The following is a 57,671-nucleotide window of genomic DNA, read 5'->3' as shown; positions in this document are numbered from 1 at the left end:
CGGAGTTCACCTCCGTGCGGCACGTCTCGCGCATGCTCTCCCTCGACAACACCTTCAACGACGACGACCTCGCCGCCTGGGCCGAGCGCATCCACAGGGAGCTGGGCGAACAGAGGTTCCACTTCCTGTGCGAGCTGAAGGTCGACGGCCTCGCCGTCAACCTCACCTACGAGCGCGGGCGGCTGGTCCGCGCGGCGACCCGCGGCGACGGCCGCACCGGCGAGGACATCACGCCCAACGTCCGCACCATCGCCGAGATCCCGGACCGGCTGAAGGGCGACGAGGTACCCGACCTGGTGGAGATCCGCGGCGAGGTCTACTTCCCGATGGAGAAGTTCCAGGAGCTGAACGCCCGGCTGGTCGCGGCCGGCGACAAGCCCTTCGCCAACCCGCGCAACGCGGCGGCCGGTTCGCTGCGCCAGAAGGACCCGCGGGTCACCGCCACCCGCCCGCTGCACATGGTGGTCCACGGCATCGGGATCCTGGAGGGCTACAAGGGCATGACCCGCCTGTCCCAGGGCTACGACCTGCTCAAGACCTGGGGCCTGCCCACCTCCGAGCACAACAGGGTGGTCGACGACCTCGGCGGCGTACGGGAGTTCATCGCGTACTACGGCGAGAACCGGCACTCCGTGGCGCACGAGATCGACGGGGTCGTCGTCAAGCTCGACGAGATCCCGCTCCAGGGCCGCCTCGGTACCACCTCGCGCGCCCCGCGCTGGGCCATCGCGTACAAGTACGCGCCCGAGGAGGTCAACACCAAGCTGGTGAACATCCGGGTGGGCGTGGGCCGTACGGGCAGGGTCACGCCGTACGCGCAGGTCGAGCCGGTGACGGTGGCCGGGTCCGAGGTCGAGTTCGCCACGCTGCACAACCAGGACGTGGTGAAGGCCAAGGGCGTGCTCATCGGCGACACGGTGGTGCTGCGCAAGGCCGGTGACGTGATCCCCGAGATCCTCGGCCCGGTCGCCGACCTGCGGGACGGCAGCGAGCGCGAGTTCGTGATGCCGGCCGAGTGCCCCGAGTGCGGTACGCCGCTCAGGCCGATGAAGGAGGGCGACGTCGACCTGCGCTGCCCCAACGCCCGCACCTGCCCGGCCCAGTTGCGGGAGCGGCTGTTCTACCTCGCGGGGCGCAAGGCGCTGGACATCGAGCACTTCGGCTATGTCGCGGCGGCGGCGCTGACCGGGCCGCTGGAGCCGGAGGACCCGCCGCTGAAGGACGAGGGCGACCTCTTCGACCTCACCGTCGAGCAGTTGCTGCCCATCAGGGCGTACGTCCTCGACCAGGACAGCGGGCTGCCGAAACGGGATCCGAAGACCGGCGAGGAGAAGATCGCCACCGTCTTCGCCAACCAGGAGGGCGAGCCGAGGAAGAACGCGGTCGCGATGCTCGCGAACATCGCGGCGGCCAAGGAGCGTCCGCTGGCCCGCGTGCTCACGAGTCTGTCGATCCGTCATGTCGGTCCCGTCGCGGCGGCGGCGCTGGCCCGTGAGTTCCGTTCCATCGACCGCATCGAGCGGGCCACCGAGGAGGAGCTGGCGGGCACCGAGGGGGTCGGCCCGACCATCGCCGCCTCGCTCAAGCAGTGGTTCGCCGAGGACTGGCACCGCGAGATCATCCGCAAGTGGAAAGCGGCCGGCGTCCGCATGGAGGACGAGGGGGCCGGCGAGGACGAGGGCCCTCGTCCGCTGGAAGGGCTCACCGTCGTCGTGACCGGAACTCTGGAGAACTTCACCCGGGATGGCGCGAAAGAGGCGCTCCAGAACCAGGGGGCGAAGGTGACCGGATCGGTCTCGAAGAAGACGTCGTTCGTCGTGGTGGGCGACAATCCCGGGTCAAAATATGACAAGGCGATGCAGCTGAAGGTTCCGGTTCTGAACGAAGAGGGCTTCGACGTCCTTCTCGGGCAAGGGCCGGAGGCCGCGGCCGATGTCGCTCTTTCGGCCGAGGAGTAGCGGTTGAAGCCCACCTGATCGGCGCATACCAGATGCATACGGGTGGCTGGGGCGCATTCGGGCAACCGTCGGCGACCGGTGCCCGTGGAAGCCCTCTGCGGCCTACTGTTGAGATGTGCGCCTGCCGTGCCCAGTTGCGGTCGGGGCAACCCCGTACTCGTGCAGGGGCCGGGGCAAGGCTTTCCACCGCGGAGCCGCTGGGAGTTGTCGGGCATCGGGCCGCGTGGCGTGGGCACCGCCGGTTGTGAGAGGGACGGGAATGGAACCGACCGAGAGCGCCGCCCCGGGCTCACGGCTGCGCCTGCGCCGCGTGGCGGTCGCCTGGCGGCGCGGCCGTGCGGACGGGCGGCCCGCGGGGCAGCCGGGCGCGCGGGGGCGCACCGGAGCGGGCACCGCGGGCGCGCGCGGCGCCGGACAGCCGGCCGCCGGGCACGGCCCCCGGATGTCCGACCCGCTGTCCGAGGCGGACACGGAACGGCACCCGTCCTGGCCCCCGTTGCCCACGGCGGTCGTCGCGGCGGCCGGGTTCGTGCTGGGTGCCGGCGTCCTGCGGGCGTTCACCGGAGGGCACGCGCTCTTCCCGTCCGGGACCGTCGGCTGGTCGCTGGCGGTGCTGACCGGAATCATCGTCGGGCACCTGGTGATGCTGGGGCGTTCCCGGTGGTGGGGCGGCACGGGCTCCGGTGCCGCTCTCACGCTGGCCGTGCTGCTGCTGTACGGCTGGATCGCGGCCGGCATGGTCAGCCTCACCGTCGTCGTCCTGGTCGGCGTCGCCCGGCGGGGCCGCTGGCGGCAGGGCGTGCTGCACGGCGCGGTGGACCTGCTCGGCATCGGCGCCGGGGCGTTGGTGCTGGCCGTGTTCGGCCGCGTGCCGTCCGTCGAGTCGCCGTCGACCCCGGACACCTGGACGCTGTACACCGCACCGGAGGTGGTGCTGGTCGCCGCCGCCTATCTCGCGGTCACCCGCGGTCTGCTGTGGTACCTGCACACCCCGCGCGCGGGGCTGCCCACCGTGGCCCGTACCGCCCTGGTCCGGCAGGGGCTCGTGGCCGTCGCCCTGCTCGGCATAGCGCCTCTGGTGTGTGTGGTCGCCGTCGCCAAGCCCGTGCTGCTGCCGCTCTTCTCCATTCCGCTGATCGCCCTCGACTCCACCTTGTGGATAGCCCGCGCGCGGGCCGAGGAGCAGTTGCGCGACCCGCTCACCGGGCTGCCCAACCGGCAGTGGCTGCTGGAGCGGATCTGGACCGCGCTGGACGACGCGGAACGGATCGGTGCCCGCGCCGCCCTCATGCTGATCGACCTGGACCGGTTCCGGTCCGTCAACGACACGCTCGGTCATCTCGCCGGTGACCGGCTGCTGCTGCAGATCGCCGACCGGCTGAGAGCCGCACTGCCGCGCGGGGCGGAGGCCGCGCGGCTGGGCGGCGACGAGTTCGCCGTCTTACTGCCCGTCGCCGACTCCACGACATCCGCGACCCGGGTCGCCCGCGGCCTCGTCGCCGCCCTCAGCTCCCCGCTCGACCTCGACGGGCTCACCCTCGTCCTGGAGGCGAGTGCGGGAGTCGCCGTTTTCCCGGACCACGCGGTGGACGCGGAGGGGCTGCTGCGGCGGGCGGACGTGGCGATGTACCAGGCCAAGCGGGACCGTACGGGAGTCGAGGCGTACGAGTCCAAGCGCGACTCCAACACCCCTGACCGGCTCGGGCTGCTGGGTGATCTGCGCCGGGCGCTGGACGCTCGTGAGGTGGAGCTGCACTACCAGCCCAAGGTCCGCTTCGACGGGCAGGTCGCGGGGCTCGAGGCGCTGGTGCGGTGGGTGCATCCGGAGCGGGGCAGGGTGCCGCCGGACGAGTTCATCGCGATCGCGGAATCGTCGGGGCTGATGCCGCACCTCACCGAGTACGTGCTGGAGACCGCGCTCGGGCAGGTCGCCGAGTGGCGCTCCCAGGGGCTGTTCGTACCGGTCGCCGTCAATGTCTCGCCGCGCGATGTGCACACGCCCGGGTTCGCCGGGTCGGTCGCGGCGCGGCTGGCCCGGCACGGGGTGCCTGCGGGAGCGCTCCAACTGGAGATCACCGAGCACGTGCTGCTGGAGGATCCGCAGCGTGCGGCCGACACGCTGAACGCGCTGACCGGGCACGGGGTGAAGATGTCCCTGGACGACTTCGGGACGGGGTACTCCTCGCTCGTGCATCTGCGGCGGCTGCCGGTGAGCGAGTTGAAGATCGACCGGTCGTTCGTGGCGCGGCTGGCCGTCGACACCGAGGACGCGGAGATCGTGCGGTGCACGGTGGATCTGGCTCACTCGCTCGGGCTGCTCGTCGTCGCGGAGGGTGTCGAGGACGACGAGACCTGGGAGCGGTTGCGGGACCTGCGGTGTGACGCGGTGCAGGGGTGGCTGGTCGCCGCGGCGATGCCGCCGGACGAGACCACGGCCTGGCTCCTCGCGCGCGGCTCCCGGGGCTGGCAGCGCCCGGCCGCGGCTCTGCCGGCGGCGACGACAACGGCCGACGACTAGCCAGGACCTCCGGCCTGCGGCGCAGCGGTCTGGGGGGTGGGGTGCGCGTAGCGCCTACGGGTGGGGGGGGGTGGGTCGGGGGCGGGTCGGGGGTGTACGTCCTCGGACTGGCGCGATTCCGTTGCCCGGTGGAGGTGCGGGGCGTCGAGTCGCACCAGCCGCTGCGGGCGCACACCCCCGCCCCGCCCCCTCCGCGCCGTACGCGGCCAACGCCGCGCCGTACGCGGCCAACGCCGCGCCGTACGCGGCCAACGCCGCGTCTGCACGCCGCGTCTGCGGCCGACGCCGCGTCTGCGGCCGACGCCGCGTCTGCGGCCGACGCCGCGTCTGCGGCCGACGCCGCGTCTGCGGCCGACGCCGCGTCTGCGGGCCAACGCCGCTTGCGCGGGCCCTCGCTCCCGCGGGCCCTCGCTCCTGCGGGCCCCGCCATTCCCGCGGGCCCCCGCTTCCGCGGGCAGTCGTGCCGCTGGGGCGGCACGGGTGGGCGCGACGGCACCCCGTTGGCGCCGGGCTGCGCGAACACCCTCCGGCCCGCACCAGCACGGGGCACCCCGCGAGCCCGGCACGGTGGGCCCGCCGGCACCCCATGAGCGCCGGGCTGCGCGAACACCACCCGGTCCGCACCGACGCCGGGCACCCCCGCGAGCGCCGGGTGCGGAACAGGCCCCGGTGGGCCCCGATCGCCGCGGATCCGCCAGCGCCGGCGCCGCCCCCGGCACCGGCCCCCGGAAAGGGTTTCACCGGCACGGCTCCTCGCCCCATAGGATTGGGCCCAAACCACACACACTCACCCCAGAGGATCGCTGCATGCCTGGCATCACGCGCGAGGAGGTCGCCCACCTCGCCCGGCTGGCGCGTCTGGAGCTGAAGCCCGAAGAGCTCGACCACTTCGCAGGCCAGCTCGACGACATCATCGGCGCGGTCGCCCGCGTCAGCGAGGTCGCCGACCAAGACGTACCGCCGACCTCGCACCCGCTCCCGCTGACCAACGTCATGCGGCCGGACGAGGTCCGTCCCTCGCTCACCCCCGAGCAGGCGCTCTCCAGCGCCCCGGCCCAGGAGCAGCAGCGTTTCAAGGTGCCGCAGATCCTGGGGGAGGAGTAACCCGCCATGAGCGATCACATCATCAAGCTCACCGCCGCCGAGACCGCCGCGAGGATCGCCTCCGGCGAGCTCACCGCCGTCGAGGTCACCGAGGCGCACCTGGCCCGCATCGAGGCCGTCGACGAGAAGGTGCACGCCTTCCTGCACGTCGACCGCGAGGGCGCACTGGCGCAGGCGCGTGCCGTCGACGAGAAGCGCGCCCGTGGCGAGGAGCTCGGTCCGCTGGCCGGCGTCCCGCTCGCGCTGAAGGACATCTTCACCACCGAGGGCATTCCGACCACCGTCGGTTCCAAGATCCTCGAGGGCTGGATCCCGCCGTACGACGCGACGCTCACCAAGCGGCTCAAGGCCGCCGACGTCGTCATCCTCGGCAAGACCAACATGGACGAGTTCGCCATGGGGTCCAGCACCGAGAACAGCGCCTACGGGCCGACCGGCAACCCCTGGGACCTGACCCGGATCCCCGGGGGGTCGGGTGGTGGGTCGTCCGCCGCCCTCGCGTCCTTCCAGGCCCCCCTCGCCATCGGCACCGACACCGGCGGGTCCATCCGCCAGCCGGCCGCCGTCACCGGCACCGTCGGCGTCAAGCCGACGTACGGCGCGGTCTCCCGGTACGGCATGGTCGCCTTCTCCAGCTCCCTGGACCAGGGCGGCCCCTGTGCCCGTACGGTCCTGGACGCCGCCCTGCTGCACGAGGTGATCGCCGGGCACGACCCGCTCGACTCCACCTCCATCGACGAGCCGGTCCCGCCGGTCGTCGCGGCCGCCCGCAACGGGTCCGTCGCCGGTATGCGCGTCGGCGTCGTCAAGCAGTTCCGCGGGGAGGGGTACCAGGCCGGCGTCATCCAGCGGTTCGACGAGTCCGTCGAGCTGCTGAAGGGGCTGGGCGCCGAGATCGTGGAGCTGGACTGCCCCTCGTTCGACCTCGCGCTGTCGGCCTACTACCTGATCGCGCCCTCCGAGTGCTCGTCCAACCTCGCCCGCTTCGACGGCCTGCGCTACGGCCTGCGGACCGGCGACGACGGCTCGCACTCCGCCGAGGAGGTCACCTCGCTGACCCGCGAGGCCGGCTTCGGTGACGAGGTCAAGCGCCGCATCATGCTCGGCACCTACGCGCTCAGCTCCGGCTACTACGACGCGTACTACGGCAGCGCCCAGAAGGTCCGCACGCTGATCAAGCAGGACTTCGACAAGGCGTTCGAGCAGGTCGACGTGATCGTCTCCCCGACGACACCCACCACCGCCTTCCCGATCGGCGAGCGCGCCGACGACCCGATGGCGATGTACCTCGCCGACCTGTGCACCATCCCGACCAACCTGGCCGGCAACGCCGCCATGTCGCTGCCCTGCGGCCTCGCGCCCGAGGACGGCCTGCCGGTCGGACTGCAGATCATCGCCCCGGTCATGAAGGACGACCGCCTGTACAAGGTGGGTGCCGCCGTCGAGGCCGCCTTCGTGGAAAAGTGGGGCCACCCGTTGCTCGAGGAGGCTCCGTCGCTGTGAGTGCACTGACCAAGGCCAAAGGCTTCAAGAAGTCCAAGTCCGGTACGTACCTGTCCATGGCCGCCACCGCCATCGGCGCGATCGGCGTCGCCAAGCGCGTCAAGAAGGCCCGGCTGGAGAAGGACACGCTGGTCCTGATCGACGCCACCGTGTCCGCCGCCGCCATCGTCACCGGCCTCGCCATCCTCTACCGCGAGCTGAAGCGGCTGGGCGACGACGACGTCCTGCTGGGCTGAGAGGGAAGTTTCACCGTGACCACCACGACCGACCTGGTGTCGTACGAGGACGCTCTCGCGTCGTACGACCCCGTCATGGGCCTCGAGGTCCATGTCGAACTCGGCACCAAGACCAAGATGTTCTGCGGGTGCTCGACCGAGCTGGGCGCCGACGCCAACTCGCAGACCTGTCCCGTCTGCCTCGGCCTGCCCGGCGCTCTCCCGGTCGTCAACGCGATCGGCGTCGAGTCCGCAGTCAAGATCGGTCTCGCGCTGAACTGCGAGATCGCCGAATGGTGCCGCTTCGCCCGGAAGAACTACTTCTATCCGGACATGCCGAAGAACTTCCAGACCTCCCAGTACGACGAGCCGATCGCCTTCAACGGCTACCTCGACGTGCAGCTGGAGGACGGCGAGACCTTCCGTGTGGAGATCGAGCGCGCCCACATGGAGGAGGACACCGGGAAGTCCACGCACGTGGGCGGTGCCACCGGGCGCATCCACGGCGCGTCCCACTCGCTGCTCGACTACAACCGCGCGGGCATCCCGCTCATCGAGATCGTCACCAAGCCGATCGTCGGCGCGGGCGAGCGCGCTCCCGAGGTCGCGCGGGCCTACGTCCGTGAGCTGCGCGAACTCATCCGGGCGCTCGGTGTGTCCGAGGCCCGTATGGAGATGGGCCAGATGCGGTGTGACGTCAACCTCTCGCTCATGCCGAAGGGGGCCGACAAGTTCGGCACCCGGAGCGAGACGAAGAACGTCAACTCGCTGCGGTCCGTCGAGCGTGCCGCCCGGTTCGAGATCCAGCGGCACGCGGCCGTGCTCGGCGCCGGCGGAACGATCGTCCAGGAGACCCGGCACTTCCACGAGGACACGGGCTCCACGACCTCCGGCCGGGTGAAGGAGGAGGCCGAGGACTACCGGTACTTCCCGGAGCCCGACCTGGTGCCCGTGGCGCCCTCGCGCGAGTGGGTCGAGGAACTGCGCGCGGGACTGCCCGAACTGCCCCTGGTGCGCCGTAGCCGGCTCCGCGAGGAGTGGGGGATCTCCGGCACCGACATGCAGGCGATCCTCAACGCCGGGGCGCTGGATCCGATCGTCGCCACCATCGACGCCGGAGCCGACGCCGCCTCCGCCCGCAAGTGGTGGATGGGCGAGCTCGCCCGTGCCGCCAACGAGTCCGGCAAGGCGCTCGACGAGCTGGCGATCACCCCGGCGCAGGTGGCCCGGGTCACCGAGCTGGTGTCCGAGGGTTCGCTCAACGACAAGCTGGCCCGCCAGGTCATCGAGGGCGTGCTCGCGGGCGAGGGCACTCCGGACGAGGTCGTCGACAAGCGCGGTCTGAAGGTCGTCTCCGACGAGGGCGCGCTCACCACGGCCGTGGACGAGGCCATCGCCGGCAACCCGGCCATCGCGGACAAGATCCGCGGCGGCAAGGTGGCCGCGGCCGGCGCGCTGGTCGGCGCCGTCATGAAGGCCACGCGCGGCCAGGCGGACGCGGCCCGCGTCAAGGAGCTGATCCTGCAGAAGCTGGGCGTCAGCGAGGGCTGAGACACCGGGACATGACAGGGGGGACGCACCCGGCCGGGTGCGTCCCCCCTGTCATGCGATCAGCGCCGGTTGGTCACGAGGTCAGGGCCTGCGTCCCACCACGCGCGCGAAGCCCAGGGTGCGGCCCCGGTCCGCGCGCAGCATGTCCCCGTTCTCCCGGCTCGTCCGCACGTGGAACTCCTCCGTGCTCTGCTCCGCGACGACGTCGCACCAGAGCAGCCACTCCCGCCAGCCGTCCCGCAGCCAGTCGGCCGTCTCGACCTCCACGGCCCCGCTGCGGGTCCAGTGGCGGCGCCACCAGGCGGGACTGTGGAAGCACCAGAACGCGGGGTCCCAGAACGGCTTCAGGTGCTCCGGCGGCTCGGTTCCCGCGATCTCCACGGAAATCGCCGGGACGACGACACCGATCCGCCCGCCCGGCCTGAGCAGCCGGGCCAGCGTCGGGAGGTAGAGATCGTCGGTGCCGAAGTACTGGTACGCGTCGATCGACACGATCGCGTCGAAGCTCTCCTCACCGAAGGGCAGGTCGTGCGCCTCGGCGAGCACCGGCAGCACCCGGTCGGCGACGCCGGCCTCGGCGATCCGGCGGGCGTTGTCGTCCGGCCTGATCCACAGGTCGGCCGCGGTGACCTGGACGTCGTACTCCTTGGCCAGGAAGACCGAGGTCATGGCGCGGCCGCAGCCCAGATCGAGCACCCGTGCGCCGGGGCGCAGGGTGTCGAGGCCGAGGGCCGGGGCGAGCCACTCCAGCAGCCACAGCGCGTGCGGGCCCATCGCGTTGTCGATGGTCCAGCGGGCGTCGTAGGCGCCGCTGCGGGGGTAGCGGGGGAGGGCGAGGCGGCTAGCGAGATCGTCGTGCGGGGTGTTCGATGTGATGTCCGACATCGGTGAACGGGCTCCTCGGGGCCGTGAAGATGCAAGGGGTCGCGTCGGAGATCGGGCGGACAAGCATCAAAGCACCTGCTTCGGCCGGCGGCGGACTGCCGCGGAACGTCGGACCGGCGGACGCTAACAGGTGCGCACCGGGACCCGCATCCGGGATTTCGGGTCCGACGCGCTACGCTCCCGCGCCATGAGTGGACGCGCTGATTCCGACCCGTTGCCGGACACTCAGGCCGATGACGCCGCCGGCCTCGACGACGAGCGGGCCGAGCAGGCCGGCGACGGGGAGGGCGAGGCACGGCGGGCGCGGTGGGCCGCAGCGGGCACCGGGGGTGTGCTGGCCCTGGCGGGGGTGGCCGCGGCGCTGCTCCGGGTCGCCGGCTCCGCGCCGGTCCTCGTCCCGGCCGCGTACGCAGGCGGGGCCGCCGTGTGTGGCCTGGCGGCCGTCCTGGGAGTGCGGGGGCGTACGCGCAGGGCGTTGTGGCTGTTGGTCGCGGGACTGCTGGTGATGGCCCTGGGGGACCAGTTCGACTGACCGGATCCGGAAATGTGAGTTAGTGCACGAAAGCGACAAACGATCACTTTCGCCTGTAACAGTGGCAGTGCATTGCTCATGCGTTCTTTGCGGGCTGTTCGGTATTCGTTCGACGGTTCCCGGCCAAAGATCCACATCGAGTCACCCTGGGAGCACGTCCGTGGCAGCCCTTGCACGCTGGTGTGTCCAACGCCGTCTCGTCGTCGTCCTGCTCTGGCTCCTCGCCCTCGGCGGGGTCGCCGCGGGCGCCTTCGCCGCCGGTTCCGCCTACTCCAACGACTACAAGGTGCCCGGCACCGAGTCCGGCCGGGCGACCCAGCTGCTGAAGGAGGGCTTCCCCGATCTCGGCGGCGACAGCGACAACGTGGTCTGGCACACGTCGTCCGGCAGTGTCCGGGACACGGGCGTCGAGCAGACCATGACCCGCACCCTGGACCGGATCGAGGACCTGCCCGGCGTGGCCGCCGTGAGCGGTCCGTACGACGAGGGGGGCGCCGGACGGGTCAGCCAGGACGGCCGCACCGCCTACGCCACGGTCGTCTTCGAGAACCAGGCCAACGAGATCGGGGCCGGTCAGGCCGCGGACGTGGTGGAGACGGCCAAGGCCGCGGAAACGGACGGGCTGCGCGTCGAGCTGAGCGGCAGCGCCGTCGAGCTCAGCGAGTCCTCCGGCGGGCACATCGCCGAGGTCGTCGGCGTGCTGGTCGCCGCCGTCGTCCTCTTCCTCGCCTTCGGCTCGCTCGCCGCCTCACTGCTGCCCATCGCCACCGCCCTGGTCGGCGTCGGCACCGCCTACGCGGGGATCGTGCTGCTCGGGCACGTGATGACCGTCGCCGACTTCGCGCCCATGCTCGGCATGCTGATCGGGCTCGGCGTGGGCATCGACTACGCGCTGTTCATCGTCACCCGGCACCGACGCGGACTGAAGCGCGGCCTCGGTGTGGCCGAGGCCGCCACCAACGCCGTCGCCACCACCGGACGGGCCGTCGTCTTCGCGGGTGCGACCGTGTGCATAGCCCTGCTGGGCATGCTGATCCTCCGGCTGAACTTCCTCAACGGCGTCGCCATAGCCGCCTCGCTCACCGTGGTGCTGACCGTCGCCGCGTCCGTCACCCTGCTGCCCGCCCTGCTGTCGTTCATCGGCATGCGCGCGCTCAACCGCCGCGAGCGGCGCCGGCTCGCCGAGCACGGGCCCGAGCCGGAGGTGCCGACCGGGTTCGCCGCCCGCTGGTCGGCGTTCGTGGAACGCCACCCGAAGCTGCTCGGCGCCGTCGCGGTCGTCGTCATGGCCGTCCTCGCCCTGCCCACCCTCTCGCTGCACCTGGGCACCTCCGACCAGGGCAACGACCCCAAGACCTCCACCACCCGCCAGGCCTACGACCTCCTCGCCGACGGCTTCGGCCCCGGGGTGAACGGCCCCCTCACCCTCGTCACCGAGGTCGAGGGCGCCGAGGACCGGCTCGCCCTGGACAACCTCGGCAGCACCCTGCGCACCACCGACGGTGTCGCCTCGGCGTCGCCGGTGACCTACGGCCAGGGCGGCGACACCGCCTACCTCACCGTCGTACCGGAGTCGTCGCCGCAGTCGAAGGCGACCAGCGACCTGGTCGACCGGCTGCGCTCCGACGTGCTGCCCCGTGCCGAGTCGGGCACCTCGCTCGACGTGCACGTGGGCGGCGTGACGGCCGGCTACGACGACTTCGCCGACGTCATCGTCGACAAGCTGCCCCTCTTCGTCGGCGTCGTGATCGGCCTCGGCTGTCTGCTGCTCCTGCTGGCCTTCCGCTCGATCGGCATACCGCTCAAGGCCGCCGCGATGAACGTGGCCGCCGTCGCCGCCGCGTTCGGCGTCGTCGTCGCGATCTTCCAGTGGGGCTGGGGCAGCGAACTGCTCGGCCTGGGCCGGGCCGGGCCCATAGAACCCTTCCTGCCCGTGATCATGGTGTCCGTCCTCTTCGGGCTCTCCATGGACTACCAGGTGTTCCTGGTGAGCCGGATGTACGAGGAGTGGCTGGAGACCGGCGACAACCGGCGCGCCGTCCGCGTCGGCCTCGCGGAGACCAGCCGGGTGATCAACTCGGCCGCCGTGATCATGATTTCGGTCTTCCTCGCCTTCGTGCTCAGCGGCGACCGCGTGATCGCCATGTTCGGCATCGCGCTCGCCGCGGCCGTCGCCCTCGACGCCTTCGTGCTGCGCACCCTGCTCGTTCCCGCGCTCATGCATCTGCTCGGCGGCGCCAACTGGTGGCTGCCGCGCTCGCTGGACCGGATCCTGCCCCGGATCAGCATCGAGCCGCCCGAGGCCCGTGCCACTCATGAGAGGCTGGCCGCCGCCACGGACGCCGAGGTGGCGGACGTGCTGGCCGAGGAGGAGCGACAGCGGGATGTACGCGATACGACTGGGTGACGACGGAGCGGAACTGCGCCCGCTGGAGCCCTGGCACGCCGAGGAGTTCCTCGCCCACCTGGACCGCGGCCGGGAGTTCATCAACCAGTACGTCCCCTTCGGCTCCAGGGCCACGGACGTGACCGGCGCGCGGGAGGTGCTCCAGCGGTACGCCGACTGGCGCGCCGCCGACACGGCCTCGCTGCACGGGCTGTGGCTGGACGGCAAGCTCGTGGGCGGAGTGCTCACCCTGAACTTCGACGCCGGGAACGGCACCTGCGAGGTCGGCTGCTGGCTGGAGCCCGCCGCCACGGGACGCGGGCTCGTCACCCGCGCGATGCGGGTACTCATCGACTGGGCCGTCGAGCAGCGCGGCATCCACCGCGTCGAATGGGTCGCCGCGGCGGGCAACGTGCCGAGCCTCAACACCGCCCGCCGGCTCGGCATGACGCGCGACGGCGTGCGCCGTGAGGCCCATCTCCACCACGGCGTACGCCACGACCTGGAGGTGTGGTCCGTCCTCGCCCCGGAGTGGCGCGCACACGGAAGCCACCGGCACAGCGACCGTTGAGCGGACTCTCAGAGAGCGTCCGTACGGTGCGGTGCATGGGAACCAGGACAGTGGACGAGACCGAAGCCGGGGCCGGCACCGAGCGCGACGCGACGGCGGTGGAGGCCGCCGAGTCCGACGACGTCACGGAAGCGGAACCGAACGCGGAGCAGGACGGATCCGAGGCCGGCGAGGAGGCCGAGGGGGAGGGCCCGTCCGGCGTCGGACAGGGTGCCGCGGCGGTCGTCTCGGTGGCGCTTGGCCTCGTCTCGCTCACCGGCAGCTGGCCGGGCACGGTCGCCGCCGCGCGTGAGACCCTCCTGGGCCAGCTGGAGACGGCCGCGGACGCCGGCGTCGCCACCCAGGTCAAGGAGGTGTACGGCGACGCCTGGAACACCACCGCGCTGTGGGGCGGCCTCTTCGCCCTGACCGCGCTGATCGTGGGCGCCGTGGTCCTCGCGAGGCCCGCCTTCGGAACGCCCGGCCGTACGCTCCGGGCGCCCTGGATCGCGTCGGTCGCCTGGGCGGGTGTCTCGCTCGGCGTCATCGGACTGCTGCTGGCGGTCCTCAAGTACACCGGCGTACTCCTGGGCCTGCCCGCCACTGGTTGAGAAGTCGCAGCTCACCGGGGATCCTCGGGCGACCGGGAGGCCACGGCGCGGATCCGGGACACCGAACGCGCCGAGGGGCCTAAGGAGGCCCTGATCAGCCCGGAGACCTCACTAAGTGCCTTCTAAGGCCCCGCGCCCGTGGAAGATACGGAACTCTCCCGATGTGGCCGGCCCCCCTTGGAGACGAAGGTGGAGGCGTCGCGTAAAGCGATGCCGACACCGACTCCGCCAGGGGGACCACACCATGTTCGAGTACGCACTCCACCAGCTCCGCCACGACGAGCTCGTCCGCGCCGCCGAGCACGAGCGCCAGGTCCGTGAGGCTCTCCGCCTCCGCCGTGCCGCACGCCGCGGAGCCGCCGTACGCGGAGCCGAGACCGAAAGCCATACCCGCCGCCACCGGCGCTCCCGGTTCGCCCGGGCCGCATGAGCCGACCGCGGGTGACGGCGGCCGCACGGGGGTCGGCCGCCGTCACCGCGAGGGCACCGGAACGGGCGGCCCGTCCGGGGAGGAAAACCGGTCCCCCGTTGTCGGCGGTGCGTGCGATGCTCGGGGGCGTGGAGACCAAGTCCGTCAGTCCGGTGTTCGTCGGCCGCACCTCCGAACTCGGCACGCTGAAAGACGCGCTCGCCCGTGCCGGGCTCGGCGCCGGTGAGCCGCAGGCACTGCTGGTCGGTGGCGAGGCCGGCGTCGGGAAGACCCGCCTCGTCGAGGAGTTCGCCGCGGCGGCCCGCCGCAGGGGCGCGATCGTCGCGCTCGGCGGATGCGTGGAGATCGGCGCCGACGGACTGCCCTTCGCCCCGTTCTCCACCGCCCTGCGCCAACTGCGCCGCGAGCTGCCGGAGCAGCTCGCCGCCGCGGCCGCCGGGCAGGAGGAGGAACTGGCCCGCCTGCTGCCCGAACTGGGCGCCGCCGCCGCCCGCGAGGCCCGCCGTGACGAACAGGGCATGGCCCGCCTCTTCGAACTCACCGCCCGCCTGCTGGAACGCGTCGCCGCCGACCACACCGTCGTCCTCGCCCTGGAGGACCTGCACTGGGCCGACGCCTCCACCCGCCATCTGCTCGCCTATCTGTTCCGCACGCTGCGCACCGGCCGCCTCGTCGTCCTCGCCACCTACCGCTCCGACGACATCCACCGCCGCCACCCGCTGCGCCCCCTCCTCGCCGAACTCGACCGGGTCCGCACGGTCCAGCGCGTCGAACTCGGCCGGTTCAACCGCGAGGAGGTCCACCGGCAGATCGCCGGCATCCTCGCCCGCGAACCCGAACCCGACCGCGTCGACGACATCTTCGAACGCTCCGACGGAAACGCCTTCTTCGTCGAGGAACTCGCCGTCGCCGCCGACGAGGGATGCTGCACCGGCCTCACCGACTCCCTGCGCGACCTGCTCCTGGTCCGTGTCGAGGGCCTGCCGGAGAGCGCCCAGCGGGTCGCCCGGATCGTCGCCGAGGGCGGCTCCACCGTCGAGGACCGGCTGCTGGCCGCCGTCGCCCGGCTCACCGAGGACGACCTCATCGAGGCCCTGCGCGCCGCCGTCAACGCCAGCATCCTCGCGCCCGCACCCGATCGCGACGGCTACCGCTTCCGCCACTCCCTGGTCCGCGAGGCCGTCAGCGACGACCTGCTGCCCGGCGAACGCTCCCGCCTCAACCGCCGCTACGCCGAGGCGCTGGAAGCCGACCCCACCCTTGTCCCCGCCGACGAGCGGGTGACCCGCCTGGCCAGCTACTGGTACCACGCCCATGACGCCGCCAAGGCCCTGCCCGCCGTCCTCGACGCCTCCGTCGAGGCCCGCCGGCGCCACGCCTACTCCGAGCAACTGCGCCTGCTGGAACGGGCCATGGAGCTGTGGGACGCCGTCCCCGACGCCGTACGGGCCACCCTGCGCCCCCTCGACTACGCCGAGGCCTACCCTCCCTGTGGCTGCGACCCCGCGACCACACCGCTGCGCTACCTCGACCTGATGGCCGAAGCCGCCGTCGCCGGCCGCCTGTGCGGGGAGCGCGAACGCTCGATGAAGATCACCAAGAGGGCGCTGCGCCTCCTCGACGAGGAGCCCGACCCCCTGCGCGCCGCCTGGTTCTGGGTGCAGCGCTCGCGGCTCACCCAGGCCCTCGCCCGCGGCGACGGCTGGACCGAACTCGGCACCGCGCAGGACCTGGTGCGCGGACTCCCGCCCTCCGAGGTGCACGCCGAGGTCCTCGCCTCCGCGGCCAGCTGGTCGATGCTGCACGAACCCGGACCGGAGGCCATGGCCGCCGCCGAGAGCGCCGTCGAGTACGCGCGCATGGTCGGCGCCCACGACATCGAGCTCAACGCCCGGCTCACCCTCGGCGGCCTCATGGTCGACGCCGGTGACATCGAGACCGGGCTCGCCGAGATGTACGAGGTCAAGGACCGGGCGACCGAACTGGGCGTGGACATGGTGGTGGCCCGCGCCCATGTGAACCTCCCGTCCGTCCTCGAGGGCGTCGGCCGCTCCGAGGAGGCGGCGCGCCTCCTCCAGGAGGGCGTCCACGTCACCCGCAGACTCGGGCTGCTGGACTCCGAGGGCTGGGTGTGGGGCAACCTCGCCGAGTCCCTCCACTCCCTGGGCCGCTGGGACGAGGCGGCGCGGGCCGCGGCCAGCGCGCAGCGTCTCGAGCAGAGCGCCAAGCCGCGCGCCGGAGGCTCGATGCGCCTGGCGTACCTCGCGTACGACCGGGGCGACCTGGCCGAGGCGGCCCGCCGTCTCGCCGACGCCCGCTCCTTCTTCGGCACCCACGACCCGATGCCGCAGTACGCCCTCCCCATGAAGTGGGTCGCCGTCGGCATCGCCGCCGCCGAGGGCCGCCTCCCCGACGCCCGTGCCGAACTGCTCGACGCCCTGGACACCGGACTCCCGCCCGGCACCCAGCGCTACGGCTGGCCCCTGCTGCTCGCCGCCGCGACCGTGGAGGCGGACGCCCACGGCGATCCGGCGGCCGCTCCCGGCCGCCCGGAGATCCTGGAGCGGGTCCGCAAGGCGGCCAGGACCCTGGCGGCCGGGGTGCCCATGTGGCGGGCCTACGACCTGTGGCTGCGCGCCGAGCTGCTGCGCGCCGAGGGCAGGCTCGAACCGGACGTGTGGTCCGCGGCCGTCGAGGCGGTGGAGCCACTGGGGCGGCCCTACGACCTCGCGCGCGTCCGGTTCCGGCTCGCCGAGGCGCTGCTCGCCTCCGGAGCCGGCGACGACGAGCGTGCCCGCGCCACGGAACTGCTGCGGCTGGTCGACGCCGTCGCCGTCCACCTCGGCGCCCGACCGCTGGCCCGCTCCGCGGCCCAGCTGGCGCAGCGCGCACGCCTCGCACTGGCACCCGCCGTCCGGGAGGCGGCTCCCGGCCCCGCGGATCCGGCCGAGGCGCTCGGCCTCACCAGCCGGGAGCGCGACGTCCTGCGCCTGGTGGCGGCCGGTCACACCAACCGCCGTATCGCCGAGGAGCTGTTCATCTCCCCGAAGACGGCCAGCGTCCATGTCTCCAACATCCTCGCCAAGCTGGGTGTTTCCGGCCGTGGTGAGGCGGCGGCGGTGGCCCATCGGCTCGGCCTCTTCCCGGCGGAGGCCGGGGAACGGCTGGCGGCGGGATAATGGATGTACGACGCATGCGGCCCTGGGAAGGGGAGCGATGTTCAACGCCTTCGAGGAACTGTTCGCCCCCGGCCGCAAACACACCCATGACGAGCAGAAACGCCTGGAACTGACCCGGGAGGACGTCGGCGACGCCGACCCCGGACGCGGGCCCATAGACCTCGCGTCCGGAAAGGTCACGGTGCGCCCGCCGACGCCTCCTGCGGATGAGGCCGACGAGGACTGAGGGCGGGTCGGTACAGCTAGCCCACCCGGAGTTCCAGGATGCGGTCGTCGCCGTCCTGCGGGTTGCCCCGGCCGTCCGTGTTGCTGGTGACCAGCCACAGCTTGTCGCCACCCGCCGGGACGACCGTGCGCAGCCGGCCGTACTCGCCCTCCAGGAAGGCCTGCGGGTCCGCCGAGGCCTCCGTGCCCTTCAGGGGTATGCGCCACAGTCGCTGCCCGCGCAGGCCCGCCATCCAGATCGACCCCTCCGCGTAGGCGATGCCGCTCGGTGAGGCCTCGTCCGTGCTCCACTGGTCGATCGGGTTGTGGAAGCCGCCGTCGTCGGACCTGCCCTCCGCCTCCGGCCAGCCGTAGTTGTCGCCCGGTTCGATCGCGTTCAGCTCGTCCCAGGTGTTCTGGCCGAACTCCGAGGCGAACAGACGCTGTTTGGCGTCCCAGGCCAGGCCCTGCACGTTGCGGTGCCCGTACGAGTACACGGGGGAGTCGGGGAACGGATTGCCCGGGGCCGGCTCGCCCTCCGGGGTCAGCCGGAGGATCTTGCCGCCCAGGGATTCCTTGTCCTGGGACAGGCCCGTGTCCCCGCTCTCACCCGTGCCCACGTACAGCATCCTGTCGGGGCCGAAGGCGATCCGGCCGCCGTTGTGGATCACGCCCTTGGGGATGCCCCTGAAGACCGTGTCGGGCGCGCCCAGCTGTTGCCCCGCGGGCTTCTCCTCGTCGTGGATCAGGCGCACGATGCGGTTGTCCGAGGCGGAGGTGAAGTAGGCGTAGATCATGCGGTCCGAGGCGTACTCGGGGGAGAGGGCGATGCCGAGCAGGCCGCCCTCGCCGGACGGCGACACCCCCGGCACCTCGCCCAGCTCCGTCTTCTTTCCGGTCCTGCCGTCGACCCGGGTGATCGTCGCCTCGTCCCGGGAGGACACCAGGAGGTCGCCGCCGGGGACGGGGGCCAGGCCCCAGGGGCTCTTCAGGCCCGTCGCGACCGTGCGGGCCACCTTCACCGAGCCCTTCGCGGGTGGTGTCTGCTCCGCGGGCCGCTCCGGGGCCGACGACCGGGCCGCCGTGTCCCTCGGGGTGGCGCTGCCGTCTCCGCCCGGTGATCCCCCGTCGTCGGAGGAGCAGCCGGCCGTCAGCAGGAGCGCGGCGGCGGCCAGTACGGCCGTCACGGCTCGATGTCGCACGATCTTGTCCCTTCGACGCGGCGGGTTCTACCTGTCATACACCGCTCGCGCCTCCCAGGTTCCCGAACGCCCGACCTCGAACCGCGCCGCCCGCGCGACCTCGGTCCGGTGCGGGCCGCCGTCGGCCGGCCCCGTCCCGCTGCCCCGGCGCCGCCCGTCGGCCCCGCTCAGTCCCACGACCCCTGCGCGGGAGGCAGTTCCGCGATCTCCGCGAGGTCCTGTTCCGTCAGGCGCAGACCCGCCGCCGCCGCGTTCTCCGCCACCCACCGTTCGCGCTTGGTGCCGGGGACCGGGATCACCTGGCGGCCCCGGCTCAGCACCCAGGCCAGGGCCACCTGCGCCGGGGTGACGTGCTCGCCGTGCCGGCGGGCGACACGGCGCAGTCCGACCACGACGGGCTGGTTCGCGGCCATCATCTCGGCCGTGAAGCGGGGGTGCCGGGCGCGCAGGTCGTCCGCCTCGAAGCCCACGCCGGGCGTCAGCGTGCCGGTCAGGAAGCCGTTGCCCAGCGGCATCGCGGCCAGGAAACCGATCCCCCGGGTCGCGCACCAGGGCAGCAGCGACTCCAGCGCCTCCGGCGACCACACGGACAGCTCCGCCTCCACCGCGCTCACCGGGAAGACCTGCTGCACCCGCTCCAGCTGCCGCACGGTCGCGTCGTGCAGCCGCGCCCCCGGACGCCGGGACGAGCGCGCGCCCACCGCGCACAGCCCCAACGCCCTCACCTTCCCCGCCTGTACGAGCTCCGCCATGGCGCCCCAGGTCTCCTCGACCGGGACCTCCGGGTCGGCGCGGTGCAGCTGGTAGAGGTCGATGACATCGGTCTGGAGCCGGCGCAGCGACGCGTCACAGGCCCTTCTCACGTACCCGGGGCGGCCGTTGGCCACGATGTGCTGGTCGCCCACCAGCAGGCCGACCTTCGTCGACACGAAGGCGTCGGAGCGCCGCTCCTTCAACACCCGTCCCAGCAGCAGCTCGTTGGTGAACGGGCCGTACATGTCGGCGGTGTCGAGGAGGGTCGAGCCGGAGTCCAGCGCCCGGTGCACCGCCCTGAGCGACTCCTCGCCGCGCTGCCGGGACGTGCTGTAGGCCCAGCTCATCGGCATGCACCCGAGTCCTACGGCCCCCACCGCGAGCGCCGCCGCGCCGATCGTCCTGCGCTCCACCTGCTCGTGACCCTCCCTCTCCGGGCCCCCAACCTAACCTCTGCCGCGGACAGCTCCTGAACTAGCCTCCCGACCATGACTGCTGCTGACGTATGGCTCCCCATTCCGCCGGACGAGATCGACGGCCTGCCCGAGGGCCCCCGCTACCGCTTCTGGGACGGCGGTGAGGAGTTCCCCGCCGACCCGGCCGACTGCGCCTTCTACGTCGTGCCGTACATGAAGCCCGCCGGGGTCGGTGTGCGGCCGATGCCGCTGATGCGCTCCGTGCGGGTCGTGCAGACCCTGTCGGCCGGCACCGACCACGTGGAACCGGGCCTGAAGCACCTGCCCCCCGGCGTGCGGCTGTGCAATGCGCGCGGGGTCCACGAGGCCAGCACCGCCGAGCTCACGCTCGCGCTGATCCTGGCCTCCCTGCGCGGCATCCCCGGTTTCGTGCGGGCCCAGGACAAGGGGGAGTGGCGCGGCGGGTTCCGGCCCGCGCTCGCCGACAAGAACGTACTCATCGTGGGGTACGGCTCGATCGGCGCGGCCATCGAGGACCGGCTCGTTCCGTTCGAGCTCGCGCGGGTGGCGCGCGTCGCGCGCTCCGCGCGCACCACGCAGCGCGGGCCGGTGCATCCGCTCACCGAACTGCCCTCTCTGCTCCCGGAGGCCGACGTCGTCGTCCTCTCCACCCCGCTGACCGAGACCACCCGGCACCTCGTGGACGCCGGGTTCCTGGCCCGCATGAAGGACGGCGCCCTGCTCGTGAACGTGGCCCGCGGAGGCGTCGTCGACACCAAGGCGCTGCTCACCGAGCTGGAGGGCGGGCGCATCACCGCGGCGCTCGACGTCACGGATCCCGAACCGCTGCCCGCGGACCACCCCTTGTGGCGGGCGCCGGGCGTGCTCGTCACCCCGCACGTGGGCGGACCCACGTCGGCCTTCCTGCCGCGCGCCGAGCGGTTGCTGCGGGAACAGTTGCGCCGTTACGTGAACCAGGAGGAGCCCGGCAACGTGGTCCTGGTGACGGGAGCGGAAGACCTGTAACCCGCTTCGAGTACCGTCCGCGTTGTTCCGGGCGCGGTGGGTACTCATACATCTGTTGATCGTCACGGAGCGTAGAGAACCTATGTCCCTGAGTGACGAGACTGGTGTATCGTCCCGACAGGGGCTGCGCCGCTGACCAACGGCGCGGGGGATGGACACGGAGACTGCGAGGGGGGCGACAGGCGATGCACGGCCCATGGACGAGCGATCCGACGCGCCACAGCCGTCGGAAGCGACACGGGCGCGCGGACGCGCGCGGCCGCGGTCACCACGGCGGCCATCACGGCGGCCATCACGGCCGGCGCGGGGGCCGGCCCGACGGTCCCGGTCCGCACCAGCACCGGCAGGCCGGCTGCAGGAGACATGCCCACCCGGTGCTCCGGGGGCCGAGGGATCCGGGAGCGGCGCGGACCGGGAGGGACCGGTGAGCGCGCCGACCCCCACCTCGACCCTCGACGGAGCGCTGCGTCCCCAGGCCGCCGCGCGGACGCCGCTCCTCAGTGCGCCGGCCGTCGACCGCCGGCCCGGCCCGGTGGCGCAGCTCGTCCTGGCCCTCGTCTGCGCGGCCTACGCCGTGGGTGCCGCGTTCGGCTGGGGCTCGGAGAAACTCGCGCTGATCATGGGCGACTTCGGGCTGAGCGCCGCCGCCGGTGCCGCCGCCGTGTCCTGCTTCGTCTACGCCCGCAGCCCCCGGACCCGGTTTCGGCCCGCCTGGATGCTGTTCGGCCTCTCCTCGGCCATGGCCTCCCTGGGCAATCTGGTCTGGGGCTGGTACGAGGTCGTGCTGGGCGTCGCCGTGCCCAATCCGAGCTACGCCGACCTGTTCTTCCTGTGCTTCGCGCCGCCCGCCATCGTGGGACTCCTGGTGCTCGCCAAACGGCCGGTGACCAAGGCCGGCTGGGTCTGTCTCGCCCTGGACGCCTGGCTGATCGGCGGCTCCCTGCTCACCCTCGCGTGGAGCCTCGCCCTCGCCCAGGCCGCCCAGGCCGAGGGACCGGGCGTCGCGCACACCGCGCTGTCACTGGCGTACCCGCTGCTCGACATCGCCCTGGTCAGCATGGTGCTCGCGCTGCACTTCCGGCGCTCGGCGGTGAACCGGTCCGCGGTCAACACCGCGATCGGCGCGCTCGCGCTGACCGTGATGTGCGACGCCCTGTTCACCTCCCCGCTGCTGCACGCCGGCTACCGCTCCGGCCAGCTGCTCGACGCGGGCTGGTTCGCCGGCTCGCTGCTCCTGGCGTACGCCCCGTGGACCGCGCCGCGCGGCGGCCCGCCCGAGCGGGAGGGACACACGCGCGTGGTCCGCGAGCACCTGCCGGGGCAGCGCGGCGTGCCGGACCACCGGCACCCGCCCCCGCCGAGCGGCGAGCACGGCCGGTATCCGCTCTCCCGGCCGATCGCCGGTTCCCTCGCCGCGCTCACGCCGTACCTCGCCGCCGCCGTGTGCACCCTGGGCATCCTCTACAACGTCCTCAACGGCCGCAGCGTCGACCGTGTCGTGCTGATCACCGGGGGCACCGTGGTGCTCGCGCTCGTCGTGCGCCAGGGCATCATGCTGCTCGACAACATCACCCTCACCCAGGAACTGGCGCAGAAGGAGAACCACTTCCGCTCCCTGGTACAGGGATCCAGCGACGTCATCATGATCGCCGCGCCCAGCGGCATCCTCCGCTACGTCTCCCCGGCCGCCGCCGGGGTGTACGGCCGCCCCGCGGAGGACCTGGTGGGGACGGAACTGGCCGGGCTCATCCACCCGGAGGACCTGGGCCGCGTCGTGCACGAGGTGCGGCGCTTCCTCGCCGCCAGCCCGGTCGAGGAACCCACCACCCGGATCGAGTGCCGCTTCCGCTCCGGCGACGGCGGCTGGCTGAACGTCGAGTCGACCGTCAACCGGCACCACGGCGGCCTCATCTTCAACAGCCGTGACGTGACCGAGAGAGTGCGGCTCCAGGCGCAGCTCCAGCACAGCGCGGAGCACGACCCGCTCACCGACCTGCCCAACCGCGCCCTGTTCACCCGGCGCGTCCAGCAGGCGCTGTCCGGCCGCCGCGCCTCGGACCGCGGGGCCGCCCTCAGGGGCACCGCCGTGCTCTTCATCGACCTCGACGGGTTCAAGGGCGTCAACGACACCATCGGGCACCAGGCCGGGGACGAACTGCTCGTCCAGGCCGCCCGCAGGCTGCAGGACGCGGTCCGCAAGGGCGACACCGCCGCCCGGCTGGGCGGTGACGAGTTCGCGGCCCTGATCGCCGGGGACGGCGTCCGCGACCGGGACGCCAGGGAGCGGCACATGCTGGAGCTCGCCGACCGTCTCAGAGCGACCCTGTCCCAGCCCTACCTCATCGACGGCAACGATGTCCGGGTCAACGCCTCCATCGGCGTCGCCTTCGCCGAACCGGGCCTGGGAGCGGGTGAGTTGCTGCGCAACGCCGACCTCGCCATGTACCGGGCGAAGGCGGGGGGGCAAGGGCCGGGTGGAGCTGTACAGGCCGCAGATGCAGCAGGACGTCATCCGCAAGGCGGAGCTGGCCACGCGGCTGCGCGCGGCGCTGCACCACGGCGAGTTCGCCCTGCTGCACCAGCCGGTGGTGTGTCTGGAGGACGGCCGGATCACCTCGGTCTGCGCGCAGGCGCGCTGGCGCTCCTCACAGGGTGTGCTCTTCACGCCCGCGGAGTTCCTGCGCGTGGCCGAGGACAGCGAGAAGACCGCCGAGCTGGGCCGGTGGGTGCTGGAGGAGGCAATCGAGCAGGCCGCCGAACGGCATGCGACGGGACTGCCCGTGCCGGTGGCCGTCCGGCTGAGCGCGCGCCGCCTGCTGGACCGGTCGTTGCCGCTCGGCTCGATCGAGGCCCTGCTCACCCGGCACGGGCTGCCGTCCGGCGCGCTGGTGGTCGAGCTGGCGGACACCGATCCCCGGGTACCGCTCGACGAGCTGGAGCGCCGGCTGGCCGTGCTCAAGCGGCTCGGCGTCCGGGTCGCCCTCGACGGCTTCGGCGGCGGCGTCGCGGCGATCACGGCCCTGAGGCGGCTCCCGGTCGACGTGCTGAAGCTCGACCGCAGCTTGGTCGACGGCGTCGTGGAGTCCGCGCGGCTTTACAAGATCACCAGCGGGCTGCTGCGGATCGCCTCCGACCTCGGGATGCAGTCCGTGGCCGTCGGCGTGGACCTGCCCGAGCAGGCGGCGGCACTGCGCGCGATGGGCTGTACGCACGGGCAGGGCATGGCCTTCTCCGGGCCGCTGGACGAGTACCGGCTGCGCAGGGCGCTGGCCGCCGGGCACTATCCGGTGCCGCACGGGACGGCCGAACCCGTACTCACCGGCGGAGGGCCGGGGGTGTACTCCACGGGAGTGACCGCCGTACTCAAAGCCGGTACGGCACTGCGCTCACATAATGAGACTCCCGTCCCACCCACTTGACAGTGGGTGTGCGGCGGGGGGAGGGTCAGTGCCATGCGCACCCGAATTCTCGTACTTGGACAGCGCGTCGGCTGACGCTGAGCCAGATCGCTCAGCGACCACCACCCGACGCGCTTCCCCTCGCTTGCCTCATGGCACGAGGGGTTTTTTGTTGCACAGGCACCTGCCGAGCAGCACGCGTAACCCGCACGAACTTCGCATAAAACCCTCAGCATCGAGAAGAGAATGCCGATGACCGAGCAGGCCACCGGGGCCCATCACCCGCAGCCGCGGCCCCGATCCGGAGGACATCAGTCCGCCCCCGTCGAGCACGTCACGGGTGCGCAGTCCCTCATTCGCTCTCTCGAGGAGGTCGGCGCCGACACCGTATTCGGCATTCCCGGCGGTGCGATCCTTCCCGCCTACGACCCGCTGATGGACTCGACCCGGGTGCGCCACGTCCTGGTCCGGCACGAGCAGGGCGCCGGCCACGCGGCCACGGGCTACGCGCAGGCCACCGGCAGGGTGGGCGTCTGCATGGCGACCTCGGGCCCCGGTGCCACCAACCTGGTCACCCCGATCGCCGACGCGCACATGGACTCCGTGCCCATGGTCGCGATCACCGGCCAGGTCGCCTCCAAGGCGATCGGCACGGACGCCTTCCAGGAGGCGGACATCGTCGGCATCACCATGCCGATCACCAAGCACAACTTCCTCGTCACCAAGGCCGAGGACATCCCACGGGTGATCGCGCAGGCGTTCCACATCGCCTCCACCGGCCGCCCCGGCCCGGTGCTGGTCGACATCGCCAAGGACGCCCTCCAGGCGAAGACCACCTTCTCCTGGCCGCCCACCATGGACCTGCCCGGCTACCGGCCCGTCACCAAGCCGCACGCCAAGCAGATCCGCGAGGCCGCCAAGCTGATCACCGCCGCCAGGCGACCGGTCCTCTACGTCGGCGGCGGGGTCCTCAAGGCCCGCGCCACCGCCGAGCTGAAGGTCCTCGCCGAACTCACCGGAGCTCCCGTCACCACCACCCTGATGGGACTCGGCGCGTTCCCCGACAGCCACGAGCTGCACGTGGGGATGCCGGGCATGCACGGTGCGGTCACCGCCGTCACCGCGCTGCAGAAGGCCGACCTGATCGTCGCCCTCGGAGCCCGCTTCGACGACCGCGTCACCGGCAAGCTGGACAGCTTCGCCCCGTACGCCAAGATCGTCCACGCCGACATCGACCCGGCGGAGATCGGCAAGAACCGCGCCGCCGACGTGCCGATCGTCGGTGACGCCCGCGAGGTCCTCGCCGACCTCATCCAGGCCGTCCAGAAGGAGCACGCCGAGGGCAACCGCGGCGACTACACCGCCTGGTGGAAGGACCTGAACCGCTGGCGTGAGACCTACCCGCTCGGCTACGACCAGCCCGAGGACGGCTCGCTCTCCCCGCAGCAGGTCATCGAGCGCATCGGGCAGCTGGCGCCCGAGGGCACGATCTTCGCGGCCGGCGTCGGCCAGCACCAGATGTGGGCCGCGCACTTCATCGAGTACGACAAGCCCGCCACCTGGCTGAACTCCGGCGGCGCCGGAACGATGGGCTACGCGGTCCCGGCCGCCATGGGCGCCAAGGCGGGTGCCCCCGACACCGCCGTCTGGGCGATCGACGGTGACGGCTGCTTCCAGATGACCAACCAGGAGCTCACCACCTGCGCCCTGAACAACATCCCGATCAAGGTCGCCATCATCAACAACGGCGCCCTCGGGATGGTCCGCCAGTGGCAGACCCTCTTCTACAACCAGCGGTACTCCAACACGGTGCTGCACTCCGGCCCCGGCGCGGACACCGCCGAGAAGAGCGCCGGCACCCGCGTCCCCGACTTCGTCAAGCTCTCGGAGGCCATGGGCTGCCACGCGATCCGCTGCGAGGACCCGGCCGATCTCGACAAGGTCATCGAGGAGGCGAACTCGATCAACGACCGCCCGGTCGTCGTGGACTTCATCGTCCACGAGGACGCGATGGTGTGGCCGATGGTCGCCGCCGGCACCTCCAACGACGAGATCATGGCCGCCCGGGACGTCCGCCCCGACTTCGGCGACAACGAAGACGACTGAGAGCCGTAAAGGAAGCAGATCATGTCCAAGCACACGCTCTCCGTCCTGGTGGAGAACACCCCCGGCATCCTGGCCCGGATCGCCGCCCTGTTCTCCCGCCGCGGCTTCAACATCGACTCCCTCGCCGTCGGTGTGACCGAGCACCCCGACATCTCCCGCATCACCATCGTGGTGAGCGTCGAGGAGTTCCCGCTGGAGCAGGTCACCAAGCAGCTCAACAAGCTCGTCAACGTGCTGAAGATCGTCGAACTCGAACCCGGTCAGGCCGTCCAGCGCGAACTCGTTCTGGTGAAGGTGCGCGCGGACAACGAGACGCGCTCCCAGATCGTCGAGATCGTCCAGCTGTTCCGTGCCAAGACCGTGGACGTCTCCCCCGAGGCCGTGACCATCGAGGCCACCGGCAGCAGCGACAAGCTGTCCGCGATGCTCAAGATGCTGGAGCCGTTCGGCATCAAGGAACTCGTCCAGTCCGGCACGATCGCGATCGGACGTGGTGCCCGTTCGATCACCGACCGGTCGCTGCGCGCTCTGGACCGGTCGGCCTAAGACACGGGGCGGGTGGCCGGCCGCGACCCGGCCGCCCGTATTCCGAGACTCCGAAACTTCCCCTCCCCCCGCCGTCATACGGTGGGACGCAACACCTGCACTCAAGGAGAGAACCCAAAGTGGCCGAGCTGTTCTACGACGCCGACGCCGACCTGTCCATCATCCAGGGCCGCAAGGTCGCGGTCATCGGTTACGGCAGCCAGGGCCACGCCCACGCCCTGTCGCTGCGCGACTCCGGCGTCGACGTGCGCGTCGGTCTGCACGAGGGCTCCAAGTCCAGGGCCAAGGCCGAGGAGCAGGGCCTGCGCGTGGTGAGCCCGTCCGAGGCCGCCGCCGAGGCCGACGTCGTCATGATCCTCGTGCCGGACCCGATCCAGGCCGAGGTCTACGAGAAGCACATCAAGGACAACCTGAAGGACGGCGACGCGCTGTTCTTCGGCCACGGCCTGAACATCCGCTACGGCTTCATCAAGCCCCCGGCCGGCGTGGACGTCTGCATGGTCGCCCCCAAGGGGCCGGGCCACCTGGTGCGCCGCCAGTACGAGGAGGGCCGCGGCGTTCCCTGCATCGCCGCCGTCGAGCAGGACGCCACGGGCAACGCCTTCGCGCTGGCCCTGTCGTACGCCAAGGGCATCGGCGGCACCCGCGCGGGCGTCATCAAGACGACGTTCACCGAGGAGACCGAGACCGACCTGTTCGGCGAGCAGGCCGTCCTCTGCGGTGGCACCGCCGCGCTGGTCAAGGCGGGCTTCGAGACCCTGACCGAGGCCGGCTACCAGCCGGAGATCGCCTACTTCGAGTGCCTGCACGAGCTGAAGCTGATCGTGGACCTCATGTACGAGGGCGGCCTGGAGAAGATGCGCTGGTCCGTCTCCGAGACCGCCGAGTGGGGCGACTACGTCACCGGCCCGCGGATCATCACCGACGCCACCAAGGCCGAGATGAAGAAGGTCCTCGCCGAGATCCAGGACGGCACCTTCGCCAGGAACTGGATGGACGAGTACCACGGCGGTCTGAAGAAGTACAACGAGTACAAGAAGCAGGACTCCGAGCACCTGCTGGAGACCACCGGCAAGGAGCTGCGCAAGCTCATGAGCTGGGTCGACGAGGAGGCCTGAGCCTCATGCCCCGAAGGGCCGGAGCGGAATGCTCCGGCCCTTCGGGCGAACCCGGGGTAACGTCGGTGGTACGGCGTTGTCCATCCCGTCCCGCCACGGACGGGTGATCCTTCCGCAGCGGCGTAAGACGACGCCCTCGGCGCCACTAGACTGCTGCACTACATACGCGTCAGGCCCACAGCGTCGTGCGTCTTCCACGCGGCTAGCACTTCTTCACCGCCTGCGGCCGTCGGGACGGCCGTCCGCATTGGACTTGTGAGGACTCACGTGAGCTCGAAACCCGTCGTACTCATCGCTGAAGAGCTGTCGCCCGCCACCGTCGACGCCCTCGGCCCGGACTTCGAGATCCGCCACTGCAACGGCGCGGACCGTGCCGAGCTGCTCCCGGCCATCGCCGACGTGGACGCGATCCTGATCCGCTCGGCCACCAAGGTCGACGCCGAGGCGGTCGCCGCCGCCCGCCGGCTCAAGGTCGTCGCCCGCGCCGGCGTCGGCCTCGACAACGTGGACGTCTCCGCCGCGACCAAGGCCGGCGTGATGGTCGTCAACGCCCCCACCTCCAACATCGTCACCGCCGCCGAGCTCGCCTGCGGTCTGATCGTCGCCACCGCGCGCAACATCCCGCAGGCCAACGCCGCGCTGAAGAACGGCGAGTGGAAGCGGAGCAAGTACACGGGCGTCGAGCTCGCCGAGAAGACCCTCGGTGTGGTGGGTCTGGGGCGGATCGGCGCCCTCGTCGCGCAGCGCATGTCCGCGTTCGGCATGAAGGTCGTCGCCTACGACCCCTACGTGCAGCCCGCGCGGGCCGCGCAGATGGGCGTCAAGGTGCTGTCGCTGGACGAGCTGCTCGAGGTCTCCGACTTCATCACCGTCCACCTGCCCAAGACCCCCGAGACCCTCGGTCTGATCGGCGACGAGGCGCTGCGCAAGGTCAAGCCGGGCGTGCGCGTCATCAACGCCGCGCGCGGCGGCATCGTCGACGAGGAGGCGCTGTACTCGGCGCTCAAGGAGGGCCGGGTCGCCGGCGCGGGCCTGGACGTGTACGCCAAGGAGCCGTGCACGGACTCCCCGCTCTTCGAGTTCGACCAGGTCGTCTGCACCCCGCACCTCGGCGCCTCCACCGACGAGGCCCAGGAGAAGGCCGGTATCGCCGTCGCCCGCTCGGTGCGTCTCGCGCTCGCCGGCGAGCTGGTCCCGGACGCGGTGAACGTGCAGGGCGGCGTCATCGCCGAGGACGTCAAGCCGGGCCTGCCGCTCGCCGAGCGCCTCGGCCGGATCTTCACCGCGCTCGCCGGTGAGGTCGCGGTCCGCCTCGACGTCGAGGTGTACGGCGAGATCACCCAGCACGACGTGAAGGTGCTGGAGCTGTCCGCGCTCAAGGGTGTCTTCGAGGACGTCGTCGACGAGACGGTCTCCTACGTCAACGCCCCGCTGTTCGCCCAGGAGCGCGGTGTCGAGGTCCGGCTGACCACCAGCTCGGAGTCGGCCGACCACCGCAACGTCGTCACCGTGCGCGGCACCCTCTCCGGCGGCGAGGAGATCTCGGTCTCCGGCACGCTGGCCGGTCCCAAGCACGTCCAGAAGATCGTCGCGGTCGGCGAGTACGACGTCGACCTCGCCCTCGCCGACCACATGGTCGTCCTGCGCTACGAGGACCGTCCGGGTGTCGTCGGCACCGTGGGCCGCATCCTCGGTGAGGCGGGCATCAACATCGCGGGCATGCAGGTCGCCCGGGCGACGGTCGGCGGCGAGGCGCTCGCCGTGCTGACGGTCGACGACACGGTGTCCTCCGGGGTGCTGGGTGAGCTGGCGGCGGAGATCGGCGCGACGTCGGCCCGCTCGGTCAACCTGGTCTGAGAGTGCCGGGGGCAGCCCTGCCCCGGGACCCCCGTTCGCCCTGAACGGGCTCCGTCCTCACACGCCGGACGGGCTGAGTGTGTCAGCCCGTCCGGCGTTTTCCGTGGGTGCCTCCGGACGCACCCTGACGTGCCGCAGGCCCGCGGCCGCCAGTCCCGCGGCGCCGACGAGCAGCACCGCACCCGCGATCGCGGCCCCCCGCATCCCGCTGGTGAACGCCTCGCGCGTCGCCGTCGCCAGGGCGTCCCCCGCGCGCCCCGGCGGCTCGGCCGCCACGGCCGGCGCGCCGCCCAGCGTCTCCCGGGCCAGGGCCGGGGCCGCCCCCGCCTTCTCGACCGGTGCCGGACTCAGGGCCGGGTCGGTGAGCGGGGACATCGCGACGACGATGCCCGAGGCCATGACCCCGCACGCGGCCGGCACCAGCCAGAGCGAGTCCGTGTCCGCCAGGGCCGGCAGCCCGTAGCCGCCGGCGGAGACGAGGAAGCCGGCCGGCACCACGTACGCACGCTCGATCCCCCGCTGGACCAGCTGCGCGGCGGCCGGCGCGGCGACGCCGATCAGCACCGACGCCGGCAGGCTCCACAACGCGGCCTCCAGCGCGCTCTTGCCGAGGACCGACTGGAGGTACCGGATGGTGAAGAAGGCCGAGCCCATCATCCCGAAGGCCGACAGGGTGTTGAGGGCGAGCGGGGCTGGAACCCCCGCGGAAGAGGCCCGGCGAGCCGCGCACCGCCCCCGAGGCGGGACAGCTCACCGCCGGCCTTCGCCGGGTGATCGGGGCGGCCGCCGCAGGCGGTGCGCCTTGAGCACCATGTGCAGCAGCAGGCGGTCCTCCCCGTCGTCCAGGTCCAGGCCCGTGAGCTGCTCGATCCGGGACAGGCGGTAGTAGAGGGTCTGCCGGTGGATGCCCAGCTCGACCGCCGTACGGCCGGCCTGGCCCGCACGGTCGAGGTAGATCTCGGCGGTGCGGGCGAGTTCCGTCTGCGCGGGGGAGAGCAGCGGGCTGACGGCGGGATCGTGGGCGGCCCCGGGGGGCAGCGCGGTCAGCAGGCGGAAGGGGCCGATGGACGCCCACTGGGCGACCGGTCCGAGCCGGGGTTCGGCCAGCGCCGCCCGCGCCGAGGCCGAGGCCTCCTCCCAGGCCGTGCCCAGGTCGGCGAGACCCGCGCGGGGCGCGGCGATCCCGGCCGCCCGCGGAGGGCCGCCGTCCTGCCCGGCCGGACCGCCGTCCCGGGCCCGCTCCAGGAGCCGGGAGGCCGCCGACGTCGCCGGGGCGAGCGCGTCCGTCGAGCGCAGCCGCAGCAGCAGGGCGAGGGACAGGCCGGTCGCGCCCGACGGCAGGGTGCACAGCGCCGTGGCGCCCGGCACCGTACGGACCGACGGGGCGTCGTCGGGGGCGGCGGAGGGCCAGGGCGCGACACAGACCACCGTGTGCGGACCGTCGGCGCGGCTGCCGAGGGCGGTGCGCAACTCGGCGACCGCCATCTCCCGCTGCCAGTCCCGCTCCGCGGTCAGCACCGCCCGCAGTTCGCGGGTGAGGTCGGCGCCGTGCTGGGCCTCGTCCGCGAGCAGGGCCCCGATCCGCGCCGTCACCCGCATGGCCGCGTCCAGCTGCTGCGGGGAGGGGCCCGGGTCGTAGTCGAGCAGCCAGACGTAACCGAGGACGACTCCCCGGTGGCGTACCGGCAGGCAGACGCGTCCGCGGTGCACGCCCGCCTCCGGGGTGCGCGGAATGCGCACGGGGCCCGTCGCACGCGTGATGCCGAAGCCCTCGAACCAGGCGCGGACGGCGGCCGTCGAACGGCGGGTCAGGATCGAGCGGGTGCGCACGGGGTCCAGCGCCGACGGATCGAGGTCGCCCTCGCTGTCGTACGCCCCGAACGCGATCAGCTCGAAATCCCGGTTCTCCAGGGTCGCCGGGGCGCCCAGCAGCTCGGAGATCTCGTCCACCAGCTCCTGGTAGTCGTCCCTGTATTCCGACGTCACCCGGGCATTCTGCCGCAGAATCCCGGAGCCTTCATACATCTGTCTGAGATCTCCGGCACGGATGCGTGACAGCTGTCGATGGCCCAGGATCGGGGTCATCCTTAGGTTTCACGGTGGTTCTCCGTGCCGTACCCGGGATGTCGGGTGACGGCCTCATGCACTTGTGGAGGTGCCCCGTGCTGGGTCCCGTGATTCTCGCCGCGTCGCGCAGCGACCGGATGCGACGCCTGATCTCGGCGGCCCCGGTGACCAAGCAGGTCGTCGACCGCTTCATCCCCGGCGAGACCGTCGACGAGATCCTGCCGATCATCCAGGAGCTCACCGGCAACGGCCTGGAACTCACCATGGACGTCGTCGGCGAGGACATCACCACCCCCGAGCAGGCCGCCGCCGCGCGCGACGCGTACCTGGAGCTGATCGACCGGCTTCGGCCGCTGGAGCTCGGCTCCCGCGCCGAGATGTCGGTGAAGCTGTCGATGTTCGGCCAGGCCCTCCCCGGCGGCCACGAGCTGGCGCTGGCCAACGTCCGCCCGGTCGTCGAGGCCGCCGCCGAGATCGGCACCACCGTCACGCTGGACGCCGAGGACCACACCACCCTCGACTCGATGTTCGCCATCCACGAGGAGCTGCGGAAGGACGTCCCGCAGACGGGCTGCGTCATCCAGGCCTACCTCTTCCGCACCGAGGAGGACGCGCGCCGCCTCGCCGCGGCCGGCAGTCGCGTACGGTTGGTGAAGGGCGCCTACAAGGAGCCCGCCGAAGTCGCCCACCAGCAGAAGCACGAGATCGACAAGGCGTACGTGCGCATCCTGCGGACGTTGATGGAGGGCGAGGGGTACCCGATGATCGGGTCCCACGACCCGCGTCTGATCTCCATCGCCCAGGAACTGGCCCGCACCGCCGGGCGCAAGCCCGACGAGTACGAGTTCCAGATGCTCTACGGCATCCGCGGCGACGAGCACCTGAGGCTGGCCGCCGAGGGCCACCGCATGCGCGTCTACACGGCCTACGGCACCGACTGGTACGGCTACTTCATGAGGCGTCTGGCGGAGAAGCCCGCGAACCTGAGCTTCTTCCTGCGCAGCATGATCAGCCACAACTGAGACAACTCGGCTGTGCCGCAGCCACGGCCCCGGCCGGGGGTCCGGGGGTTGTCCCCCGGGAAGGCACAGCATGAGGCGTCTGGCGGAGAAGCCCGCGAACCTGAGCTTCTTCCCGCGCAGCATGATCACCAAGGGCTGAGACCACACCGCTCACGACAAGGAGTTACGCCACCCATGGACGCTGTGACCCAGGTCCCCACCCCCGTCAACGAGCCGGTGCACGGCTACGCCCCCGGGACGCCCGAGCGCGCCCGGCTCGAGGCCAAGCTCAAGGAGCTGGCCGACAACCCGATCGACCTGCCCTGCACCATCGGCGGCGAGAAGCGGATGGGCGGCGGCGAGCGCTTCGACGTCGTGCAGCCGCACAACCACAAGGCCCGCCTGGGCACGTACGCCAACGCCACCCAGCAGGACGCCCGGGACGCCATCGACGCGGCCCTCGCCGCCGCGCCCGCCTGGCGTGCGATGTCCTTCGACGACCGCGCGGCGATCATCCTGCGCGCCGCCGAGCTGCTGGCCGGCCCGTGGCGCGAGACCATCGCCGCCTCCACCATGCTGGGCCAGTCCAAGACCGCCCAGCAGGCCGAGATCGACAGCCCCTGCGAGCTGGTCGACTTCTGGCGCTTCAACGTCCACTACGCGCGCGGCATCCTCGCCGAGCAGCCCCCGGCCAACTCCCCGGGCGTCTGGAACCGCCTCGACCACCGCCCGCTCGAGGGCTTCGTGTACGCGATCACGCCGTTCAACTTCAGCGCCATCGCGGCCAACCTGCCCACCGCGCCCGCGCTGATGGGCAACGTGGTGGTCTGGAAGCCGTCCCCGACCCAGACCCACGCCGCCGTGCTGCTGATGCAGCTGCTGGAGGAGGCGGGTCTGCCCAAGGGCGTCATCAACCTCGTCACCGGTGACGGCATCGAGGTCTCGGAGGTCGCACTGGTCCACCGGGACCTGGCCGGCATCCACTTCACCGGCTCGACCAAGACCTTCCAGCACCTGTGGAAGACGGTCGGCAACAACATCGAGAAGTACCGCACGTACCCGCGTCTGGTCGGCGAGACCGGCGGCAAGGACTTCGTCGTCGCCCACCCCAGCGCCGACCGCGCGATCCTCAAGACGGCCCTGACCCGCGGTGCCTTCGAGTACCAGGGCCAGAAGTGCTCGGCGACCTCCCGCGCCTACATCCCGGCGTCGATCTGGAACTCCGGCTTCAAGGAGGAGTTCGCGGCCGAGGTCGACGGCATCAGGATGGGTGACGTCACCGACCTGTCCAACTTCATCGGCGCCGTCATCGACGAGCGGTCCTTCGCAAAGAACAAGGCCGCCATCGACCGTGCCGAGGAGGACGCGTCCTGCACGATCGTCGCGGGTGGCTCCTACGACGACTCGGAGGGCTGGTTCGTCCGCCCGACCGTCATCGAGTGCGACGACCCGGAGAACGAGGTGTTCCGCACCGAGTACTTCGGCCCGATCCTCGCCGTGCACGTCTACGACGACGAGAAGTACGACGAGATGCTGACCCAGATGGAGTCGGTGTCGGACTACGCCCTGACCGGCTCGGTCATCGCGAACGACCGTGCGGCGGCGGCGTACACGATGGACAAGCTGCGCTACGCGGCCGGCAACTTCTACATCAACGACAAGTCGACCGGCGCCGTCGTCGGCCAGCAGCCCTTCGGCGGCGGCCGTGCCTCCGGCACCAACGACAAGGCCGGTGCCCCGCAGAACCTGATGCGCTGGACGCTGACCCGCGCCATCAAGGAGACGCTGGTCCCGCCGACCGACTACACGTACCCGCACATGGGCTGACCTCCCGCGCGTACTCCCACGGGGCCGGGCCGTCGACGACGGCCCGGCCCCGTGTGTGTCAGGGGGTGAGGCTGCGGGCGAGGAAGTCCCGCATGAGGGCGGCGATCTGCGCCGCGTGGGTCTCCAGGGCGAAGTGGCCGGTGGGCAGGAGGTGGACCTCCGCCTTCGGCAGGTCGCGCTGGAAGGCGAGGGCACCGGCCGGGACGAAGATCTCGTCATGGGCGCCCCAGGTGGCCAGCAGCGGGACCTGGCTGTCGCGGAAGTACGCGTGGAAGGCCGGGTAGAGGGCGATGTTGGAGCCGTAGTCGGAGATCAGGTCGAGCTGGATCTCCGCCTGCCCGGGCCGGGCGATGAGCGCCGCGTCGTGCTCGTACGCGTCCGGGCTGACCAGACTCGGGTCGGGAACGCCGTGCAGGTACTGCCACTTGATCCCGTCGAGCGTGTAGATCTCCCGCACCGGTGCCTCGGTCTCGGGCGTGCGGTGCGCGACGAGGTCGAGCACGGGTGCCCAGGCGTCCCTGCCGAGCCCCTCCTCGTAGGCGTTGCCGTTCTGGGTGACGATCGCGGTGACGCGGTCGGGGTGGGCCAGGGCGAGGCGCAGCCCGATGGGGGCGCCGTAGTCCTGCACGTAGAGCGCGAACCGGTCCAGTCCCAGCTTCTCGGTGAACTCCCCGGTGAGCGCGGCCAGCGTCTCGAAGGTGTACGTGAAGTCGGTGGGCGGGGGAGTGGCCGACCGGCCGAACCCGATGTGGTCGGGGGCGACGACCCGGTACCGGTCGGCGAGGAGCGGGATGAGGTCCCGGAACATGTGCGCACTGCTGGGGAAGCCGTGCAGCAGCAGGAGCACGGGGGCGTCCGCGGGGCCGGCCTCGCGGTAGGCGACCTCGTGGCCCCGGACGGTGACGGTGCGATGGGCTGTGGACATGCCGACGACGACCCTCTCTAACCATTGAATGCGTGAATGACGGTTGCAGGGGCAGTCCACCACGGACAGCTCTAACCGGTCAATGTGTTCAAGGTGGTTATGTTTGAGGTGGCCGTCTCAGATAGTAGGAAGTCCGAGTAATTGTGGAGACAGGCGCTGCCGGCTCCCTTAGCTTTGTAGAAGCCGAACGTCTCGCTCGATCAAGCGAATGGCGGTCGTGAGCAGGCCCCGTGCAGGCAACCCCTGCGGCCGGTGCTCCCCGCCCCACCCGGCGTCTCGTAACCCCCTCTCCGTCCGCACTCCAGGCATGTCGAAGGAGTCGATGCACCATGTCCGAGACGACCGTCCGCCGCCGCGTCCGTCACACCCCCCGCACGAGCGAATCCGACCGCAAGAACGCCGCGGCCGCCCTCCAGCGCGCCCTCGACCGCAGGGACAACGGCGGCTCGACCGGCCACTGACACGCCCGCGGCGTCCGTATGCCGGACGCCGCATGTCATCCCGTGGGACGAGGAGTAGGGTGCCCGCATGTCTCGCAGCATCAATCTCGCAGTGATCCCCGGTGACGGCATCGGCCAGGAGGTCGTGGCCGAAGGTCTGAAGGTCCTCTCCGCCGTCCTTCCGCAGGATGTGAAGCTGGAGACCAAGGACTACGACTTCGGCGCCAAGCGCTACCACGCCACCGGTGAGACCCTCACCGACGCCGACCTCGACGAGCTGAAGCGGCACGACGCCATCCTGCTCGGCGCCATCGGCGACCCGTCGGTCCCCTCCGGTGTCCTCGAGCGCGGGTTCCTGCTCAAGCTCCGCTTCGCCTTCGACCACCACGTCAACCTGCGTCCGTCGAAGCTCCTCCCGGGTGTCGCCACCCCGCTCGCCGGCCAGCCCGCGATCGACTTCGTCGTGGTCCGCGAGGGCACCGAGGGGCCGTACACGGGCAATGGCGGCACCATCCGCAAGGGCACGCCGCACGAGGTGGCCACCGAGGTCTCCGTCAACACGGCCTTCGGTGTCGAGCGCGTGGTCCGCGACGCCTTCGCCCGCGCCCAGGCCCGGCCCCGCAAGAAGCTCACGCTGGTCCACAAGAACAACGTGCTGGCCTTCGCCGGCCACCTGTGGACGAACGTCTTCAACAAGGTGGCCGAGGAGTACCCCGAGGTCACCACCGACTACATCCACGTCGACGCCGCGACGATCTACCTCGTCACCGACCCGGCCCGCTTCGACGTCATCGTCACCGACAACCTCTTCGGCGACATCATCACCGACCTCGCCGCGGCCGTCTCCGGCGGCATCGGCGTCGCCGCGAGCGGGAACATCAACCCCTCCGGTGAGTTCCCGTCCATGTTCGAGCCCGTGCACGGCTCGGCACCGGACATCGCCGGCCAGGGCAAGGCCGACCCCAGCGCCACGGTCCTGTCCGTCGCCCTCCTGCTGCGCCACCTCGGTCACGACGCCGAGGCGGCCCGTATCGAGGAGGCCGTCTCCGACGACCTCGCGGAGCGCGGCACCCTGCCCGCCCGCAGCACCTCGGAGATCGGCGACGCGCTCGCCGCGCGAGTAGCCGGCTGACCCGGCGCCCCCCGACACCATTCGAAGCCGCCGGGTCGCATCCGCGCCCGGCGGCTTTCCCCTGTCCCCGCCGGGTGTCACCATCGACCACCGGGCCGCATACACCCTGTTTCTTCCGCAGCTGCCTCCGGGCGATAATCGAACGCGGAGCCGCGGAATGAGGGAATGCTCGGACGTCCCAGCACTGGCCACCGGCCGTACGGGCGCGTGCGCGGCCCGTCACTACAACCGGTGAAGGACAACCACTCATGACGACGCCCACGATCGAGCTCAAGCCCTCGGCCCACCCGCTCTCGGACGCAGAGCGCGAGGCGATCCTGGCCAGCCCCGGGTTCGGCCGCCACTTCACCGATCACATGGTGACGATCAAGTGGACCGAGGGCCGCGGCTGGCACGACGGCCAGCTCGTCCCGTACGCGCCGATCTCCCTCGACCCGGCGACCACCGTGCTGCACTACGCCCAGGAGATCTTCGAGGGCCTCAAGGCCTACCGCCAGCCCGACGGCTCCGTCGCCACCTTCCGCCCCGAGAAGAACGCCGAGCGCTTCCAGCGCTCCGCCAGGCGGCTCGCGATGCCCGAACTGCCGGTCGAGACCTTCATCGAGGCGTGCGACGCGCTCGTCGCCCAGGACAAGGCGTGGGTGCCGGCGCACGGCGGCGAGGAGTCCCTCTACCTGCGTCCGTTCATGATCGCGACCGAGGTCGGGCTGGGCGTGAAGCCCGCCAACGAATACCTGTTCCTGGTCATCGCCTCGCCGGCCGGCGCGTACTTCCCGGGCGGGGTGAAGCCGGTCTCCATCTGGGTCTCCGAGGACCGCGTCCGCGCCGTCCCCGGCGGCATGGGCGACGCCAAGACCGGCGGCAACTACGCGGCCTCCCTGCTCGCCCAGGCCGAGGCCGCGGCCAAGGGGTGCGACCAGGTCTGCTACCTCGACGCCGTGGAACACAAGTGGGTCGAGGAACTGGGCGGCATGAACCTGTACTTCGTGTACGGCGACAGGATCGTGACGCCCACCCTCACCGGCTCGATCCTGGAGGGCGTCACCCGTGACTCCCTGCTGGGCGTCGCCCGCGACCTCGGGTACGAGGCGGTCGAGGAGCGGGTCTCCGCCGAGCAGTGGCAGCGCGACTCGGAGAACGGCAGCCTCACCGAGGTCTTCGCCTGCGGTACGGCGGCCGTCATCACCCCGGTCGGAACCGTGAAGCGGGACGGTGCCCAGTGGCAGCAGAGCGGGGGCGAGCCCGGTGAGGTCACCCTCCGTCTGCGCCAGGCGCTCCTCGACGTCCAGCGGGGCACGGCCGAGGACCGGCACGGCTGGATGCACAAGCTGGGCTAGGCGGGGCCAGGGCACCGGTGCCGGCGGGTCGCCGGGGGCTCCGCCCCCGGACCCCTCGGCGCGAACGGCCCCGTCCCCGAGCGCCGGGCCTGGTGGCGCCGCCGGCCGAGGGCGTCTCCCGGGGCGAGTCCCGCCGCGTCGACGCCGGCCCGCGCCGCGCCACCCGATCGCCGCACGGTGGGGGACGCCGTCGAGCAGCGCACGCACCAGGGCCGCCACGCGCTCGCGCACGCACGGGAGTTCCTCGCAGAGACGCTTCTCGCGGACACCTGAACCCGCGCCCGGGTTGTACGCGAAACGGCGGATTGACCCTCCCGGCGGAGGTGCGGTTGGCTCCGGGGAGCCCCTGGCGCGGGGCCGGGGGAGCGGTGTCCACGGGGACACGGGGAAACGGGGGGAACCATGCGGAGAGTCGTGCGCGGGATGTCCGTCGCGGTGATCGCGGGGGCGACGGTCGTGCTGCCGGCGGCCTCGGCGGTGCCGGCACCGGGGCCGGGGACCGAGCGGGTCACGCTGTCGGCGACGGGGGAGCAGGCCGACGGCGCCGCGTACGGCCCCCGGCTGAGCGCCGACGGCCGGTTCGCTGCCTTCGGCGCGGACGCGTCCAACCTGGTGTCCGGCGACACCAACGGGCTCGGGGACGTCTTCGTGCGCGACCTGCGCGAGGGGACCGTCGAGCGGGTCAGCGTGAGCTCGGACGGCGCGCAGGCCGACGGCGACTCGTCGGCGCTGGGGATCAGCGCCGACGGCCGGTACGTCCTGTTCCGCTCCCGGGCCGGGAACCTGGTGCGCTGGGACAGCCCGCCCATGGACCCCGGGGTGTACGACATCTACCTGCACGACCGGCGCACCGGCCGCACCGAGCGGATCAGCGCCGGTCTCGACGGGGGGTCCGCCCACGCGGGCGGCGCCGTCATGTCGGCGAACGCCCGCCACATCGCGTTCAACGCCAGGGCAGACCGCATGGAGACCGGCGCCGCCGACCTCTTCGGGGCCGTGTACGTCCTCGACCGGCGCACCGGAGCCGTGGAGCGGATCAGCAACCGGAACCGGCCGACCGACCCGGCGCTGCTCGCGGACATCAGCGCGGACGGCACCTTCGTGGCGTACACCCAGACGGTGCCGCGCAGTTCGAACGGCGCGACGTGGGTGCACGACCGCCGCACCGGTACCGAGGAGCGGGTCAACGTCCGGGCGGACGGATCCCCGGCCCCGCGGTACGCCCTGCCCGCCTCGCTCTCCGCCGACGGCCGGACCATCGCCTTCCAGTACTGGGGCGACGACCTCGTCCCGGGCGAGGAGCCCGGGGACGACACCCACCTGTACGTCCGCGACCTGCGTGACGACGTCACCCGGCGCGTCGATCCCGGTCCGGCGGGCGAGTACCGGCCGCAGGAGCCCGTGCTCAGCCCGGACGGCCGGTACGTGGCCTACCGGGCGGAACCGCGCCTCGCGGACGGACGGCTGGGACCGTCCAACGTCTACCTCCGCGACCTGCGCACCGGCAGCACCCGGCTGATCAGCGGGTCCGTCACCTCGGGGCCCGTGACGGACGCCTCCGTGACGGTCTCCTGGCTGGGTGAGGGCGCCCGGCGGATCGGCCTCGGCAGCGCGTCCGCCCAACTCGTCCCGGGCGACACCAACGGCCACCACGACGGCTTCGTCCGCCGCCTGCGCTGAACACCCACCGCCCGCATCCTGAGACGGATCGTGAGCACGGGGGCGGTTTGTGCCAGACTTCCCCCGTGCTCTCGTTCGCCACGATTATTGGCAGCAGGCGCGCCGGTCCGCAGTGACCGCACGTACGACACGGTACGGGCGGACACCGTCGTCCTCGACCCGCGCGCAGACCTCTCGCACCCGCGAGAGGTTTTTCTGTTTCTGGCCCCACCCGCGGCCGGGAACCGGGCGCGAGGGACCATGGGGGAACGGTGGAACCGGTCATTCCGGTAGACCGAGATCAACTCAGGAGCCTTCAGACCATGACCGCAACCAGCGAGCCCGACGACTCGTTCCACGTCTTCGACACCACCCTGCGCGACGGCGCCCAGCGCGAGGGCATCAACCTCACCGTCGCCGACAAGCTGGCCATCGCACGGCACCTGGACGAGTTCGGCGTGGGCTTCATCGAGGGCGGCTGGCCCGGCGCGAACCCACGGGACACCGAGTTCTTCGCCCGCGCCCAGCAGGAGATCGAGTTCCGGCACGCGGCGCTGGTCGCCTTCGGCGCAACCCGCCGCGCCGGTACCACCGCCGAGCAGGACCCGCAGGTCAGGGCGCTGCTCGACTCCGGCGCGCAGGTGATCACGCTGGTCGCGAAGTCCCACGACCGTCATGTGGAGCTCGCGCTGCGCACCACCCTCGACGAGAACCTGGCGATGGTCCGCGACACGGTGTCCTTCCTCAAGGGGCAGGGCCGCCGCGTGTTCGTCGACTGCGAGCACTTCTTCGACGGCTACCGCGCCAACCCCGACTACGCGAAGTCGGTCGTGCGCGCCGCCTCCGAGTCCGGCGCCGACGTCGTCGTCCTGTGCGACACCAACGGCGGCATGCTCCCGGCGCAGATCCAGGCCGTGGTCTCCACCGTCCTCGCCGACACCGGCGCCCGGCTCGGCATCCACGCCCAGGACGACACCGGCTGCGCGGTCGCCAACACCCTCGCCGCCGTCGACGCGGGCGCCACCCACGTGCAGTGCACCGCCAACGGGTACGGCGAGCGGGTCGGCAACGCCAACCTGTTCCCGGTCGTCGCGGCCCTGGAGCTGAAGTACGGCAAGAAGGTCCTCCCGGACGGCCACCTGCGCGAGATGACCCGTGTCTCGCACGCCATCGCCGAGGTCGTCAACCTGACCCCGTCCACGCACCAGCCGTACGTCGGTGTCTCCGCGTTCGCCCACAAGGCGGGCCTGCACGCCTCCGCGATCAAGGTCGACCCGGACCTGTACCAGCACATCGACCCCGAGCGGGTCGGCAACACCATGCGCATGCTGGTCTCCGACATGGCCGGCCGCGCCTCCGTCGAGCTCAAGGGCAAGGAGCTCGGCATCGACCTCGGCGGCGACCGCGAGCTGGTCGGCCGGGTCGTGGAGCGGGTCAAGGAGCGCGAGCTCAAGGGCTACACCTACGAGGCCGCCGACGCCTCCTTCGAGCTGCTGCTCCGCACGGAGGCTGAGGGCAGGCCGCTGACGTACTTCGAGGTCGAGTCCTGGCGCGCCATCGTCGAGGACCGGCCCGACGGCAGTCACGCCAACGAGGCCACCGTCAAGCTGTGGGCCAAGAGCGAGCGCATCGTCGCCACGGCGGAGGGCAACGGCCCGGTCAACGCCCTGGACCGCGCCCTGCGCGTCGCCCTGGAGAAGATCTACCCCCAGCTGGCCAAGCTGGAGCTGGTCGACTACAAGGTCCGCATCCTGGAGGGCAAGCACGGCACGCAGTCGACGACCAGGGTCCTGATCTCCACGTCCGACGGGGCGGGGGAGTGGTCGACGGTGGGCGTCGCGGACAACGTCATCGCCGCGTCCTGGCAGGCGCTGGAGGACGCGTACACGTACGGGCTGCTGCGGGCCGGCGTGGAGCCCGCGGCGTAGGAACCCCGTCATCCGGTTCCGGCAGAGGGGCGTCGGGAAAACCTCTGCCGGTCCAGATGTCCGTTTCCAGCCCGATTCGGGTAGCTTCGAACATATGAAGGCCGCGCTGACGCGTATTCTCGTACGCCTGCTGATCGTGCCGGTGGCCGCCGCTCTGGCGGTCCTGATGGCCGGTGCGCCGGGGGCGCAGGCGGCCACGGACCTCTCGGTCGTCGCCGAGAAGCTCCGCGAGAGCCCCGTCTACGTCGATCCCGAGGCCCGGGACATCCTCGCGCAGTCCGACGCCGAGGCCCTCGCCGACAAGATCGAGGACGCGGACAAACCCGTCTTCGTCGCCGTCCTCCCGGCGGACTACCCGACACAGGACCTCTTCCGGAACCTGCGCACCGAGACCGGCGTCACCGGTCTGTACGGCATCCGGCTCGGCGACGAGTTCGACGCCCGGGCCGACAGCAGCGTGCTGAGCGGGCAGGGCGTGCGGAACCTGGTGGCGTCCGTGCAGGACGCAGGGGACGCCAAGGCCCAGCTCAACGACTTCGTCGACAGCGCGCTGCGCAACATGGGCGGCGGGGCCCCGGGCTCCTGGAGCGACGGGTCCGGTGACGTCCCCGTCGGCGGGCTGATCACCGTCGGCGCGCTGGTGGCGGCCGGCGGCGCGGGTGTGTACGCCGTCTCCCGCCGCAACCGGCGGCGCCACGAGGAGGAGCAGCGGGCCGCGCTGGAGAAGCTGCGGGTGGTGGTGGACGAGGACATCACCGCGTTCGGTGAGGAACTCGACCGCCTCGACTTCCACCCGGGCGAACCCGGCGCGGACGACGCGATGCGCACGGACTACGAGCACGCGCTCGACGCCTACGAGCAGTCCAAGTCGTACATGGCCGCGGCCCGCAAACCGGAGGACGTCCGGGCCGTCACCCAGGCGGTGGAGGACGGCCGCTTCGCCCTGGCCCGGCTCGACGCCCGCCGCGAGGGACGGCCGCTTCCGGAGCGCCGCCCGCCCTGCTTCTTCGACCCGCGGCACGGCCCCTCGGTCGCCGACGCGACCTGGACGCCCCCGGGCGGGGCCGAGCGCACGGTCCCGGTGTGCGCGGCCGACCGGGCCCGCCTCGCCGACGGCGTCGAGCCCGCCGTCCGCGAGGTCGACACCGACTACGGCCGCCGCCCCTACTGGGAGGCCGGCCCCGCCTACGGCCCCTGGGCCGGCGGCTACTTCGGCGGCGGCCTCCTGCCCGGCCTGCTCGTCGGCACCATGCTCGGCGGCATGATGGCCGGCCCCGGCTACGCGGCCGACTACGGCGCGGGCTACGGCGACTTCGGCGGCTACGGGGGCGGCGACGTCTCCGGCGCGGACTTCGACGCCGGGGACTTCGGCGGCGACTTCGGCGGGGGCGGCGGCTTCGGCGGTGGTGACTTCGGAGGCGGGGGCGACTTCGGAGGCGGCTTCTGAGCGCTGCCGCCGCCGGTCCGGGCCCGCGGAGACGCCGGACACGCCGAGCGCCCGCCCCTCCCGTACGGGATGGGTGCGGGCGCGCTCGTGGGTGACGCCCGGTGGGCGCCGTCCCGGCGGTCAGGCGTTGCGGATCGCCGAGATGTCGAAGTTCAGCTTGATCTTGTCGGAGACCAGGACGCCGCCCGTCTCCAGTGCCGCGTTCCAGGTCAGGCCCCACTCGGAGCGCAGGATCTCCGCCTTGCCCTCGAAGCCGACGCGCTGGTTGCCGAAGGGGTCGGTCGCGGCGCCGTTGAACTCGAGGTCGATGGTGAGCGGCTTGGTGGTGCCGAGGATCGTCAGGTCACCGGTGATGCGGTAGTCGTCGCCGCCGAGGGCCTCCGCCCCGGTGGTGCGGAAGGTCATCGTCGGGAACTCGTCCGTCTTGAAGAAGTCCGAGCTCTTGAGGTGGCCGTCGCGGTCGGCGTTGCCCGTCTCGATGCTGTCCATCACCACGTCGATGGTGGCCGTGGACCTGGCCGGGTCGGAACCGTCGAGCTGCAGCGTGCCGGTGAAGTCCTGGAAGCTGCCCTTGACGTTCGTGACCATCGCGTGGCGGGCGACGAAGCCGATCGTGGTGTGCGCCGGGTCGATCGTGTACTCGCCGGTGAGCGCGGCGAGGTCGGGGCTCACCGCGGTGGCGGTGGTCGCGGTGGCGGTCTCGTCGTGCTTGCGGCCGAAGATGCCCATGGTGTTCCTCCCGGGGAGATTACGTTGAATGTTCAACTAACTCAACAAGGCCCACCGTAGACCCATTCCCTTCAAGGTTCAACATCTTTCGGGAGGGTGTCGCGATTGGGCCGGCGGAACGCGTGGTACCCGCTGCTCGTGCCTTCGGTAGCGGTCCTGGTGGAACTGCTGCGGCGCGACACGTCCGGCGGCCAGGTGAAGTGCTGGGAGCACTTCGCGCAGAGCGCGGCCCGCCTCCCTGAACGCGTGCCCATCTGCCCCGAAGGCACACCGCTCGACCTCACCGTCTACTTCCTCGGCGAGCGGGAGCGGGTCGAGCACCTGGCACCGCACGTCCGCCTCGTCATGCTCCGGCCGGTGCTCACCTCGGCGGCGATGCGGTCGGCCGAGGGCGCCGAGGACGTCTGCGACCTCGCCCCCTGGCACCCGCGCCTCGCGGCCCGGCTGCCCCGCCACGACGTCTGGCACCTCACCCACAGTTTCGCCTTCGCCGCCACGGCCGTACGGCTCGACCGCCGGGCTGCCCGCCGGTCCGCCACGCGGCCCCGGCTGATCGCCTCGGTGCACACCGACGTACCGCTGCTGGCCTCCGTCTACGCCCGCTACCTCGCCGGCCGATGGCTGCCCGGCACCCATCCGGCCCTGGACGACCTGCTCGCGGCCCGGGTGGAGAACCGGCTGCGCGGCCGACGCGACCGCCTCCTGGACCGCTGCGAACGCGTGCTGGCCCCGACCCCGGAAGGGCGCGCGGAACTCGGCCGCACCCTCGGCCCCGACCGGGTCGCCGTGCTGCGCCGCGGCATCGACCACGCCCTCTTCCGGCCCGACCCCGGCGCACGAGCCCACCTGGTGCGCGAGTACGGCGTACCGGCCGACCGCCCGCTGGTGCTGTTCGCCGGCCGGCTGGACGCCACCAAGGGCGTACCCCTGCTGACCGGGAGCCTCCGGCTGCTGCGCGCCCGGGGCGGTGCCGCACACCTGGTCACGGCGGGGACGGGCGCCGAGGAGGACGCCGTACGCCGTTCCCTCGGCCCGGACGTCACCCTGCTCGGGCCGCTCCCGCAGGACCGGCTGGCGCGGGTGTACGCGGGCTGCGACATCTTCGCCTTCCCGTCCCGCACGGAGACCAGCGGCAACGTCGTCGCCGAGGCGATGGCGAGCGGACTGGCGGTCGTCCTGCCCGACGGCGCGCACACCACGCGCTGGCTGGCCGCCCCCGGCCGGGACGGCATCGTCGTCCCGGCCGACGACCCGTCGGCCTGGGCGGACGCCCTGCGCCCCCTGGTCGAGCACCCCGCCGCACGGGAGGCGGTACGACGACGCGCCGTGGAGACGTCCAGGACCACCCATCCCACCTGGGACCGTGTACTCGAGGAGGACCTCCTTCCGGTCTGGACGCCCCCGGCCCGCACGCCCCGCCGCGCCGGCTCCCGCACCTCCGAACGCCCGGGGCGTGCGCCGTGACCCGGCCGCGCGCCGCACCGCGGGGCACGCGGCGGCACTCCGGGCGTGGGGCGGCACCCGGAGCCCAGGGCCGCGCGCCTTGGGCCCAAGGCCGCGCGTCTCGGGCCCGGGGCCCGCGCCCCGAGCACGGGGCCCGTGTCTCCGTCGGCGCACCCGTGGGTCCGTGCCGGCCCGCCACCCACGCCCCGCGGCCGGGTCCCGTCACCCGCCGCCGGCCCGGCGCCGCCCGTGTGCCGCCGCGATGACCGGTGACGTGTCCAGGGCCGCGATCCCCGCCGCCACCAGCGCCAGCCCCGCGACCGTGACCGCCGAGACCGGCAGACCCGTGCGGATCGTCTCGTCGAAGAGGACCATGCCCATGGTCACCGCGACCACCGGTTCCGTCGCGTCGAGGACGGTCAGGCTCGCGGCCAGCGGGCCCCGCTGGAACGCGCTCTGGATGAGCAGCAGACCGCCCGCGCTGGCCGCGACGAGCGCGTAGGTCTGCCAGGCGGCCAGGGCCGTGAGCGGCCCGTGCCGGAGCCGGTCCACCGTCGCGGCCAGCAGCACGGACTGGGTGCCCATGACCGCCCCGGCGGCGAGCGCCGTCGCCGAGGCCTGCCAGGGACCCGTCACCACGCGGGCCGCCGCGAGGGCACCGCAGACCACGGCCGCGGTCGCACCGACGGCCAGCAGCCAGGACAGCGGACCGGCCGCCCGCGGGTCGCCGCCGTGCGGGCGGGCGGAGACCAGCGCAAGCGCCAGACCCGCCGCCACCGCCAGCGTGCCGGACCACTCCCGCCGGCCCAGCCGCAGCCGGTGCACCCGTGCCGACAGCGGGACCGCGAAGACCAGCTCGGCGACGATCAGCGGCTGCACCAGGCTCAGCGGCCCGAACGCCAGTGCCAGCGACTGGAATCCGTACGCCACCACGGCGAGCCCGATCCCGCACAGCCACAGCGGATCCCGCGCCAGACGCCGCAGCAGCCGCGCCGTGAGCGCCTCCGTGTCCGGCCGTGCCGACGCCACCCACTGCTGCATCACCCCCGCGACGGCGAAGCACATCCCGGCGGCGAGCGAGGAGAGGACGGCGATGCCCATGGCGGCAACAGCCCCCGGCCGCGGGCTAGTCCGGTGCCCGGCGGGCCGGCGCGCCCTGGGTCCCGCCCCGCGTGTGCACGTAGAGCTTCTGCCGGTCGCCGACGTCGAGGCGCTGCGGGAGCGGCAGCTCGTAGCGGACCGGACGCGCGTGGTCGGCGAGCTGCCGGCGCGGGTTGTACACCTGGTTGAACTTCCACAGCATGCGGGCGAAGTTCGTCTGCCCGTGCGCGAGGTTGCGGGCGAGCACGCGCGCCGCGCCGAACGCCGTGCGCACGCCCAGATGCTTGCGGTTGATGACCGCCTGGGTGCGCACCAGCTCCTCGTAGAAGCGTTCCAGCGGCAGCGTCGTGGGCACCACCGCGTGCTGGATGTCGAAGAGGCGGTAGTCGCGGGTGGTGAGCCGGCGCGACTCGGTGTGCCAGATCTCCGTACCCGGGTACGGCGTCATCACGGTGAAGTGCACGATCTCCGGCACGGCCAGGGCGAACTCCCGCACCACGCGGAAGCGTTCCTCGTCCCAGGCCGGGTCCACGATCAGGTTGATGGCGACCTTGATGCCGAGCCGGCGGGCCGTCTCCAGGGCCTTCAGGTTCTCGTCGGGACTGACCCGCTTGCGGTACAGGTCGAGCCCCTCGGCGTCGATCGCCTCCATCCCGAGGAACATGTAGCGCAGCCCCAGCCGTGCCCACCGCTCGAACACCTCGGGATGGCGCAGCAGGACGTCGGAGCGGGTCTCCAGGTAGTACTGCTTGCGGATGCCGCGCCGCTCCACCTCGGCGGCGATGGCGTTGCCGTGCTCGGGCCGGATGAAGGCCACGTCGTCCACGATGAACACGTTCGGCTCACGGATCCTCGCCAGGTCCTCCGCCGCCCCCTCGGGTGTGGCCTTGCGGTAGCTGCGGCCGTAGAACGTCCACGCCGAGCAGAACGAGCAGTCCCAGGGGCAGCCGCGGGTGAACTCGATCGAGGCGCACGGGTCGAGTTCGCCGATGAAGTAGCGGCGCCGGTTGCGCATCAGGTCACGGGCCGGGAGCGGGGCGTCGATGCTGTGCAGCATCAGCGGCGCGGGGCCGCGTCCGGAGGCCGTGACGACGCCCGGTACGCCGTCCGCGCCGCCGTCGCGCACCGCCTCCAGCAGCGGTCCGACGGCCGTCTCCCCCTCCCCGCGGACCACGGCGTCGACCGCGCCCCGCGCCTGTGCGACGACCTCCTCCGCGACGAAGGAGACGCTGTGCCCGCCGAGGAACACGAAGCAGCCCGGCACCTCCTGCTTCACCCGCGCGGCCAGCGCGATCGCCTCGGGGATGTTCGCCAGGTAGTTCAGGGAGATGCCGAGGGCCTGCGGACGGAAGGACCGCACCTCGTCGCGCAGCCGTCTCACGCCCGTCACCTGGAGGTCGACGACCCGGACCTCGTGCCCGGCCGCACGGGCGGCGCCCGCCACCCGCTCCAGGCCCAGGGGTTCGAGCCGGAGGAAGATCTCGGAGTACATCAGGGCGCTGGGATGGACGAGCAGCAGACGCATGGGTGACCTCGTCGCGAGGGGCCGGACGGACCGGGTACGGAAGGGTGTCCCCTTCGTAACCCGGCCGAGCCGGCCGCGTACGTCCCATTGGCCCGGCTGGGCGCATCCCTGGCACGCAGGAGTGGTCCTGCGGCGCGGCGCACCGGCCCCGCGCGGAGCCCGGGTGCCGCCCGCTGACCGGGGAAGCGGCGGGCGCCGGACCGGGCGGGCCCGCCCGGTCGAGCGGGCTCCAGCACTGGCGGGGTCCGGCGGACCGGGGGTGTCCTGGATGACGAGGACCCGCAGCGACAGCGCATGGGAGACCGTCTCGTGACCACCACCGGCTCCGGCTCCACCTACGACCCTCCGGCGGACCCCGCGCGCGGTGCCGCCGCCTCCGCCTCGGCGCCGGCGTCGGCGCGCGGACACGGGCCGCCGCGCACGGACCGCCGCGTCGCCCTCGTCACCGGCGCGTCCTCCGGCATCGGCGCGGCCACCGCGCGGCGCTTCGCCGCGGGGGGCTGGCAACTGCTGCTCAGCGGGCGGGACCGGCGCCGGCTCGAGGAGACGGCGGCCGGTACCCCGGCGGTCCTCCTGCCCGCCGACCTCGCCGCCCCGGACGGGGCGCGGCTGCTGGCGCAGGCCGCGCTGCGGGAGAGCAGCCGGATCGACGTCCTGGTCGCCGGGGCCGGCATCGGCTGGGCGGGGCCGTTCCTGAGCATGCCGCACACCGACATCGACCGGGTGCTGTTCCTGGACCTCAACGCCACGCTGCACCTCGTGCGCGAGGTGCTCCCCGCCATGGTGGCGGCCGGCCGGGGCCGGGTGGTGCTCGTCGGCTCGGTGGCCGGCTGTGTGGGCGTGCGGGAGGAAGCGGTGTACTCCGCCGCCAAGGCGGGACTCGCCGCGTTCGCCGAGGCGCTCCGTCAGGAACTGCGCGGTACGGGGGTGGGGGTGACCCTCGTCGTGCCCGGCCCCGTCGAGACGGGCTTCTTCACCCGCCGCGGCAGGCCGTACCACCGCGCCCACCCCCGCCCCACCTCGCCCGGCCGGGTCGCGGCCGCCGTCTGGGACGCCGTCTCCCAGGCCCGCGACGACACCTACGTCCCCGGCTGGCTGACCCTCCCCGCCCGGGTACGCGCCCTCGCCCCGAATCTCTACCGCACCCTCCTCAACCGCTTCGGCTGACCCCACGGCCCCGCCTCGGGAGCCACGCCGAGCGCCAACCGTCCGCGCCGCGTGCCCGGTCGCCGCGCACCGGCGGCAGCGTGCGCCCGGCCGGTCAGGGGCGGTGACCTGCCCACCGGCCCCCGGAGCACCGCGCCGGCGCGGTCCCGGCGGGCGGCCGACGCAGCCGTCTGGGAAGGGCACCGGCGCCGAATCCCCGGCCGCCTGCGCCCGTACCGCCTGCCGCGGGGCTCCGCGCCGCCCGGGCGGGCCGGTGCCAGCGGGATCCGGCCGGCTCGTCCCGGTCGAGGAGCTTGGCCGCCGGTCCGTCGGCGGTGCGGGGCCCGTGGGGGAGTGACCGGACGTTCCCGGAGCGGGCTGCCGGGGCGCGGGCGGGCCCGTTGGACGCGCGTCCCGGCTGTCCGCGCGGGTAGAGTCCCCCCGTTCGCACCGTGGAGGGCATGGACGTGACACGTGGGCGCCGGCCGGTGCCGGGTCCGACCCGGCGTGCGCTCCTCATGGCCGGGACCGTGCTCGCGGCGGGCGGTGGCGCGGCACCCCCGGCGCCCGCCGGCAGCCGTCCGGGCCCCGCGCCGGACCCCTACGACACGCTCCGCCGACGCTGGCTGGACCTCGGCCTCGGCACGGGCTACGACCCCGCCGCCGAGCCGTACGCCTCCCGGCTGGCCGAGACCGGGGAGCGGGCCCGGGCCTTCCGGGACGCCATGCGGCCCGCGCCCGACGCCCTCTGGCCCGGCCACCCCTTCGACCCGCCCACCGGCATCACCCTCAGCCACAGCCGGCTGTGGACCATGACCCGGGCGTACGTCCAGCGGGGCACCGGCCTCACCGGCGACCCCGGACTGCTCGCCGACATCCTGCGCGGCCTCGACCACCTCTCCGCCACCGCCTACCACCCCTCCGTCACGCCGTACGGCAACTGGTGGGAGTGGCAGATCGGCAGTCCCCACCTCCTGACCGACATCGTCGCCGCCCTGTACGACCAGGCGGGTCCCGGCCGGATCGGCGCGGCCTGCGCGGCCGTCGACCACTTCGTCCCCGACTCCCTGCTCGCCGACTACTCCGGCACCTCCACCGGCGCCAACCGCGTCGACCTGTGCCGCGGCGTCGCCCTGCGCGGCATCCTCGGCCGCGCCCCCGAGAGGATCGCCCTCGCGCGGGACGCGCTCTCCCCGGTCTTCCCCCATGTCACCGAGGGCGACGGCCTCTACGCCGACGGCTCGTTCGTGCAGCACACCTGGGTCGCCTACTCGGGGACGTACGGACAGGTCCTCCTCGACGGGCTCGGCCGGCTCCTCGCCCTGCTCGCCGGCTCCGCCTGGGAGATCACCGACCCCCTGCGCCAGAACGTCCTCGACGGCGTCGAGCACGCCTACGCCCCGTTCCTCCACGACGGCCTCGTCATGGACAGCGTCAACGGCCGCGCCATCAGCCGCGGTTTCCTCACGTCCGACGACCGGCACATCATGCGCTCCGACCACTTCCACGGCGGACAGCTCATCGCGGCCATCGCCCTCCTCGCCGAAGGCGCGAGCCGCGCGGAGCGCGAGCGCTGGCACGCGCGCGTCAAGGGCTGGATCGAACGCGACACCGTCTCCCCGATCCTGACCGCCCGCCAGTACGACGTGGCCGACCTGGCCCGGCTGCACGCCATCGCCGCCGCACCGCTCCCCGCCGCGCCCGAACCCGTCGGCCACCGCCTCTTCCCCGCCATGGACCGCGCCGTGCACCGCCGGCCCGGCTTCACCGTGAACATCGCCATGGCCAGCGACCGCATCGCCCACTACGAGTGCGGCAACGGCGAGAACCCGCGCGGCTGGCACACGGGCTCCGGAATGGTCTCCTGGTGGACGCCCGGCCACGGCGACCAGTACACGGACTGGTTCTGGCCCACCGTCGACTGGTACCGCCTGCCCGGCACCACCGTCTCCACCCGCCGCCTTCCCGACCGGGCCGGCGGCGAGTGGGGCGAGCCGAAGCCGGACGTGCGCTGGGTCGGCGGCACCACCGACGGCGAGTACGCGGCGATCGGCCAGCACCTCAAGGGCCTCGGCTCGACCCTCGACGCCCGCACGTCCTGGTTCTGCGTCGCGGACGCGGTGATCTGCCTCGGCGCCGGCATCACCTGCGCCGACGGCGTCCCGGTCGAGACGGTCGTCGACAACCGCAACCTGGGGGAGTCCGGCGCCCCGGCCCTGACCCGCGGCCCCCGCTGGGCCCACCTGGAGGGCCACGGCGGCTGGCTCGTCCTCGACGGCGACCTGCGGACGCTGCGCGAGGACCGCACCGGTGCCTGGTCCGACATCAACACCACCAGCACCACGGAACGCCGCACCCGCCGCTGGCAGACCCTCTGGCTGGACCACGGCACGGACCCCACCGACGCCGCCTACGCCTACGTCCTGCTGCCCGGCGCCTCCCGTCACGAGGTCACCCGCCGCGCCGCCGATCCGTACTGGCTGAGGATCCTCGCCAACGACGGAACCTGCCAGGCCGTCACCGTCCCCTCCCTCGGCCTCACCGCCGCCAACTTCTGGCAGCCGGGCACCGCCGGACCGCTCACCGCCGCCTCCCCGGCCGGTGTGCTGCTCCGCCGCCACGGCCGTACCGCTACCCTCTGCGTGAGCGAGCCGACCCGAACGGGTCAACCGGTGGAGATCGTCTGGGACCATCCGGTGCGGGCGGTGCCGAAGGCCCCGGACTCCGTGGAAATCCTGGCCACCGGCCCCCGGTTGCGGCTCCGCGTCACCCCGGGGGAGGCATGCGCCACGCATGAATGTGAGGTGGCTCTCAGATGACGTCTTTGTGTGACCCCTACAAGGCGGAAGCCCTCTGAGCAGTCAGAACGTCCCCCTGCCCCCATGGTTCTGTTCAGTGGTACCAGGAAAACGCCCCGGAGACTGTGAGGAGTCGACGGCTCGCAATCCCCGGTGCGCTTCGTAAGGTCACTACATGACCGTTTTGGATGAGGCGCCGGGTGAGCCGACCGACGCGCGCGGACGCGTGGCCGAACTGCACGAGATCCGTGCCCGGGCACTGGCCGGCCCGAGTGAGAAGGCGACGGCGGCGCAGCACGCCAAGGGCAAGCTGACCGCGCGGGAGCGCATCGAACTCCTGCTGGACCCCGGCTCCTTCCGTGAGGTCGAGCAGCTGCGCCGGCACCGGGCCACCGGCTTCGGTCTGGAGGAGAAGAAGCCCCACACCGACGGTGTGATCACCGGCTGGGGCACGGTCGAGGGCCGCACGGTCTTCGTCTACGCCCATGACTTCCGGATCTTCGGCGGCGCGCTGGGCGAGGCCCACGCCACGAAGATCCACAAGATCATGGACATGGCCATCGCGGCCGGGGCGCCCCTGGTGTCGCTGAACGACGGCGCCGGCGCCCGCATCCAGGAGGGTGTCTCCGCCCTCGCCGGTTACGGCGGCATCTTCCAGCGCAACACCAAGGCCTCCGGCGTCATCCCGCAGATCAGCGTGATGCTCGGCCCGTGCGCCGGCGGCGCGGCCTACAGCCCCGCCCTCACCGACTTCGTGTTCATGGTCCGTGACACCTCGCAGATGTTCATCACCGGCCCCGACGTCGTCAAGGCCGTCACGGGCGAGGAGATCACCCAGAACGGGCTCGGCGGCGCGGACGTGCACGCCGAGACCTCCGGCGTGTGCCACTTCGCCTACGACGACGAGGAGACCTGCATCCACGAGGTGCGCTACCTCCTCTCCCTCCTCCCGCAGAACAACCGTGAGAACCCGCCCCGCGTGGAGTGCTCCGACGCCGCGGACCGCCGTGGCGACGTCCTGCTCGACCTGGTGCCGGCCGACGGCAACCGGCCGTACGACATGGCGAAGGTGATCGAGGAGATCGTCGACGACGGTGAGTACCTGGAGGTCCACGAGCGCTGGGCGCGGAACATCATCTGCGCGCTGGCCCGGATGGACGGTCAGGTCGTCGGCATCGTCGCCAACCAGCCCCAGTCGCTGGCGGGCGTGCTGGACATCGAGGCGTCCGAGAAGGCCGCCCGCTTCGTGCAGATGTGCGACGCCTTCAACATCCCGATCCTCACCTTCCTGGACGTCCCCGGCTTCCTCCCGGGCGTCGACCAGGAGCACGGCGGCATCATCCGCCACGGCGCGAAGCTGCTGTACGCGTACTGCAACGCCACCGTGCCGCGGATCTCGCTGATCCTGCGCAAGGCCTACGGCGGCGCCTACATCGTCATGGACTCCCAGTCCATCGGCGCCGACCTCACCTACGCCTGGCCGACGAACGAGATCGCCGTGATGGGCGCCGAGGGTGCGGCCAACGTCATCTTCCGCCGGCAGATCGCCGAGGCCGAGGACCCCGAGGCCATGCGCGCCCGCATGGTCAAGGAGTACAAGTCCGAGCTGATGCACCCCTACTACGCCGCCGAGCGCGGTCTGGTCGACGACGTCATCGACCCGGCCGAGACCCGCGAAGTGCTGATCCGTTCGCTGGCGATGCTGCAGACCAAGCACGCCGATCTGCCGTCGCGCAAGCACGGCAACCCGCCGCAGTAACCCGGCGGACATCTTCCCCAGGGAGACTGAGAGCCATGAGCACACCTGACATCCGTGTCGAGAAGGGCCACGCCGGGCCGGAGGAGGTCGCCGCGATCACGGCGATCCTGCTGGCCCGCGCGGCCACCCCGCCCGCCGCCACGGCTCCGGCCCACCGGGGCCGCGGACGGGCCGGCTGGCGCCGCCTGGAGCGCGAGAACGGCTTCCGGGCCCCCCACAGCTGGCGCTGAGCTGAAACGAGGAAGGGCCCCTCCACAAACACAAGGAGGGGCCCTTCCTCATACCCCGGTGGGGCCTCACCCAGGGGCGCGGGGAACCGCGCGACCGGCCAAGGACCTGCCCGCACACGGCATGCGACAGCCCCCGGCAGCCCAGTGGCCGCAGGGGGCTTGCATGCCGCGGTGCGACAGGGTGCCGTCAGCGGAGACGAGCCATCAGGGCGTGCTCCACGAGCGTGATCAGCGCCGACTTCGCGTCGGCACGGTGCCGCGCGTCCGTCGTGATGATCGGGGTGTCGGGGCCGATCTGCAGCGCCTCCCGGACCTCGTCCGGGTTGTACGGCTGCTGGCCGTCGAAGCCGTTCAGCGCGATCACGAACGGCAGCCCGCTGTTCTCGAAGTAGTCCACCGCGGGGAAGCAGTCCGCCAGCCGGCGCGTGTCCACGAGAACGATCGCGCCGATGGCGCCGCGCACCAGGTCGTCCCACATGAACCAGAAGCGGTCCTGACCGGGCGTACCGAACAGGTACAGGATCAGGTCCTGGTCCAGGGTGATACGGCCGAAGTCCATGGCCACCGTGGTGGTGGTCTTGTCCCCGGTGTGGGTGAGGTCGTCGATGCCTGCCGAAGCAGACGTCATGACGGCCTCCGTGCGCAGCGGGTTGATCTCCGAAACGGCCCCGACGAACGTGGTCTTGCCCACGCCGAAGCCACCCGCCACCACGATCTTCGCCGAGGTGGTGGAGCGGGAAGGACCGCCGCTAGAGCTTGCGAAGTCCACTGAGCACCCTTTCGAGCAGTGTCACGTCTGGCTGGCCGCCGGCGCTCTCGTCGCCGCCGGGCTGATGGATGGCGACCAGTCCCGCCTCCGCCAAGTCGGCGACGAGGATCCTGGCCACGCCGAGAGGGATGGTCAGCAGGGCCGAGATCTCGGCCACCGACTTGATTTCCCGGCACAGATTGCAGATCCGCTGATGCTCGGGCAGCTGGCCCTGCATCTGGTGCGGCTGCGCGGTGGTGTGCACCAGCGCCTCGATGGCGAGCTGGTAGCGCGGCCTGGTGCGGCCGCCCGTCATCGCGTACGGGCGCACCAGGGGATTGTTCGCCGCCCCCGCGGGCGACGGCTCGGGTGTTCGGCGCTGCGGCTGCACCGGCTGGATACGCGGGGCGTGCGGCTGGTCGTACGGCGAGGGGCCGGGGCCCTGCGGCGCGTACGGCTGCCGGTGGTTGGGGGCGGAGGGGTAGCCGTACCCGCTCTGGGCACCGTCGTTCTGGCCCTGTGCGGGACCGTACGACCAATTGCCCGACGACGAACCGCCTGGGGGTGTTGCCACTTTCTCCTCCTCCGACTGTGCCTGGCACCCATCTCTGTGGAGCCGCGTCCCGAAACCTTACGGCCCCGGGGCGCCAAACCGCACCGTCCGTCCTTCAGTTGAGAAGGCTCCCTTGGAGCTCCGCGCGAAGGTCCGGCGTCAGGACCGTACCGGCCCGGTCGACCAGAAGGGCCATCTCGTACCCAATGAGGCCGATGTCCGCCTCCGGATGTGCGAGTACGGCAAGCGACGAACCGTCGGAAATGGACATGATGAACAGGAATCCCCGCTCCATCTCCACAACCGTCTGGTTCACGCTGCCGCCCTCGAAGATCCGGGAGGCGCCTGCCGTCAGAGACGTCAGACCGGAGGCGACGGCCGCGAGCTGGTCGGCGCGGTCACGGGGAAAGCCTTCGGACATCGCCAGAAGGAGTCCGTCGGCGGAGACCACCACCGTGTGGGACACCCCCGGGGTGTTGTCCACGAAGTTGGTGATCAACCAGTTCAGGTTCTGTGCCGCCTGGCTCATCGGGCTCACACTAACGCTCCTGGTTGTAGGTGCTGTCAGGACCGAAGCCCTGGCCGTTCGTTTCACTGCCCGCGCTGCGGCCACGCTGGACACCGCGACGCAGGTTGCTCAGCCTGCCCCGGACGTCCTCCGGGGCGCGGGAGACCTGGGGGCCTCCCTGGGGGGTGGTTTCGGCGGCTCCCTGGACCAGATTGGCCTTGGGGACCCGTCGCGGCAGACCGGAGGGGGTCACTCCGCCCGCCTTGGGCTTCCGCAGCGCCGAGGCCTGCTGCCAGCGCTCGTCGTTGGCCGAGCGCCAGTCGCCGTCGCCGTTGCTCTGCGGGGTGGAGGCCGGCTGCTCCTGGTCCACGCGCCGTGCGCCGCCCGTCCCGTTCGCACCGCTCGCGGTGGATCCGCGACGGGGAAGCCCGGCGTCGGTCAGGCCGTGGCCCTCGGAGGCACCCGCCCCCGGACGGTCGAAGCCTACGCTGTCCTGCTCACGTACGTCAGCGGCCTGCGTGGATTCCGGCTCCGGGGCCTGAGCAGGGTACTGGGCCGGGTAGCCGTTCCGGTAGGCGTCCTGCTGCGGCCAGTCGTCCTCCCGGCGCCGCTCGGAGAAGTCCGGGAAGGCGTCGGAGGCACCCGCCGCCGCGTGGCCGCCCTGGGCCGGCTCCGCGTAGGAGGTGTCCTGGTAGGCGCCGTTGGACGAGAAGGAGTCGTTCTGCGGCAGGTGTCCGTTCTGCGCGTAGTAGCCCTCGCCGTACGCCGGCTGCTGCTGATCGTCGTAGGCCGTCTGCTGCCCGTTGTCGTACGCCTGCTGGTCGTACCCGGCGCTCTGCTGCTGCTCCTGGTAGCCGCCGTCGAAGCCCTGGCCCTCGGCGTAGCCGCCCTGGCCGTTGCCGTCGTAACCCTGGCCGTTGTCGTAGCCCTGCGGGGCGGCGAACTCGTCCTGGTAGCCGGACGCCCCGGGAGTCTCCCGGGCGTCCGCGGTCGGCTCGGGCTGCTCGGGCTGCGACTCCAGGGCCGCCCGGCGCTCCTCGCGCATCAGGGAACGGCCGACGGGGTCCAGGTCCCGGATGTCGTCCGGGACCTCCGAGTAACGGCTGTCGTCGAAGCCCAGCTCCGCGGCGGTGCGCAGCGGCTGGTGGTTGAAGTTCTCACCCTGGAGGTGCTGCTCCGGGATGATCTGCGAGACCGTGAACTCGTCGCGCTCCGCCGGCTGCTCGCCGCCACCGCCGTGGGTGATCGCGTCCGGCAGCATGACCAGCGAGGTGGTGCCGGCCTGCTCGCCCGAGGGGCGCAGCTGGACCCGGATGCCGT

General features: G+C 72.3%; 43 protein-coding genes and 2 pseudogenes (2 of these 45 running past the window's edge). 32 read left to right on the top strand and 13 right to left on the bottom strand.

The window, feature by feature from the left end; all coding sequences use genetic code 11:
* From ligA to gatB, 6 genes are all read left to right on the top strand, one after another.
* Positions 1 to 1,958, top strand: partial view of an NAD-dependent DNA ligase LigA gene (gene ligA, locus F1615_RS18050; protein WP_149550005.1) — the 3' portion only. It extends 238 nt beyond the left edge of the window; 1,958 of the gene's 2,196 nt are visible here — the last part of the coding sequence; its start codon lies off the left edge, out of view; it ends in the stop codon at positions 1,956 to 1,958.
* Between the two features lie 259 nt (positions 1,959 to 2,217).
* Positions 2,218 to 4,476, top strand: coding sequence for a putative bifunctional diguanylate cyclase/phosphodiesterase (locus F1615_RS18045; RefSeq protein ID WP_149550004.1), 2,259 nt, complete (start codon positions 2,218 to 2,220; stop codon positions 4,474 to 4,476).
* A gap of 807 nt (positions 4,477 to 5,283) precedes the next feature.
* Positions 5,284 to 5,580 (top strand): Asp-tRNA(Asn)/Glu-tRNA(Gln) amidotransferase subunit GatC, encoded by a 297-nt coding sequence (gene gatC / locus F1615_RS18035; protein WP_125504077.1) that lies wholly within the window; start codon positions 5,284 to 5,286, stop codon positions 5,578 to 5,580.
* Between the two features lie 6 nt (positions 5,581 to 5,586).
* Complete coding sequence (gatA, locus tag F1615_RS18030; protein ID WP_149550003.1) at positions 5,587 to 7,083, top strand: Asp-tRNA(Asn)/Glu-tRNA(Gln) amidotransferase subunit GatA; 1,497 nt, start codon at positions 5,587 to 5,589, stop codon at positions 7,081 to 7,083.
* Complete coding sequence (locus F1615_RS18025; RefSeq protein WP_149550002.1) at positions 7,080 to 7,319, top strand: hypothetical protein; 240 nt, start codon at positions 7,080 to 7,082, stop codon at positions 7,317 to 7,319. The genes gatA and F1615_RS18025 overlap by 4 nt, the downstream gene beginning before the upstream one ends.
* 15 nt (positions 7,320 to 7,334) lie before the next feature.
* On the top strand, positions 7,335 to 8,849 hold the full coding sequence (gene gatB, locus F1615_RS18020; protein WP_149550001.1) for an Asp-tRNA(Asn)/Glu-tRNA(Gln) amidotransferase subunit GatB: 1,515 nt from the start codon (positions 7,335 to 7,337) through the stop codon (positions 8,847 to 8,849).
* A gap of 81 nt (positions 8,850 to 8,930) precedes the next feature.
* On the opposite strand, the gene F1615_RS18015 is transcribed toward gatB, so the two are convergent.
* Complete coding sequence (locus tag F1615_RS18015; protein WP_149550000.1) at positions 8,931 to 9,734, bottom strand: SAM-dependent methyltransferase; 804 nt, start codon at positions 9,732 to 9,734, stop codon at positions 8,931 to 8,933.
* 187 nt (positions 9,735 to 9,921) lie between these two features.
* On the opposite strand from F1615_RS18015, the gene F1615_RS18010 reads away from it, so the two are divergent.
* The 7 genes from F1615_RS18010 to F1615_RS17980 all read left to right on the top strand — a co-directional run bounded on the left by F1615_RS18010 (position 9,922) and on the right by F1615_RS17980 (position 17,648).
* Positions 9,922 to 10,266 carry a hypothetical protein gene (locus F1615_RS18010; protein ID WP_149549999.1) on the top strand — a complete coding sequence of 115 codons (345 nt, stop codon included), beginning with the start codon at positions 9,922 to 9,924 and terminating at the stop codon, positions 10,264 to 10,266.
* A gap of 160 nt (positions 10,267 to 10,426) precedes the next feature.
* A complete protein-coding gene (locus F1615_RS18005; RefSeq protein ID WP_149549998.1) occupies positions 10,427 to 12,673 on the top strand; it encodes an MMPL family transporter in 2,247 nt (748 codons plus the stop codon).
* Positions 12,651 to 13,223 (top strand): GNAT family N-acetyltransferase, encoded by a 573-nt coding sequence (locus F1615_RS18000; protein ID WP_149549997.1) that lies wholly within the window; start codon positions 12,651 to 12,653, stop codon positions 13,221 to 13,223. The genes F1615_RS18005 and F1615_RS18000 overlap by 23 nt, the downstream gene beginning before the upstream one ends.
* Before the next feature lie 35 nt (positions 13,224 to 13,258).
* On the top strand, positions 13,259 to 13,813 hold the full coding sequence (locus F1615_RS17995; RefSeq protein WP_167533789.1) for a hypothetical protein: 555 nt from the start codon (positions 13,259 to 13,261) through the stop codon (positions 13,811 to 13,813).
* A gap of 244 nt (positions 13,814 to 14,057) precedes the next feature.
* Positions 14,058 to 14,243, top strand: coding sequence for a hypothetical protein (locus tag F1615_RS17990; RefSeq protein WP_149549995.1), 186 nt, complete (start codon positions 14,058 to 14,060; stop codon positions 14,241 to 14,243).
* 116 nt (positions 14,244 to 14,359) lie between these two features.
* Complete coding sequence (locus tag F1615_RS17985; RefSeq protein WP_149550061.1) at positions 14,360 to 17,422, top strand: helix-turn-helix transcriptional regulator; 3,063 nt, start codon at positions 14,360 to 14,362, stop codon at positions 17,420 to 17,422.
* Between the two features lie 37 nt (positions 17,423 to 17,459).
* Positions 17,460 to 17,648 carry a DUF6191 domain-containing protein gene (locus F1615_RS17980; RefSeq protein WP_149549994.1) on the top strand — a complete coding sequence of 63 codons (189 nt, stop codon included), beginning with the start codon at positions 17,460 to 17,462 and terminating at the stop codon, positions 17,646 to 17,648.
* 16 nt (positions 17,649 to 17,664) lie between these two features.
* Here the strand turns inward: F1615_RS17980 and F1615_RS17975 are convergent, their stop codons facing one another.
* Together F1615_RS17975 and F1615_RS17970 are read right to left on the bottom strand one after the other, a co-directional pair.
* Positions 17,665 to 18,828 (bottom strand): PQQ-dependent sugar dehydrogenase, encoded by a 1,164-nt coding sequence (locus F1615_RS17975; RefSeq protein WP_244328776.1) that lies wholly within the window; start codon positions 18,826 to 18,828, stop codon positions 17,665 to 17,667.
* A 167-nt stretch (positions 18,829 to 18,995) separates the two neighbouring features.
* Complete coding sequence (locus F1615_RS17970; protein ID WP_149549993.1) at positions 18,996 to 19,994, bottom strand: aldo/keto reductase; 999 nt, start codon at positions 19,992 to 19,994, stop codon at positions 18,996 to 18,998.
* Positions 19,995 to 20,069: 75 nt separating this feature from the next.
* Between F1615_RS17970 and F1615_RS17965 the strand changes: the two genes are divergently transcribed.
* The 6 genes and pseudogenes from F1615_RS17965 to serA all read left to right on the top strand — a co-directional run bounded on the left by F1615_RS17965 (position 20,070) and on the right by serA (position 30,048).
* The gene (locus F1615_RS17965; RefSeq protein WP_149549992.1) at positions 20,070 to 21,023 is read left to right on the top strand and encodes a 2-hydroxyacid dehydrogenase; all 954 of its coding nucleotides are present in this window, start codon (positions 20,070 to 20,072) and stop codon (positions 21,021 to 21,023) included.
* Between the two features lie 424 nt (positions 21,024 to 21,447).
* Positions 21,448 to 24,442 (top strand): annotated as a pseudogene (locus tag F1615_RS17960) (EAL domain-containing protein).
* 231 nt (positions 24,443 to 24,673) lie between these two features.
* Complete coding sequence (locus F1615_RS17955) at positions 24,674 to 26,527, top strand: acetolactate synthase large subunit (protein WP_208818345.1); 1,854 nt, start codon at positions 24,674 to 24,676, stop codon at positions 26,525 to 26,527.
* A gap of 21 nt (positions 26,528 to 26,548) precedes the next feature.
* On the top strand, positions 26,549 to 27,073 hold the full coding sequence (gene ilvN / locus F1615_RS17950; RefSeq protein WP_030216544.1) for an acetolactate synthase small subunit: 525 nt from the start codon (positions 26,549 to 26,551) through the stop codon (positions 27,071 to 27,073).
* A gap of 119 nt (positions 27,074 to 27,192) precedes the next feature.
* Entirely contained in the window at positions 27,193 to 28,191 is a 999-nt protein-coding gene (ilvC, locus tag F1615_RS17945; RefSeq protein ID WP_149549990.1) for a ketol-acid reductoisomerase, read from the top strand.
* Positions 28,192 to 28,458: 267 nt separating this feature from the next.
* Entirely contained in the window at positions 28,459 to 30,048 is a 1,590-nt protein-coding gene (gene serA / locus F1615_RS17940) for a phosphoglycerate dehydrogenase (RefSeq protein ID WP_149549989.1), read from the top strand.
* 57 nt (positions 30,049 to 30,105) lie between these two features.
* Here serA and F1615_RS17935 read toward each other — a convergent pair.
* Positions 30,106 to 30,769 (bottom strand): annotated as a pseudogene (locus tag F1615_RS17935) (MFS transporter); the annotation flags it as partial.
* A 29-nt stretch (positions 30,770 to 30,798) separates the two neighbouring features.
* Entirely contained in the window at positions 30,799 to 32,073 is a 1,275-nt protein-coding gene (locus F1615_RS17930; protein WP_208818344.1) for a PucR family transcriptional regulator, read from the bottom strand.
* Between the two features lie 137 nt (positions 32,074 to 32,210).
* On the opposite strand from F1615_RS17930, the gene F1615_RS17925 reads away from it, so the two are divergent.
* Together F1615_RS17925 and pruA are read left to right on the top strand one after the other, a co-directional pair.
* Positions 32,211 to 33,137, top strand: coding sequence for a proline dehydrogenase family protein (locus F1615_RS17925; RefSeq protein ID WP_149549988.1), 927 nt, complete (start codon positions 32,211 to 32,213; stop codon positions 33,135 to 33,137).
* Positions 33,138 to 33,311: 174 nt separating this feature from the next.
* Positions 33,312 to 34,943, top strand: a complete 1,632-nt coding sequence (pruA, locus tag F1615_RS17920; RefSeq protein WP_149549987.1) for an L-glutamate gamma-semialdehyde dehydrogenase — start codon at positions 33,312 to 33,314, stop codon at positions 34,941 to 34,943.
* 58 nt (positions 34,944 to 35,001) lie between these two features.
* On the opposite strand, the gene F1615_RS17915 is transcribed toward pruA, so the two are convergent.
* Positions 35,002 to 35,868 carry an alpha/beta fold hydrolase gene (locus F1615_RS17915; protein ID WP_149549986.1) on the bottom strand — a complete coding sequence of 289 codons (867 nt, stop codon included), beginning with the start codon at positions 35,866 to 35,868 and terminating at the stop codon, positions 35,002 to 35,004.
* Between the two features lie 329 nt (positions 35,869 to 36,197).
* Here F1615_RS17915 and F1615_RS36855 point away from each other — a divergent pair, with 329 nt between their 5' ends.
* From F1615_RS36855 to F1615_RS17885, 6 genes are all read left to right on the top strand, one after another.
* A complete protein-coding gene (locus F1615_RS36855) occupies positions 36,198 to 36,329 on the top strand; it encodes a hypothetical protein (protein ID WP_149549985.1) in 132 nt (43 codons plus the stop codon).
* Between the two features lie 67 nt (positions 36,330 to 36,396).
* Positions 36,397 to 37,440 carry a 3-isopropylmalate dehydrogenase gene (locus F1615_RS17905; protein WP_149549984.1) on the top strand — a complete coding sequence of 348 codons (1,044 nt, stop codon included), beginning with the start codon at positions 36,397 to 36,399 and terminating at the stop codon, positions 37,438 to 37,440.
* Between the two features lie 248 nt (positions 37,441 to 37,688).
* A complete protein-coding gene (locus tag F1615_RS17900; RefSeq protein ID WP_149549983.1) occupies positions 37,689 to 38,777 on the top strand; it encodes a branched-chain amino acid aminotransferase in 1,089 nt (362 codons plus the stop codon).
* A 414-nt stretch (positions 38,778 to 39,191) separates the two neighbouring features.
* Positions 39,192 to 40,457, top strand: a complete 1,266-nt coding sequence (locus F1615_RS17895; RefSeq protein WP_149549982.1) for a TolB family protein — start codon at positions 39,192 to 39,194, stop codon at positions 40,455 to 40,457.
* Positions 40,458 to 40,759: 302 nt separating this feature from the next.
* Positions 40,760 to 42,364, top strand: a complete 1,605-nt coding sequence (gene cimA, locus F1615_RS17890) for a citramalate synthase (protein ID WP_149549981.1) — start codon at positions 40,760 to 40,762, stop codon at positions 42,362 to 42,364.
* Between the two features lie 94 nt (positions 42,365 to 42,458).
* The gene (locus F1615_RS17885) at positions 42,459 to 43,811 is read left to right on the top strand and encodes a hypothetical protein (protein WP_149549980.1); all 1,353 of its coding nucleotides are present in this window, start codon (positions 42,459 to 42,461) and stop codon (positions 43,809 to 43,811) included.
* Between the two features lie 120 nt (positions 43,812 to 43,931).
* On the opposite strand, the gene F1615_RS17880 is transcribed toward F1615_RS17885, so the two are convergent.
* Positions 43,932 to 44,540, bottom strand: coding sequence for a YceI family protein (locus F1615_RS17880; RefSeq protein WP_149549979.1), 609 nt, complete (start codon positions 44,538 to 44,540; stop codon positions 43,932 to 43,934).
* 138 nt (positions 44,541 to 44,678) lie between these two features.
* On the opposite strand from F1615_RS17880, the gene F1615_RS17875 reads away from it, so the two are divergent.
* Positions 44,679 to 46,004 carry a glycosyltransferase gene (locus F1615_RS17875; protein ID WP_149549978.1) on the top strand — a complete coding sequence of 442 codons (1,326 nt, stop codon included), beginning with the start codon at positions 44,679 to 44,681 and terminating at the stop codon, positions 46,002 to 46,004.
* Positions 46,005 to 46,205: 201 nt separating this feature from the next.
* Here the strand turns inward: F1615_RS17875 and F1615_RS17870 are convergent, their stop codons facing one another.
* A complete protein-coding gene (locus F1615_RS17870; protein WP_149549977.1) occupies positions 46,206 to 47,084 on the bottom strand; it encodes a DMT family transporter in 879 nt (292 codons plus the stop codon).
* Between the two features lie 25 nt (positions 47,085 to 47,109).
* Positions 47,110 to 48,609, bottom strand: coding sequence for a hopanoid C-3 methylase HpnR (hpnR, locus tag F1615_RS17865; RefSeq protein WP_149549976.1), 1,500 nt, complete (start codon positions 48,607 to 48,609; stop codon positions 47,110 to 47,112).
* A gap of 309 nt (positions 48,610 to 48,918) precedes the next feature.
* Between hpnR and F1615_RS17860 the strand changes: the two genes are divergently transcribed.
* From F1615_RS17860 to F1615_RS17845, 4 genes are all read left to right on the top strand, one after another.
* Positions 48,919 to 49,776, top strand: a complete 858-nt coding sequence (locus F1615_RS17860; RefSeq protein WP_149550058.1) for an SDR family NAD(P)-dependent oxidoreductase — start codon at positions 48,919 to 48,921, stop codon at positions 49,774 to 49,776.
* A gap of 440 nt (positions 49,777 to 50,216) precedes the next feature.
* Positions 50,217 to 52,574, top strand: coding sequence for a polysaccharide lyase 8 family protein (locus F1615_RS17855; protein WP_149549975.1), 2,358 nt, complete (start codon positions 50,217 to 50,219; stop codon positions 52,572 to 52,574).
* 154 nt (positions 52,575 to 52,728) lie between these two features.
* On the top strand, positions 52,729 to 54,312 hold the full coding sequence (locus tag F1615_RS17850) for an acyl-CoA carboxylase subunit beta (protein ID WP_149549974.1): 1,584 nt from the start codon (positions 52,729 to 52,731) through the stop codon (positions 54,310 to 54,312).
* A gap of 35 nt (positions 54,313 to 54,347) precedes the next feature.
* On the top strand, positions 54,348 to 54,542 hold the full coding sequence (locus F1615_RS17845) for an acyl-CoA carboxylase subunit epsilon (protein WP_149549973.1): 195 nt from the start codon (positions 54,348 to 54,350) through the stop codon (positions 54,540 to 54,542).
* Positions 54,543 to 54,729: 187 nt separating this feature from the next.
* Here F1615_RS17845 and F1615_RS17840 read toward each other — a convergent pair whose 3' ends face one another.
* The 4 genes from F1615_RS17840 to F1615_RS17825 form a co-directional block, all read right to left on the bottom strand.
* Positions 54,730 to 55,311: a GTP-binding protein gene (locus F1615_RS17840; RefSeq protein WP_009314218.1), complete on the bottom strand. Its 582-nt coding sequence runs from the start codon at positions 55,309 to 55,311 to the stop codon at positions 54,730 to 54,732.
* Entirely contained in the window at positions 55,292 to 55,864 is a 573-nt protein-coding gene (locus tag F1615_RS17835) for a DUF742 domain-containing protein (protein ID WP_149549972.1), read from the bottom strand. Before F1615_RS17835 ends, F1615_RS17840 begins: the two co-directional genes overlap by 20 nt.
* 94 nt (positions 55,865 to 55,958) lie before the next feature.
* The gene (locus F1615_RS17830; RefSeq protein WP_004983065.1) at positions 55,959 to 56,372 is read right to left on the bottom strand and encodes a roadblock/LC7 domain-containing protein; all 414 of its coding nucleotides are present in this window, start codon (positions 56,370 to 56,372) and stop codon (positions 55,959 to 55,961) included.
* 10 nt (positions 56,373 to 56,382) lie between these two features.
* Positions 56,383 to 57,671: the 3' end of a sensor histidine kinase gene (locus F1615_RS17825; protein WP_167533786.1), read on the bottom strand. 2,014 nt of this gene lie beyond the right edge of the window; 1,289 of the gene's 3,303 nt are visible here — the last part of the coding sequence; its start codon lies beyond the right edge, outside the window — the gene reads right to left on this strand; it ends in the stop codon at positions 56,383 to 56,385.

This window comes from Streptomyces marokkonensis (assembly GCF_008312835.1).
Lineage (GTDB): Bacteria > Actinomycetota > Actinomycetes > Streptomycetales > Streptomycetaceae > Streptomyces > Streptomyces marokkonensis_A.
The sequence above is the reverse complement of the archived record's forward strand: the minus strand, read 5'-3'. Positions and strand labels throughout refer to the sequence as shown.

Coding starts and splice junctions, on each gene's coding strand:
- F1615_RS18045 (WP_149550004.1), top strand. CDS start 2,218: ATGGAACCGACCGAGAGCGCCGCCCCGGGCTCACGGCTGCGCCTGCGC.
- gatC (WP_125504077.1), top strand. CDS start 5,284: ATGCCTGGCATCACGCGCGAGGAGGTCGCCCACCTCGCCCGGCTGGCG.
- gatA (WP_149550003.1), top strand. CDS start 5,587: ATGAGCGATCACATCATCAAGCTCACCGCCGCCGAGACCGCCGCGAGG.
- F1615_RS18015 (WP_149550000.1), bottom strand. CDS start 9,734: ATGTCGGACATCACATCGAACACCCCGCACGACGATCTCGCTAGCCGC.
- F1615_RS18010 (WP_149549999.1), top strand. CDS start 9,922: ATGAGTGGACGCGCTGATTCCGACCCGTTGCCGGACACTCAGGCCGAT.
- F1615_RS18000 (WP_149549997.1), top strand. CDS start 12,651: ATGTACGCGATACGACTGGGTGACGACGGAGCGGAACTGCGCCCGCTG.
- F1615_RS17995 (WP_167533789.1), top strand. CDS start 13,259: ATGGGAACCAGGACAGTGGACGAGACCGAAGCCGGGGCCGGCACCGAG.
- F1615_RS17990 (WP_149549995.1), top strand. CDS start 14,058: ATGTTCGAGTACGCACTCCACCAGCTCCGCCACGACGAGCTCGTCCGC.
- F1615_RS17985 (WP_149550061.1), top strand. CDS start 14,360: ATGCTCGGGGGCGTGGAGACCAAGTCCGTCAGTCCGGTGTTCGTCGGC.
- F1615_RS17980 (WP_149549994.1), top strand. CDS start 17,460: ATGTTCAACGCCTTCGAGGAACTGTTCGCCCCCGGCCGCAAACACACC.
- F1615_RS17965 (WP_149549992.1), top strand. CDS start 20,070: ATGACTGCTGCTGACGTATGGCTCCCCATTCCGCCGGACGAGATCGAC.
- F1615_RS17955 (WP_208818345.1), top strand. CDS start 24,674: ATGACCGAGCAGGCCACCGGGGCCCATCACCCGCAGCCGCGGCCCCGA.
- ilvN (WP_030216544.1), top strand. CDS start 26,549: ATGTCCAAGCACACGCTCTCCGTCCTGGTGGAGAACACCCCCGGCATC.
- F1615_RS17930 (WP_208818344.1), bottom strand. CDS start 32,073: ATGTATGAAGGCTCCGGGATTCTGCGGCAGAATGCCCGGGTGACGTCG.
- pruA (WP_149549987.1), top strand. CDS start 33,312: ATGGACGCTGTGACCCAGGTCCCCACCCCCGTCAACGAGCCGGTGCAC.
- F1615_RS17915 (WP_149549986.1), bottom strand. CDS start 35,868: ATGTCCACAGCCCATCGCACCGTCACCGTCCGGGGCCACGAGGTCGCC.
- F1615_RS36855 (WP_149549985.1), top strand. CDS start 36,198: ATGTCCGAGACGACCGTCCGCCGCCGCGTCCGTCACACCCCCCGCACG.
- F1615_RS17905 (WP_149549984.1), top strand. CDS start 36,397: ATGTCTCGCAGCATCAATCTCGCAGTGATCCCCGGTGACGGCATCGGC.
- F1615_RS17900 (WP_149549983.1), top strand. CDS start 37,689: ATGACGACGCCCACGATCGAGCTCAAGCCCTCGGCCCACCCGCTCTCG.
- cimA (WP_149549981.1), top strand. CDS start 40,760: ATGACCGCAACCAGCGAGCCCGACGACTCGTTCCACGTCTTCGACACC.
- F1615_RS17885 (WP_149549980.1), top strand. CDS start 42,459: ATGAAGGCCGCGCTGACGCGTATTCTCGTACGCCTGCTGATCGTGCCG.
- F1615_RS17880 (WP_149549979.1), bottom strand. CDS start 44,540: ATGGGCATCTTCGGCCGCAAGCACGACGAGACCGCCACCGCGACCACC.
- F1615_RS17870 (WP_149549977.1), bottom strand. CDS start 47,084: ATGGGCATCGCCGTCCTCTCCTCGCTCGCCGCCGGGATGTGCTTCGCC.
- hpnR (WP_149549976.1), bottom strand. CDS start 48,609: ATGCGTCTGCTGCTCGTCCATCCCAGCGCCCTGATGTACTCCGAGATC.
- F1615_RS17855 (WP_149549975.1), top strand. CDS start 50,217: ATGGACGTGACACGTGGGCGCCGGCCGGTGCCGGGTCCGACCCGGCGT.
- F1615_RS17850 (WP_149549974.1), top strand. CDS start 52,729: ATGACCGTTTTGGATGAGGCGCCGGGTGAGCCGACCGACGCGCGCGGA.
- F1615_RS17845 (WP_149549973.1), top strand. CDS start 54,348: ATGAGCACACCTGACATCCGTGTCGAGAAGGGCCACGCCGGGCCGGAG.
- F1615_RS17830 (WP_004983065.1), bottom strand. CDS start 56,372: ATGAGCCAGGCGGCACAGAACCTGAACTGGTTGATCACCAACTTCGTG.